Raw genomic sequence first — 57,671 nt, 5'->3', positions numbered from 1 at the left:
GATAGGCGTCAGGCGCTGCGGCTCCAAAGTCCCGCTCTAATCCCCGCATCACGATGCCCTTGGGCCAGAGGTTGACGCGAGGGTCAAGAATCTTCATCGCGTGGAATGTCAAAACGTTGGAGTAATAAGGCGACCGGATGGCCGGACATGTGCTGGCGGGCGCCTTTATGGAGGGATTATGAGCGAACGGGATTCGATGCCCTATGACATCGTCATCGTCGGTGGGGGACCGGCTGGCCTGTCTGCAGCAATCCGGCTGAAGCAACTGGCCAATGCCGCCGGGCAGGAACTGGCCGTCTGCGTGCTGGAAAAGGGGTCGGAAATCGGCGCCCATATCCTGTCGGGCGCGGTGGTCGATCCCAGGGCGCTGGATGAGCTGATCCCCGACTGGAAGGAACAGGGCTGCCCGATGGCCGATGTTCCGGTCACCGACAATCAGCATTGGGTCTTGTCCAAGGCTGGCAAGATGGCGATGCCGCACATCATGACGCCGGGCTGGATGCACAACAAGGGCACCTATACCGGATCGCTGGGCAATTTGTGCCGCTGGCTGGCCGAGCAGGCCGAGGGGCTGGGCGTCGAAATCTTCCCCGGCTTCGCCGCCGCCGAAATCCTCTACAATGAGGATGGCAGCGTGAAGGGCGTCGCGACCGGCGACATGGGCATCGCCCGTGATGGCGAGCGCAAGGCGGACTATCAGCCAGGCCTGGAACTGCACGCCAAATATACCTTCTTTGCGGAGGGCGCGCGCGGCCACCTGACCAAGATCCTCAAGCGCCAGTTTGACCTGGAGGCCGATTGCGAGCCGCAGGTCTATGGCCTGGGGATGAAGGAATTGTGGGACATCGATCCCGCCAAGCATCAGTCGGGTCTTGTCATCCATACGCAGGGATGGCCGCTAACTGACGCATATGGCGGTGGTTTTCTCTATCATCAGGCCAATGGCCAGGTTGCGCTCGGCTTCGTCGTGGGCCTGGGCTATCGCAACCCGCACCTCTATCCGTTCGAGGAATTCCAGCGCTGGAAGCAGCATCCGGAAATCCGCAAGTTTCTGGAGGGCGGCCGCCGCGTTTCCTATGGCGCGCGCGCGATCAACGAGGGCGGCTGGCAGTCGATCCCCAAGCTGGTCTTCCCCGGTGGCGCGCTGATCGGTTGCTCGGCCGGATTCGTCAATGTGCCGCGCATCAAGGGCAGCCATACCGCGATGAAGTCGGGCATGCTGGCCGCCGAGGCCGCGTTCGAGGCGATCCAGGACGAGCGCGCGCGCGACGTGCTGCACGATTATGAGGATCGGCTGCGTTCCTGCTGGATCGCGGACGAACTGAAACTGGTGAAGAATGCCGAGCCGCTGCTGGCCAAGTTCGGCAACACCATCGGCACGCTGCTGGCCGGCATCGACATGTGGATGCGCACGCTCAAGATCGGCCTGCCTTTCACCATGAAGCACAAGCCCGATTGCGAGAAATTGTGGCGCAAGGACCAGTGCGAGAAGATCGCCTATCCCAAGCCCGATGGCGTGATCAGTTTCGATCGTCTGTCCTCTGTGTTCCTGTCGAACACCAATCATGAGGAGGACCAGCCGGTCCATCTGCAGTTGAAGGATCCGTCGGTCCCCATTTCCTACAATCTGCCCCTTTATGACGAGCCGGCTCAGCGTTATTGTCCTGCCGGTGTCTATGAAGTGGTCGGTCTGGATGAAGGGGAGCCTCGCTTCCAGATCAACGCGCAGAATTGCGTCCACTGCAAGACATGCGACATCAAGGACCCGACCCAGAATATCAACTGGGTCGTGCCCGAGGGCGGCGGAGGACCGAATTATCCGAACATGTAGGGGCCTGATTCCAGGACTGTTGCTGATGCTGCCGGCTGTGGCCGGCGCATCGGTCGATCCCGATATGGCCTTGCATGCCTACGCCCGCGCGCGCCTTGCCGATGGTGAAGGCGCGCTGGGCGTTGCGGTCGACAGCTATCGTGTGGCCCTCGCCGGCGACCCGACCAGCCTCGCCATTGCCCGCCGTTCCTATGTCCAGGCACTGGAAAGCGGCGACATGCCGCTGGCATTGCAATCGGCCGCGTTGCTGGATGAGGGCGGCATGCTGCCGCGGGACGGCACCTTGCTGCGGATTTGCGACGCATTGGGCCGCAAGGATTGGGCGACGGCGCAGACCTTCACCGATCGCTTGGTGGAGGAGGGCAATTTCTCCTTCCTCGCCCCGATCGTGCAAAGCTGGATATCGCTGGGCCAGCGCCGCTATGTGGCGCCCGTCATCGACAGCAAGGACAAGTTCGGGGCGCTGGGCGCCCGCTATCTCGACGAGCATCTGGCGTTGCAGGCCATGGCACGGGGTGACAAGGAAGAGGCCATTGGCGCGATGCGCCGTGCTTTGGCCTTGCGCGTGACGGACGACGAAGCGCTGCGCCTGACCTTCGCCGCGCAACTGGCCGGGCGCCGGGCGAAGGCGGATGCCCTGGCCCTGCTGCCCGCCGATGAGGCGAGCTTCGCCAAGGCCCGTACGGACGTTGTCCGCGGCAAGGTGCCGGGAGCGATTGCCGCGCCCTTCACACCCAAGCAGGGCTTTGCGCAATTGTTGGCCCGCCTCGCGGTCGACATCGCGTCCGATGAAACAGGCACGGCGCTGGGCATTCGCCTGGCGCGGATCGCGACCTTTGCCGATCCGGCCGCTGCCGAGCCGCATCTGGTGGCGGCGAAACTGCTGGTGGCGGGTGATCTCGCCAATTATGCGGCGGCGGAAGCGCGCAAGCTGCCAGTCACTGGCTGGTATGGCGCGCTCGCCCAGGCGGAACTGGTCGAGGCACTGGCGGCCTCGGGGGATCGCGACGGTGCGATTGCACTGGCGCAAAGCCTAGCATCGGCTCCCAATGCCGAGCCGGAACGCCTTGTAAGACTTGGACGATTGCTGGCGGATTCGGGAGATTTCGACGGCGCTGCGTCGGCTTTCCATCGTGCGCAGGCGGGCTATTCGGCTGACAGCCTGCCTTGGGCGCTGCTGCTGTTCGAAGGCAGCGCGCTGGAACAGGGCAAGCGGTGGGACGAGGCCCGCGCGGTGCTCGAAAAAGCGGCCGTCATGGCCCCGAATGAACCGGTCATCCTCAATTATCTTGGCTATGCCCAGATCGAACGGCGGCAGAATGTCGATGTGGCGCTCGACCTGCTGAAAAAGGCGAGCGCGCTCAAGCCGCAGGATGCGTCGATCACGGACTCGCTTGGCTGGGCCAAGTTCGTGACCGGGGACGTCAAGGGCGCAGTCCCGGTGCTGGAACGCGCCGCAGCCGGAGCGCCCGGTGATGCCACGATCAACGAACATCTGGGCGACGCATTGTGGACCGCCGGTCGCCGCTATGAAGCGCGCTACGCCTGGCGCGCAGCGGCGGTCTTCGCGGAGGGGGATGTCGCCAATCGGCTTGACGCCAAGGCCCGCGAAGGGCTGAAACCCGAATATGCAGCGCCCTGATATTGTATCGAAATCCTGTGAATATATCCGGACAACTAACTGAAATTGCTTACGCAAAAGTCAATTTGGCTTTGCACGTGCGCGAGCGCCGCGCGGATGGCTATCATGCGCTGGAAAGCCTGTTCGTCTTTGCCGAGGATGGGGATATTCTCCATGCCCGGCAGCGCGACGACGGCGTCATCACGCTCGCCGTGGAAGGCTCTTGCAGCGCGGGCCTGAGCGGCGACGATGACAATCTGGTCATGCGAGCGGCGCGGCGCCTTCAGGCGGCCACAGGGGTAACGGTCGGCGCCGATATTCGGCTCGACAAGCGACTGCCGGTTGCATCCGGCATTGGTGGTGGCTCGGCGGACGCCGCCGCGACGCTGCGATTGCTGACGCGTCTCTGGAACTTCGCGGTAGAAGATACTGTATTACAGCAATTATCCCTGTTGCTTGGCTCGGACGTGCCGGCCTGCTTGGCCAGTACCACGCAGTTGGTGCGCGGCCGTGGCGAACTGCTGGAGGCGCAGGCGCTGGATGACCTATCGTGCCGGCCGATGCTGCTGGTCAATCCGAGGGTCGGCGTGTCGACGGCATCGGTCTTTGCCGGCTGGGACAGGATCGATCGCGGCCCGCTCGACGCGCTGGATATTGACGGGCTTGCGCGTTCCGGCCGCAATGATCTGGAGGCGCCGGCCCGGCTGTTGGCGCCGGTGATCGGTGATGTGCTGCAGGCGTTGCAGGCGCAAGCTCCCCGGCTGGTGCGCATGTCCGGATCGGGCGCGACCTGTTTTGCGCTGTTCGATGACGGGCAGGCCATGGCGCAGGCCGCGGCGGCCCTGCGCCGCGATCATCCGGATTGGTGGGTGATGGAAACGAGGATCAGGACATCATGAGCGAAGCCTTCACCACCGTGCGCGAGGGCGATCTCGACCTGCTGATCATCGTCGATCATGCCTCGGCCCATGTCCCCGACGATATCGACCTGGGCATCGATCCGGCGCTGCTTCGCGAACATATCGCGATCGACATAGGTGTGGCGGAGGTCAGCCAGTTGCTCGCGGCGCAACTGAACTGCTCGGCGATCCTGGCCGGCATCTCCCGCCTGGTCATCGACCTCAATCGTGAAGAGGATGCGCCCGGCCTGCTGTCGGTGATGAGTGACGGCCATGCCATTCCGGGTAATCGCGACGCCGATCTGGCCGAACGGATGCGCCGCTTCCATCATCCCTATCATCATCAGGTGGCGGCCATGCTTGGCGGCATGACGTCACCCTTCATCCTGTCCATGCATAGTTTCACGCCGCGCCTGGCGAGCGATCCGGCGCAGCAGCGGCCCTGGGACATCGGCATTCTCTATAATCAGGATGATCGGGCGGCGCGGATCGCCATTCCGATGCTGGAGGCGGCGGGGCTGAATGTAGGCGACCAACTGCCCTATTCGGGGCAATTGCTCAACGCGACCATGAACCGCCATGCGGAAGGCAATGGCATCCCCTATCTGGGGATCGAGATGCGGCAGGATCTGGTTGGCGATGCTGCCGGGCAGCGCCGCTTTGCCGATCTGCTCGGGCCGATCGTGCTGGAATGCCGTAACCGGCTGAGTTGATGGTCGGGCCTGGCGCGCCGGGCCATAGAGGATGTCGAAAGGGGATGTTCTGATGGGGCTGCGATTGTCTGGCGCACTGATGCTGGCGGGGCTGGCCTTGGCGGGATGTGACGGCAAGGGCGGCGGGAGCGGGGCGATCGCCGATGACGACAACTTGATCGACTGCGCTATCGGCAAGGGCGATTGGTCGCGAGAATGTGGCGTCGAACGCGAGGGCGGCCTGCTGACCCTGCGTCATCCCGACGGCGGGTTCCGGCGGCTAAGGATCGTGCAGGACGGGCGTGGCCTGGTTTCGGCCGATGGCGCCGAGGAGGCAAAGCTCACCATTATCGGCAAGGGACTGGTCGAAGTGGCGATCGGTGCCGACCAGTATCGGCTGCCCGCTACTGTGGCGGCCAAGCCGAATTGATGGCACTCGACCCGATATTGACGGCAGCAGCCATGAGCGCGGCCGAGCAGGCGGCGTTCGATGCTGGCGTCCATCCCTATGAACTGATGGAACGAGCCGGTGCGGCGGCGGCGCAGATCATCTGGCGTGCCGGGCATCGACGGGACGCGCTGATCCTCTGTGGTCCTGGAAACAACGGCGGTGATGGTTTTGTTATTGCCCGTATATTGCGCGAACTGGGCGTGCCGGCGCGGGTCGCCTCCCTGGGGGACAGCCGAACCGCATCGGCCCAGCGGGCCAGGGCATTATGGGACGGCCCGGTAGAGGCGCTGGCGGATGCCGCGCCGGCGGCACAACTGGTCGACGCGCTGTTCGGCACGGGGCTGACGCGCGGCCTGGATGCGGCGGTAGCGGAACGCTTGGGCGCATTGGTGGCGCATGCCAATCACAGCTATGCGATAGACCTGCCGAGCGGCGTGGGGACGGATGACGGCCAGCTATTGTCGGCGGTGCCGAAGTTCGACGTGACGATCGCATTGGGCGCGTTCAAGTCCGCGCATCTGTTGCAGCCGGCGGCCAGCCTCATGGGAAAGTTGGTGCGGGCGGACATCGGCCTCGCCATGCCGCAGGATGTGCATGCGCTCGCACCGCCGCAGCTTCGCGCGCCTGTCGCCGCTGCGCATAAATATAGCCGAGGTCTGGTCGGCGTTGTCGGCGGTCTTATGCCGGGCGCGGCGGCGCTGGCGGCAGCCGCGGCGGCCCATTCCGGTGCCGGCATGGTGAGGCGCTATGACGCTTCGCCATGCGAGTCTGGGCCGCACGCCATCGTTCATCAGCAGATTGAGGATGTCACTGTCCTGAGCGATGCTCTTTCCGACCCTCGGCTGGCGGCCGTGCTGGTCGGTCCGGGATTGGGTCGGGAGGATGGGGCGCAGGCGGGGCTTGATGTTGCGCTGGCATGCGGGCGGCCGCTGGTGCTGGACGCCGATGCACTGACGTTGTTGTCCGGCAAAGCTGAGAGCCATGTCCCGGCCGGATCGGTCCTCACCCCGCATGAGGGCGAATTCGTCCGGCTTTTCGGCGATCTGCCGGGCAGCAAGATCGACCGGGCGCTGGCCGGCGCGCGCATGACAAGGTCGGTTGTCGTCTATAAGGGCGCGGATAGCGTGATCGCCGCGCCGGATGGCCGGGTAGCCGTGGCGCGGAGCGCTTCGACCTGGCTGTCCACCGCCGGCACGGGCGATGTGCTGGCTGGCCTGGCGGCCGGGCGACTGGCCGTGACCGGCGATCCGTTTCGTGCAGCGTGCGAGGCGGTGTGGCTGCATGGGGAGGCTGCGCGCCGGGCCGGGGCGGCGTTTGTCGCGGATGATTTGCTTGCCGCGCTTCCAGCCGCTATCGGCTCGCGGCTGTGACCCAAGATAATGATCTCATCCTCCGCATCGCCGCCAAGGGCGATGGCGTCACCGCCGATGGGCGGCATTTCGCACTGGTAGCGCCGGGCGACCGGATCGCTGCCGACGGCAGCATCATCGCCGGCCCGCACCATGTCGACGCGCCCTGCGTCCATTTTCCCGGCTGCGGTGGCTGCGAGCTGCAGCAGATTGACGAGCCGAGCCTCGCTGATTTCGTCAGCGCCCGCGTGACCGGTGCGCTGGCCGGGCAGGGCGTGGTGCCGCAGACGGTGCTGCCGGCCCATGTTTCGCCACCGCGCACGCGTCGCCGCGCCTCGCTGCGCGCCTCGCGGCAGGGCAAGCGGATCACCATCGGCTTTGCGGAGCAGGGTAGCCATGTGCTGGTCGATCTGACGATGTGCGAGATCCTCGATCCGCGCCTGTTCGCGCTGATCGCGCCGCTGCGGACGATGCTGCTGACCTGCCTGCCCGACAAGCGCGCCGCGCATGTGCGCATGTCGCTGACCGATCAGGGCGTCGACCTGTTGCTGGAAGGCGTGAAGGTCGAGGGGCTGGCGGCGGACGAGGCGCTGGGTGATTTTGCCTGCGGACACTCTCTGGCGCGGCTGACCATCGACCAGGGCGATGGCCCGGAGACGCGCTGGGAGCCGGAGCCGGTAACCGTCAGCTTTGGAGGCGTAGCGGTGGGCTTCCCTCCCTATTCCTTCCTGCAGGCGACGCCGGATGGCGAGGCGGCGCTGGTCAAGGCAGTGCAGGATGCGTTGCCCGCGACCGGCGCGGTCGCCGACCTGTTCTGCGGTCTTGGCACCTTTGCGCTGGCGATCGGCGCCAATCGGCCGGTCTATGCGGCGGAGGGTGCGCGCGATCTGGTGTTGTCGCTGAAACTCGCCGGCCATCGCGCGCAGCGGCGCATGGTGGCGGATCATCGCGACCTGTTCCGCCGTCCGCTGACGCTGGAGGAACTGAACCGCTTTGCTGCCGTGGTGATCGATCCGCCCCGTGCGGGTGCGCGTGAGCAGGCGATGCAATTGGCGCAGTCGACCGTGCCGCTGATCGCCTATGTCTCGTGCAATCCGGGCAGCTTCGCCCGCGACGCCGCGCATCTGGTGGCGGGTGGCTATGTGCTCGACAGCGTCATGCCGGTCGGCCAGTTCCGCTGGTCCACCCATGTCGAACTGGTCGGGATTTTCCGGCGCCCCTGAGCGATTTCCTACGAAGTTCACACCGTCGTGGAGGGGTAAAATGCCCCAAAGAAAATCCCTCGCTGCGAGGGGGCGGCAGCGAGGGATATAGTCTTTCGTTCGATCCTCGGCCTATGCGGGCCGTTGGACGGGCATCCTCTCCTAAAGGGGAGCGGTGCCCGTCTTAACCGAGCTTGATGACAGTTGCGCGACGACGGGCCGGCAGCGTTTCGGCATAGAGGCTGGCCATCGGCTCGTCCGACACTTCGATCGTCGATTCCGACGTGAAGCCGTTGAAGCCGGTGCGCATTGCCGCGCCATAGGCGCCGAGCATGCCGATCTCGATATAGTCGCCGACCTTCACGTCCGCCGGGAGCATGAACGGGCCGACCATATGGTCCATGTCATCGCAGGTCGGGCCATAGAAGGAGAAGCCTTCCAGCTCTTCCTCGCTCTCATCCTCGCGCAGAAGGGCGACGGGGAAGCGCCAGCCGATATGCGCGGCATCGAACAGCGCGCCATAAGCGCCGTCGTTGATGTAGAGTTCCTGGCCACGGCGGCGTTCGACGCGCACGATGATCGAGCTATATTCCGCCGACAGCGCGCGGCCGGGTTCACACCACAGTTCCGACGAGTAGCTGACCGGCAGGCTTTCGAAGCCGCGGTGGATCGCCTCGAAATAATTTTCGAGCGCGACCGGCTCCATGCCCGGATATATGGACGGGAAGCCGCCGCCGACATCGATGATGTCGACCGTGACGGCCGCATCGACGATCGCGGCGCGCACGCGCTCGATCGCATCGCTATAGGCCTGGGGGCTCATCGCCTGGCTGCCGACATGGAAGCAGATGCCCAGCGCATCGGCAGCCTGACGGGTTGCCATCAGCAGTTCGCGGGTCTCGCCCAGCTCCGCGCCGAACTTCGACGCTAGGCTGAGTTCCGAATGTTCGGACGAAACGCGCAGGCGCACGCACAGCTCCAGATCGGTCGCATCACCGGTGGCGCGCATGATCTTTTCCAGCTCGTCGATCGTGTCGAGCGAGAAGGTGCGCACGCCATGGACATGGTAAGCTTCTGCGATTGCTTCCTCGGCCTTGACCGGGTGCATGAAGCAGAGCTTGGCCTTGCCTTCGAGCGTTTCGGCAACGAGACGCACTTCGGCAATTGAAGCCACGTCGAAATGCGTGATGCCCGAATCGAAAAGCGTACGGATCAGATCAGGAGACGGATTCGCCTTGACTGCATAGAGCGAGCGACCCGGAAACTTCTCAGTGAAGAAACGGGCGGCCCGAGCTGCGGCTTCGGGACGGATCAGCGTTACCGGTGCTGCCGGTGTGAGGGCGGTCGCTACCCCCAGCGCGCTATGATGCTTGTGCAACTCAAGGGACCTCCAGTGTAGTTCAGGGCGAAAAAGCTGCCTTGCGGTGGAAGTCCCATGGGGCAGCGAGCGGCCGATATATGCGGTGGGGTCCCCCCTGTAAAGCGCATATGAAAATTTTGTTGCGCAGCCTGCTATGAAACGTGCGTCATGCTGGATGGGCTGTTGAAAAGACAGGATATTTCGGCCGGACGAAAGATAGTTTCCACGGAATTAACGTGGAAATTCACACGCCCGGCCGGGCAGAAACAGGAATGGAATCAGGACAGCCGGCCCTTGAAATCCGCATAGGAAAAGCTGCGGATTTCCCGGAGTTCATCGCTCGCGGAATTCCACAGCCAGATGGCGGGCAGGGGCACGCCGTTGAAGGTGTTGGTCTTCACCATCGAATAATGGGCCTGGTCCAGGAAGGCGATGCGGGCGCCGGGTTCGGCGCCGCCGGGCACCCGATAATCGCCGATGATATCACCCGCCAGGCAGGATGGACCGCCCAGGCGCGTGACCGGGCCGCCTTCCTGCTCATGCAGCATGGCGGGGCGATAGGGTGCCTCGATCACGTCGGGCATGTGGCAGGTGGCGCTGATGTCGGTGATGGCGACGGGCATGCCATTGTCGATCACGTCAAGGATCTCGCCGACCAGGATGCCGGCATCGAGCGCCATCGCCTCGCCCGGCTCGATATAGAGTTCAAGGCCCGTCTGCGCCTTGATCGCCTGAAGGAAGGCGATCAGCTCGTCGATCTGGTAGTCGGCGCGGGTGACATGGTGGCCACCGCCGAAGTTCAGCCATTTGAGGCCGGCGACATGGGGCATAACGAACGGCTCGATCGCCGACCAGGTGCGCTGGAGCGGCAGGAAATCCTGTTCGCACAGATTGTGGACGTGGAGGCCGGCCACCCCGTCCAGATGCTCTGCGCGCAACTGGTCGACCGGGAAGCCCAGGCGGCTGTGCGGCTGCGAGGGGTCATATTTGGGCACCTCGCCCTCCGGGTGGAGGGGGTTGATGCGCAGGCCGATGTCGAAGACGCGACCGTCGGCGCGGGCGGCATCGATCACCGGCTTCATCCGGGCGATCTGGCCGGGGCTGTTGAAGATCACATGGTCGGAAATCTTGAGGATTTCGGCCAGATCGTCGGGCTTGTAGGCGGCGCAATAGGTTGCGACCTCGCCCTGATATTCTTCGCGGCCAAGGCGCGCTTCATAGATGCCCGAGGCGCAGACGCCGTCGAGATATTCGCCCAGCACGCCGCCCAGCGACCACATGGAAAAGGCCTTGAGCGCGCCCAGCACCTTGATGCCGGCGCGGTCGCCGATATCGCGCAGCACCGACAGGTTGCGTCGCACCGCCGCTTCATCGACGACGAAGGCGGGGGATGGGACGCGGTACAAGTCGAAATGGGCGAAAGCGGCGGGATCGCCAGCCTTGGTTTCCATGAAATTATTACTCCTGATCCGCCAGCGGGCGGACATCGTTGATCAGGGCCTTGAGGACCAGGCCGGGTTCCTCGACCATCGGCATATGGGCCGAATGCTCGAACCAGATGGTCTTCTTGGCGGGGGCTTTCAACCGGTCCATCCACTGCGCGGCGAGCGGCGAGGGTACGGTATAGTCGGTGCGGCCGAGCAGCATGATGACCGGCAGCTTCATCTCGTGGACCTTGGCGAAGCTGACATCGGCGACGCGCGGCCACAGGGTAGTGGTCGAAAATTCGCTGCCCGTGCCCCAGGCCTTGCGGTCTTCGGGCGTATAGTCGGGCGACAGGCGCGGCGTCTGGAAATAGAGCGTCGGGTCGGGCCGGTCGGCCATCAGCGAGCCATAGGGAATGGCGTAGCGGCGCCAGCCGTCCGCCTTGTCGATCGTGAACGGCCCGCTGTCGGGATAGGGGGTGAGCGCCTCTATCGCCTTTACGGCATCGGTGTTGCCGGCCTTCTTGGCCTGCGCGATGGTCCAGTCCATGCCCATGCGTTCGCCGGCGCGGAAGTCGATCGCCTGCCCCATGCCGACGTAGGCGTAGAGCAGGTCGGGGCGCTTGATTGCGACCGATAGGCCGACCGCCGAGCCCCAGCTATGGCCGAGCAGGAAGACCTTGCGCTTGCCATAGCGAGCCTTGAGATAATCGATCAGTTCGATCGCATCGTCACGATAGCGATCCAGCGTCATGGTCGGCGCGAGCGCCTTGGGATCGTTGAGCGCATAGCTTTTGCCTGCGCCGCGCTGGTCCCACTGGACGACGGTAAAGAAATCCTCCCATGGCCGCTGGAACGACCAGGCGAAGGGCATTTCCACCGCGCCGGGGCCGCCATGGACATAGAGGAGGATCGGATTGGCGCGATCGGCGCCCCGCACATTGATCGCCTGCCGTGCGCCGCCCAAGGTCACGACCAGATTTTCCTGCACGCCGTTCGGCGTCACAATCCGGTTGACGTCGGCGACGATGGCCTTGGCCGGGGCGTAGGGATCGGCGGACTGCTGCGCCGATGCGGCAGGAACCAATAGAGAAAGGGCCAGAACGGCCCACATGGGGTTTCGCATTCCAGCCCACTCCGTCATCCCCGCGCAGGCGGGGATCCATCTCCCACCCCATCCCCAGACGCCAAGTCCGGAGATGGGTTCCCGCGTTGACCTTCGGTCGCCCTTCGGGTTGCGGGAATGACGATGTTCTTCGATCCTTTCGGATCGTCAGAAGGCCAGCGGCGCGTCCAGTTCCTTCACCTGCCAGGGCAGGCCGTGCTTGTTCAGCATGTCCATGAAGGGATCGGGATCGAACTGCTCGATGTTGAACACACCTTCACCCTTCCAGGCGCCGGTCAACATCATGGCGGCGCCGATCATCGCCGGCACGCCGGTGGTGTAGCTGACCGCCTGGTTGCCGGTTTCGGCATAGGCGTCCTCATGGTCGCAGACCTGATAGATATAGACGGTCTTTTCCTGACCATCCTTCTGGCCGGTCGCAATGTCGCCGATATTGGTCTTGCCCTTGGTGGTCGAACCCAGGCTCGACGGTTCGGGCAGAACGGCCTTCAGGAACTGGAGCGGAATGATTTCCTGACCATTATAGATGACCGGATCGATCCGGGTCATGCCGACATTCTGCAGCACTTCGAGATGCTTGAGATACGCGTCGCCGAAGGTCATCCAGAAGCGGATGCGCTTGATTTCGGGATAGTGGGTGGCGAGGCTTTCCAGTTCCTCATGATACATGAGGTACATGTTCTTTTCGCCGACCTGGTCGAAGTCGAACACCTGCTTGTGGCTGAGCGCAGGGCCTTCGACCCATTCGCCGTTCAGCCAGTGACGCGACGGAGCGGTCACTTCACGGATGTTGATTTCCGGATTGAAGTTGGTGGCGAAATGCTGGCCATGGTCGCCGCCATTGCAGTCGAGAATGTCGAGCGTGTCGATCGTGTCGAGCAGATGCTTCTTGATGTAGCTGGTGAACACGCTGGTGACGCCCGGATCGAAGCCCGAACCCAGCAGCGCCATGATGCCGGCTTCCTTGAAGCGTTCCTGATAGGCCCACTGCCAGCTATATTCGAACTTGGCGGTGTCGCGCGGTTCGTAATTGGCGGTGTCGAGATAGTCGGTCTTGGTTGCGAGGCACGCGTCCATGATCGCCAGATCCTGATAGGGCAGCGCCAGGTTCACGACCAGCTTGGGCTGGACCTTCTGGATGAGGGCGATGGTCTCTTCGACATTGTCGGCGTCGACCTGGGCCACGTCGATATCCACGCCGACCAGCTTCTTGACCGATTCGGCGACCTTCTCGCAACTGATGAGGCGGCGGCTGGCCAGCGTGATGTGGCTGAAAATATCAGGGTTCATCGCCATCTTGTGGACCGCGACAGACCCGACGCCGCCTGCGCCGATGACCAGAACCTTGCTCAATTCAACTGCTCCATAACTGTGGTCGCGCCGGACGCGCGAAAGCGCCCATATAGGGGCGTCGCGTGACAGAGCAAAGTCAGAGTTAGAAGCGCGCTCCGTCAACCTTCTGGATGGTCAGTGCTTCAATATCGATCGCAGGCACGCAGCGCAGGTTGATCGCGCGCATTTCACCCTGGGGCGACTTGCCGAGCGCGAAGGCTTCCGTCCCGCAGGTCTTGCAGAATTGATGCGTGATGGCGTGCTTGTAGAAGAGATAGTCGGTCAATTGCTCAGCGCCGCTGTCGAGGCGGAACTGATCGACGGGAACGAAGGTCAGGACGAAGCCCTTGCGGCCGCAATGGGAGCAGTTGCAGCTCATCGCCTCGCTGGGCGGATCGGCATCGACGGTGAAGGTGACGGCGCCGCAATGGCAGCTTCCGCTATAGGCCATTCTCGTTCTCCTTCTGGTCCTTATGCTTCAACTGACCAGACGCTTCAATTCCTCGACCGTATCCGCCTCCGCTGCCGGCTTGTCCTTGCGGATGCGGGCGATGCGGGGGAAGCGCATGGCGAGGCCGGACTTGTGGCGTTTGCTGTCATGAATGGAGTCGAAGGCGACCTCCAGCACCAGCGTCTTTTCGACCTCCCGGACCGGGCCGAAGCGGTTCACTGTATTCCCCCGGACAAAGCGGTCGAGCCATTTGAGTTCCTCGTCGGTGAACCCGCTATAGGCCTTGCCGACCGGCAGAAGCTCGCCATCCTCCGTCCAGCAGCCGAACGTATAGTCCGAATAGAAGGAGGAGCGTTTGCCGTGTCCGCGCTGGGCATACATCATGACGCAATCGGCGGTCAGCGGATCGCGCTTCCATTTGTACCAGAGCGCGGCCTTGCGCCCGGCGACATAGGGGCTGTCGCGGCGCTTGAGCATGACACCCTCGATCGCGGCGTCGCGGGCGCCGGCGCGGATATCGGCCAGCGCCGCGAAATCGGGCGCGTCGATGACGGCGGACAGGTCGAATCGGTCGGGGGATAGTTGCGCCATATAGGCTTCAAGCCGGGCGCGGCGGGCTGTCCAGGGGAGCGCGCGCAGGTCGTCGTCACCCTCGATCAGCAGGTCATAGAGGCGGACGAAGGCGGGATAGTCGGCCATCATCCTGGCGCTGACCGCCTTGCGGCCGAGCCGCTGTTGCAGGGCATTGAAGCTGGCGGCAGCGCCTCCATGTTCTTTGGCGCCCTGAAACTCCCCCTTCACCAGCAATTCGCCGTCCAGCACGGCGTGACCGGTGAAGGCCTGCGCGATTTCGGGGAAGCTGCCCGTGATGTCGTCGCCCGCGCGGCTGTAGAGGCGCGTCTCGCCTCCATTTTTTGGGCCGGTGCCGACGATCTGGATGCGGATGCCGTCCCATTTCCATTCGGCGGCATAGTCGGCGAGGTTGACGCTATCGGCTTCCAGCGGATGGGCGAGCATGAAGGGACGGAAATAGGGGGTGCCTTCCGGATCGGGACGGGCACTGCGGCCCTCCGCCCAGTCGAACAGCGTGGCATAGGGCGGGGCGAGGGCGTGCCAGACCTGTTCGACATCATCGACATCAAGCCCGAAGGCCTGGGCGAAGCCGGTCTTGGCGAGGCGGGCGGATATCCCCACCCGCAGGCCGCCAGTGGCAAGCTTCAGCAGGGCGAAGCGGCCCGATGCGTCGAGATGGTCCATCATCTGGGCCAGCGCATCCGGCGCGGCGGCGCGGCTGACGCTGTGGAGGCGGTCGATGACGGTGGACAGGCTGAGCGAGCCGTCGTCCAGTTCGGCCGGTTCATTGCCGGGGCGGGGCCAGAGCAACGCGACGGTCTCGGCCAGGTCGCCGACATAGTCGCGGCTCATCTCGAACAGGACGGGATCGGTGCGGGCGCGGATCATCTCGCCGATGGCCGACGCCTTCACCGCCTTGAGATCGAGATTGCCGGTCAGCGCCGCCAGCGCCCAACCCCGGTCGGGATCGGCGGCTTCGCGCATATATGCGGCGATCAGCGCCAGCTTGCCATTGCGCGAGCGGGTGTAGACGAGGCCGTCGAGCAGTCGGGAAAATTGCCTCATCCGTCTTGTCCCGTTCGGTTCGAGCCTGTCGAGAACCCATGCGCACCGGTTCTCGACAGGCTCGAACCGAACGGAGGTGGTGATGCGATATTCATCACCCTTCCTCCTCATCCTCGCGGCCCACCAGCGCCAGCGCGCGGGCGCGATATTGGTGGGTCATGCACCAGTGGAGCAGGGCTTCCTCCCGGCCATGGGTGATCCAGGTTTCGCTGGGAGCGACCTCGCGGATCGTGTCGGTCAGTTCGTCCCAGTCGGCATGGTCGGAAATGACCAAAGGCAGTTCGACATTGCGCTGCCGGGCGCGCTGGCGCACCCGCATCCAGCCTGACGCCATGGCGGCAATCGGGTCGGGCAGGCGGCGGCTCCAGCGATCGTTGAGCGCGGAGGGCGGCGCCAGCACGATGGCGCCGCGCATATCCTTGGCTGGCACGCCGGTCGCGCCGCGCAACTTCCCCATGTCGACGCCGAAATCCTGGTAAAGCGCACACATGCGTTCGAGCGCGCCATGGATATAGATGGGGTCATGATGGCCGCGCGCCCGCAATTCGCAGATCACCCGCTGCGCCTTGCCGAGCGCATAGGCGCCGACCAGCACGCAGCGATCGGGATTGGCGTGAAGCGCATGGAGCAGCCGGTCCATCTCGCTGCCGGTGTCGGGATGGCGGAAGACGGGCAGGCCGAAGGTCGCCTCGGTCACGAAGATGTCGCAAGGCACCGGCTCGAACGGCAGGCAGGTCGGGTCGGGGCGCCGCTTGTAGTCGCCGGTCACCACCACGCGCTCGCCGGCATGGTCCAGGATGATCTGTGCCGATCCCAGCACATGGCCGGCGGGGACATAGCGGATGGTGACGCCGCCCAGCCGGATCTCTTCGCCATAGCCGACCGCCGTGCCGCTGGGCGTGCCATAGCGCAACGCCATGATCGCCAGCGTTTCTCGCGTGGCCCAGACATGGCCATGGCCGCCACGCGCATGGTCGGCATGACCATGGGTGACGAGCGCCCGTTCCTGCGGCTGCGACGGGTCGATCCACGCATCGGCGGGGCGGACATAGATGCCGGTGGGGTGGGGTTCGATCCAGTGCGCCATTAGATGCAGAAGATGGGAGAGGTGCTCCAGGTTCCGCAAGGGGCGTCATCATGGCGTAACCCAGCGGTCATGCGCACGACACGCGCCTGCCCTATCGGCCGACCGAACGACCCGGCAGCGAGGAGTGCGCCCATGGCCGCATCGGCCCACAAGAAAGTCACCAACGCGGTGCATCGTCACCGCCATCTGTCGAAGCAGGGGCTGCTGGAACGCGCCTTCACCTTCGCCTTCCGCGGCCTGGTCTATGCCCAGATCTGGGAAGACCCGGCGGTCGACATGGAAGCGCTGGCGATCACGCCCGACAGTCATGTGGTGACGATCGCGTCGGGCGGCTGCAATGTCCTGTCCTACCTGACCGCCGATCCGGCGAAGATCACGGCGGTCGACCTCAACACCGCCCATATCGCGCTCAACCGGCTGAAGCTGATGGCGGCGCAGACGCTGCCCGATCATGCCGCCTTCCATCGCTTCTTCGCGCGGGCGGACGACAAGGCGAACATCGCCGCCTATCGCGAGATCGTGGCGCCGCGTCTGGATGAGGCGACGCGCCGCTATTGGGAAGGCCGCGACATGACCGGTCGCCGCCGTATCGGTGGCTTTGCGCGGGGCATCTACAGGCATGGCCTGCTTGGCCGTTTCATCGGCGCAGCCCATCTGCTGGCCCGGCTGCATGGCGTGAACCCCAAGCGGATGCTGGACGCGCAGAGCCGCGAGGAGCAACTGGCGATCTTCGAGCGCGAACTGGCGCCGATCTTCGACAAGGGCTTTGTCCGCTGGCTGACCAGCCAGCCCGCTTCGCTCTTCGGCCTGGGCATCCCGCCCGCGCAGTTCGAGGCGCTGGCCGGCGACGACCGGATGGACAATGTGCTGAAGGCGCGGCTGAAGAAACTGGCCTGCGACTTCGACCTGAAGGACAATTATTTCGCCGTGCAGGCGTTCGGTCGTGGCTATGCAGGCGGCGAAGGGCCGTTGCCGCCCTATCTGCAGGCGGCCAATCATCGTGCGGTGCGCGACCGGGCCGAACGGGTCGATGTCCGGCATATCAACTTCACCGACTTCCTGACCAGCCAGCCGGCCGCATCGTGTGATCGCTACATCCTGCTCGATGCGCAGGACTGGATGGATGACGAACAGTTGAACGCGCTCTGGGCGCAGATCACGCGGACGGCCAAGCCCGGCGCCCGCGTGCTGTTCCGCACCGCCGGCGAACCGAGCATCCTGCCCGGCCGGGTCGCCGACGATGTGCTGGCCCATTGGGACTATCGCGCCGAAGCCTCGCGCGATTATACCGCGCGCGACCGCTCGGCCATCTATGGCGGCGTGCATCTCTATGTGCTGAAGGGCACCGACGCATGAGTGGTCATGGGCAGCTGATGGACGGGGTCTATCGCTACCAGCGGCACATTTATGACCTGACCCGCAAATATTATCTGCTCGGCCGCGACGGGCTGATCGCCGATCTCGATCCGCCGGCCGGCGGCGCTGTGCTGGAGATTGGCTGCGGCACTGGCCGCAACCTGATCGCGGTGGGCAAGGCCTGGCCCAAGGCGCGGCTCTATGGCGTCGATATCAGCGATGCGATGCTGGGCACCGCGCGGGCTTCGGTCGCGAAGGCGGGCATGGCGGATCGGGTGACGCTGGCGCAGGGCGATGCCTGCGGCTTTGATCCGCAGGCGCTGTTCGGCCGGGCGAGCTTCGAGCGGGTGTTCATCAGCTATGCGCTGTCGATGATCCCCGAATGGGAAATGGCGCTGGTCCAGGCGGTGCGCTGCGTGGCGCCGGGCGGCAAGCTGGAGATCGTGGATTTCGGCCAGCAGGAGGAATTGCCGACGCTCTGGAAGCGGGCGCTGTTCGGCTGGCTGGAGCGGTTCCACGTCTCGCCCCGGCGCGAACTCAACGGCGCGATCAACCGACTGGCACAGGATATGGGCGGCTTCCCCCATGTCCGGACGCTCTATCGCGGCTATGCGGTCAGGGGCGGGCTGATCCGGGTCTGATGTTGGATTTGTAGGAAAGGCTGCGCTTAACTTCGCATATTTCCCGCACATTGTGACATTTGATATCCAATGTAGGACATCTTGTTGCGGGACGGGCGTCGGGGCGGATGGCTCCGACCTGGCTCATCATAGCGGCTTTTGCGCGGATAGGACAGGGCGGCGCTGCGATCGGCCGCCCCGTTCCTGTCCGGTCAGGCTGCCTGGCGTTCCAGCAGTTCCAGTTCCAGCCGATCCCAGATTTCGACCAGCGCCGACACCAGGTCGCGCATCATCTCTTCATTATGGGCCGGGCCAGGCGTGAAGCGCAGACGTTCGGTGCCGCGCGGCACGGTCGGATAGTTGATCGGCTGCACATAGGCGCCATATTCGGCGAGCAGGATGTCGCTGATCCGCTTGGCCTTGACCGGATCGCCCACCATCAGCGGCACGATATGGGTGACCGAGTTCATAACCGGCAGGCCCGCGTCGCGCATCAACTGCTTGAGCTTGGCGGCGGATGCCTGCTGGCCTTCGCGCTCGGCGCTGGAGCCCTTCAGGTGCCGCACGCTCGCCAGCACGCCGGCGACCAGCACGGGCGAGAGCGAGGTGGTGAAGATGAAGCCGGGCGCATAGCTGCGGATCACGTCGACGATCATCTGGTCGGCGGCGATATAGCCGCCCATCACGCCGAATGCCTTGCCCAGCGTGCCTTCGATGATGGTCAGGCGATGCGCGACATCGTCGCGCTCCGAAATGCCGCCGCCGCGCGCACCATACATGCCCACGGCATGGACTTCGTCGAGATAGGTGAGCGCGTTGAACTCGTCGGCCAGGTCGCAGATTTCCGCGATCGGCGCCACGTCGCCGTCCATCGAGTAGACGCTTTCGAAGGCGATCAGCTTGGGCGCCTCGGGATCCTCGGCGGCGAGAAGTTCGCGCAGATGATCGAGATCATTGTGACGGAAGACGCGCTTTTCGCAGCCCGAATTGCGGATGCCCGCGATCATCGAGGCGTGGTTCAGCTCGTCCGAAAAGATGATGCAGCCCGGCAGGATCTTGGCGAGGGTCGAGAGCGTCGCTTCGTTCGAGACATAGCCCGAGGTGAAGAGCAGGGCCGCTTCCTTGCCATGCAGATCGGCGAGTTCCGCCTCCAGGTCGACATGATAATGGGTGTTGCCGCCGATATTGCGGGTGCCGCCCGATCCAGCGCCGACATCATGGAGCGCTTCCTCCATGGCGGCGACCACCTTGGGATGCTGGCCCATGGCGAGATAATCGTTCGAGCACCAGACGGTGATCGGCTTCGGGCCGTTATGGCCGTGGAAGCAGCGGGCATTGGGGAACGCGCCCTTGTTACGCAGGATGTCGATGAACACGCGATAGCGGCCCTCGCTGTGGAGCCGGTCGATCGCCTGCGAAAAGATATGCTTGTAATTCACTACGCCGTTCTTCCCGTTGCTCGCGCGCCGGTTCTTCTATGGTCGCGCCATCCTCTGCCTGAGGAGTGCATTTACCTGCGCGCGCCTGCCATTGCCAGCGATAACCGCTCGCAACGATACGCAGATTCCCTATCAGTGTGATCGAAACGCTTTGCCATTGGACAAATGGCCTACCCCCTAGGGTCAGAGCGCGTCGATGCGATCAAGGCCATAGCTGGCCAGCGCGTCGCGCAGCGCCTCGACCTTGTCATCGACGCGGGTGAAGACGGCGATGCCGGGCGAGGGCGCATCCGGCCAGGGCTGTCCTTCGGTCAGGAAGGCGATGCGCCGGGCTATCCCTTCGCCGCCATGGACGAAGCCCATCGGATGCGGCGCGGCGGCGGCAAGTTCTTGTTCCACTAGCGGAAAATGGGTGCAGGCGAGGACGACCATGTCCATCCGATCGCCACCCGGCTGATCGAGAAGCCCCGCCAGTGCGTCGCGGGCGATGGCGGGATCGAGCGTTTCGCCGCGCAGCTTCGCCTCGGCCAGTTGCACCAGCGCGGCGCTGCCATGGCGCAGCACGGTGCAGTCGGCGCCATGTTCGGCGGCAAGTCGGTCGACATAGGGCTGGCGCACGGTGGCATTGGTGCCCAGCACGCCGAACACCCGGCTTTTGGACAATAGCGCCGCCGGCTTGATCGCCGGGACGGTGCCGACCACCGGAATGTCGAGCGCGGCGCGGACATGCGGCAGGGCGATGGTCGAGGCGGTGTTGCAGGCGATGACGGCGAGGCGCGGGCGATAGCGCTCCACCAGCCGACCGAGCAGGGCGGGCACGCGCGCGGCGATCTCCGCCTCGCTCTTGGTGCCATAGGGGAAGCCGGCGCTGTCGGCGGCATAGACGACCGGGGCGTTCGGCAAGGCGGCGCGGGCCGGGGCGAGGATGGACAGGCCCCCCACGCCGGAATCGAAGAAAAGGATGGGAGCGTCTGGTGCGACCGTCATGCGCGCCTGTGTCGCGGCATGGGGCGGGAGTGTCAACGCCCGGTGCTTGCAAAGCGGGCCGGTCGCTGCCACCTCGCGGGCCGATCGAAGGAGAGAATGATGACGCAGCCCAGCATGAAACAGAAGATGATCGCGGGTGAGCCCTATCATGCGAGCGATCCGGAAATCATCGCGGACCAGCTGGCCGCAGCGGCGTGGATGCAGCGTTTCAACGCGACCCTGCCGCCCGAGCGCGAGGAATTGCTGCGCGAGCGGCTGGGCGCGCTGGGGGCGGGATCGACGATCCGGTCGCCCTTCCACTGCGACTATGGCTTCAATATCTTCCTGGGCGCGGGCGTGTTCCTGAACTTCAACTGCGTCATCCTGGACGTCGTGCCGGTGACCATCGGCGACGGCACGCAGATCGGCACCGGGGTGCAGATATTGACCGCCGATCATCCGCGCGATCCGGCCGAGCGTGCCACCGGCATCGAATGGGGCGTGCCGATCACCATCGGCCGCAATGTGTGGATCGGCGGCGGCGCGATCATCCTGCCTGGCGTGACGATCGGCGACGATGCGCTGATCGGTGCGGGCAGCGTGGTGACGCGCGACGTGCCGGCCGGCGCAACCGTGGTCGGCAATCCCGCACGGGTGCGGTAAGCCGATACTGCCCATTGCCCCCCGCGCCTGTCACGCTATGGTCACGCGCAACAATCAGAACAGGCCGGCCGATTGCATCGGCTGTCCCGTTCTGATCTTTTGATGTACCGCGTTTTCCGAGCCAGCAGTTGTTCCACCTGCTTTGAAAACGCTTTATCGGCGAATTTCATGACACCTCCCTGGCTGCTTCCCGCTTTTGTTCTGGTGCTGGGCTATATGCTCGGCTCGATCCCCTTTGGCCTGCTGCTGACGCGCTTCACCGGCGCTGGCGACCTGCGCCAGATCGGGTCGGGCAATATCGGCGCGACCAATGTCCTGCGCACCGGGCGCAAGGGGCTGGCGGCGGCGACCCTGCTGCTCGACCTGCTCAAGGGTGCGGCGGCGGTGTTGATCGGCGCGGCGCTGGTGGATGGTGGCGGGCCGATGGCGGGCGCCATGGCATTCATCGGCCATTGCTACCCCGTCTGGCTGCGCTTTGCCGGTGGCAAGGGCGTGGCGACGATGATGGGTGTGGTGACGGCCATGTACTGGCCGGCCGGCATCGTCTTTGCGGTCGTGTGGCTGGGGGCGCTGTTCGGCACCAAATGGTCGTCGGTCGGCGGCATGTCGGCCGCAGTCAGCGCACCGATCGCCATGTTCGCCTTTGGCCGGATCGATCTGGTGCCGGTCAGCCTGGCGCTCGCGCTGATCGTGCTGTGGCGGCACCGTGCCAATATCGCCCGGCTGATAAAGGGCGAGGAGCCCAAGGTCGGCAGTTCCAAGCAGAAAGCCGCCACCGAGTGAGCGGGCAGGAGCGGTTCGACCGTCTCCGCCTGATCCGATCCCCCCGGATCGGCCCCGTCAGCTACCGCCAGTTGCTCGCGCGCTTCGGCAGCGCGGCCGAGGCGCTGCGCGCCATTCCCATGCTCGCCGCGCGCGGTGGGGGCGAGGCGCGGGTGGCCGATGCTGCCGCGATCGAGCGGGAGATTTCCGCGACCCGCGCGATCGGCGCCCGCTATCTGCTGATGGGCGATGCCGACTATCCCGCGCTGCTGGCCGAGATGGAGGGCGCGCCGCCCGCGCTCATCATCCGGGGCGATGCCGCGATCGCGGCGCGGCCGTGCATCGCCATGGTCGGCGCGCGCAACGCGTCGGCGGCCGCCTGCCGCTTTGCCCGGATATTGGCGCAGCAGCTGGGTGAACGGGGCGCGGTGGTCGTGTCCGGCCTGGCGCGCGGCATCGATACCGAAGCGCATCGCGGATCGATCGACAGCGGCACGATCGGCGTGATCGCCAGCGGCATCGACATCGGCTTCCCGCCCGAAAATGCCGCCTTGCAGGAAGATGTGGCGAAACGTGGCCTGCTGGTGACCGAGCATCCGCCCGGCACCCAGCCGCTCGCCCGGCATTTCCCGGCGCGCAACCGGATCATCGCTGGCCTTGCGCTGGGCACGGTGGTGGTGGAGGCGGCACCCAAATCCGGGTCGCTGATCACCGCAAGGCTGGCGACCGAGGCGGGGCGCGAGGTGATGGCGGTGCCGGGATCGCCGCTCGACCCGCGCGCCCAGGGCTGCAACCTGCTGATCCGCGAGGGTGCGACATTGGTGCAGAATGCCGATGATATATTGGAGGCGGTCGGCGGGCTTGATCCCCGCATGGTGCGGCAGGGCAGCTTCGACTTTATCGGCCAGCCGGTGTCGAGCGATGTCGCCGACGCCGATCGCGCGGCAGTGATCGCGCTGCTGGGGCCGGTCGCGGTGGCGGTGGATGAGGTCATCCGCCTGTCCGGCCTGTCGCCCGCTATCGTGCAGACGGTGCTGCTGGAACTGGAGCTGGCGGGCGGGCTGGAACGGCAGGCGGGTGGGAAAGTGAGTGTAAGCTAAATGTTAGAATTGATAGCATTGCCGATATGGGGAACACTTTCGGCAGCGCTGATCGCTGCCTGCGCCAGCATTTTTGTTGCCTATCGGACGGTGAGCAAGGAGAATCGCAAACGTAGGGGCGAGATCGCGATAGAAATTACACGCTTGTTGCTGGATCCGAATACTTCCCAAGGGGCGCAAAGACGCTTTGCTGTAGGAATATTAAAAATTCAAAGCGAGCCACCTGAAAGGGTCGTGCATAAAGGAATAGTCCTTTTTGTTGCGCTGAATTCGAGGGTTACAATCGGACGGGATCCAGGGAATGATCTGATGTTGAGCGCTGATGACATATCTCGCTTCCATTGTGGCTTGATATCGGAGGGGGAGCATGTGTTTCTTGAAGATTATTGCTCAACCAACGGTGTGCATGTGAATGGACGAGAGGTGAGGGCGGGCGGCAGCGTGGAGCTGGATGACGGCGACACTGTGGTCGTTGGAGATTATGTTCTTCGTTTCCAGAAAGTCCATTGTTCTAGCCTGATCAAATGAGCTAGCTCGCGCCAAGCGTGTCCGCTGTTGACCTTCGTTAGGTCACTCGATCAAACTCGCGCGTATACGTGAGAGACTTCCAAACCGGGGCCTGAATGCAACTTGTCATTGTCGAATCGCCGGCCAAGGCGAAGACCATCGAGAAATATCTGGGCGGGGATTTCCATGTCCTGGCCAGCTACGGCCATATCCGCGACCTGCCGCCCAAGGACGGGTCGGTCGATCCCGACAATGGCTTTGCCATGTCGTGGGAAAATTATGGCGACAAGGGCAAGCAGCTCAAGGCCATCGCCGACGAGGCGAAGAAGGCCACGCGATTGATCCTGGCGACTGACCCTGATCGCGAAGGGGAAGCGATCAGCTGGCATGTGCAGGAAGTGCTGCGCGCCAAGAAGGCGCTGCCGCAGACGGTCGACCGGGTGACGTTCAACGCCATCACCAAGGCGGCGGTGCTGGACGCGATGGCCAAGCCGCGCGCGCTGGACGAGGATCTGATCGACGCCTATCGGGCGCGCCGGGCGCTCGACTATCTGGTGGGCTTCACCCTGTCGCCGGTGCTGTGGCGCAAGCTGCCCGGCGCCAAGTCGGCCGGCCGCGTCCAATCGGTCGCGCTGCGCCTGGTGGTGGAGCGCGAGCGCGAGATCGAAAGCTTCGTGCCGCAGGAATATTGGTCGATCTCGGCCGAGATGGAGCAGGGCGGGCAGGGCTTCACCGCGCGCCTGGTCCGCTGGAAGGGCGAGAAGATCGACCGCCTGACCATCGGCAAGGAAGGCGATGCCATGGCCGCTAAGGCGGACGTGGAGGCCGGGCGCTTCACCGTCGACAAGGTCGAGACGAAGCCGCTCACCCGCAATCCCCCGCCGCCCTTCACCACCTCGACCCTGCAGCAGGAAGCCGCGCGCAAGCTGGGCTTCTCGGCCAGCCACACGATGCGGATCGCGCAGCAGCTCTACGAGGACGGCGCGATCACCTATATGCGTACCGACGGCGTGCAGATGGACGGCAGCGCCATCTCCGCCGCGCGCAAGGCGATCGCGGAGCGCTATGACGGCGGCTATCTGCCCGAAAAGCCACGCCAGTATCAGACCAAGGCCAAGAATGCGCAGGAAGCGCACGAAGCCATCCGCCCGACCGAATTCCATCGCGACAAGGTCGGCGGCGGCGATCATGCGCGCCTTTACGACCTGATCTTCAAGCGCGCGCTGGCGAGCCAGATGGCGTCAGCCCGGCTGGAGCGCACCACCATCGACATGGTCGACGGCAGCGGCAGCCATACGTTGCGCGCCACCGGTCAGGTGGTGATCTTCCCCGGTTTCCTCGCCCTTTACGAAGAAGGTCGCGACGATGCCGAGGATGACGACAGCAAGCTGCTGCCGCGCCTGAGCGAAGGCGACGCGCCGGCCAAGAAGAAGGTGAGCGCCGAACAGCATTTCACCCAGCCGCCGCCGCGCTATTCCGAAGCCTCGCTGGTGAAGAAGCTGGAAGAGCTGGGCATCGGTCGCCCGTCTACCTATGCCTCGACGCTGCAGGTTCTGAAGGACCGCGACTATGTCCGCGTCGAGAAGAACCGCTTCTTCGCCGAGGAGAGCGGGCGGCTTGTCACGGCCTTCCTGGAGCGCTTCTTCGAGCGCTATGTCTCTTATGATTTCACTGCCGGCCTGGAAGACGAGCTGGACGAGATTTCCGGCGGCCGCGCCCAGTGGCAGGAAGTGCTCGAAGCCTTCTGGAAGGACTTCAAGCCCAAGACCGCCGAGATCATGGAGCAGAAGCCGTCCGACATCACGGCCGAGCTGGACAAGTTCCTGGAGCCGATGCTGTTCCCGCCTAAGGCGGACGGCAGCAATCCGCGCGCCTGCCCGCTCTGCGCCGATGGCCAGCTGTCGCTGCGTGGTGGACGCTTCGGTGCGTTCATCGCCTGCTCCAACTATCCCGAGTGCAAATATACCCGCAAGTTCGGCCAGCCCGGCGGCAGCGATGGCGCCGATACCGGTCCCGAAATCCTGGGCCAGCATCCCGAGACCGGGCAGGACATCGTCAAGAAGTCCGGCCGTTTCGGCCCCTATATCGAGATGGGCGAGGGCAAGGAAGCCAAGCGCGGGTCGATCCCCAAGGATCTGCCCGATGGCGAGATGACGCTCGACTGGGCGATCAAGCTGCTGAGCCTGCCGCGCGAGGTCGGCCTGCACCCGGAAACCGGGCTGCCGATCGTTGCCAATATCGGCCGCTTCGGTCCCTATCTGCTGCATGACGGCAAATATGGCCGCCTGTCCTCGACCGCCGAGATTTTCGAGGTGGGCATGAACATGGCCGTCGCCAAGCTCGCCGATGCGGCGAACAAGGGCGGGCGTGGCGGATCGTCGCGGGAGCCATTGAAGGTGCTGGGCAAGCATCCGCGCACCGAGGCGGAGATCAAGCTGATGGCGGGCCGCTATGGCCCCTATGTCACTGACGGCACGACCAACGCGACCCTGCCCAAGACGATCGAGCAGGACGCGCTGACCCTGGAGGAGGCGGCCCAGCTGATCGACGCGCGTGCAGCGGCGGCCCCGGCCAAGAAGGGCAAGAAGGCATCGGCGAAGAAGGCGGCCGCCAAGAAGCCGGCGGCGAAGAAGGAAGCGGGCGAAAAGAAGCCCGCAGCCAAGAAGGCCCCGGCCAAGAAGAAGGCGGAGACCGCCAAGGCATGATCGGCGCCATGGCGGGGCGGGCCTTCGCCATCGTCGCCCTGCTTCTGTCGGCGGCCAGCCCCGCGCTGGCCGCCGAACCGGAGGTCGTGCGCTTCCAGGTCGGCGACAAGGAACTGCACTGGACCGTGCCGGAGGGCTATTGCCCGCCCAAGGGGCCGATGGCGTCGCTGGCGCAGATGATGGCGACCATGGACACGCAGAATGTCACGGTCCTGACCCTCTTTGCCTGCGAGGCGACGTTGACGAAGCTGGATCGCTATATCCTTGTCAAGGCGCCGGTCGCGGCACTGATGGCGACGCTGGAGCGGGACCAGTTCCTGAAGCTCATGGAAGCGGAGTTCGACACGCCGGCGTTCAAGGCGTTTCTGGACAAGGACGATAGCAATGTGGCCATCGACAAGGGGATGGAGACGCTGTTCGGTGCCAAGACCCAGACCAGCGGCAAGGTCGTGCCGATGGGAATGGACGATAGCTGCGCCATCATCGGCGGATCGATGACGATGCAGACCCAGCAGGCTCAGGTGGCGATCGGCGTTGGCGGTTGCCTGACGACGGCGGCGAGCAAGGCGATCCTTGTCGCCACCTATGAAGGCTATGACGGGCCGGACACGGTCCGCACGTTGGTAAAGCGGTCGCGCGACTTTGCCCTGTCGATCATCGCGGAAAATGAAGCGCCGGCCAATTGATCGGCTGGCCGGCTTCTCGCTTGTCTCGCTGCTGCGCGGATAAAAATAGGCGATAGGCTAGCCGAAATGGTGGGCGGCAGCGATCAGGGCGCCGGCGGCGAGGATGGCGGCGGCGATCCATTTGCTGCCTTGGTCCGATGGGGACGGGGTGGCGGGCGTCGTGTCTGCCTCTAGCCGGCGGGTCAGCGCGCGCAACAGGCGCGGGGCGTCGTCGGCGATGCGCGAGAGTTCGAGCAGCAGGGCAACGGTCTTTTCCGGGGCATGGGCCGCAGCGACCTGGTTCATCACCAGCCGGCCGCGCGCCTTTTGCAGCGCCTGCGACAGGTCGAAGCCGGGCTGGATCGCGCCCAGCACCCCGTCCATCGTGATCAGCGCCTTGAAGATGAGGGCGAGGTCGGGCGGCAGCACCAGCCCCTCCTTGCGTAGCAGCGGAAAGAAGTCGGCGACCATGCGGGTGAGGACCAGCGGGCCGCTGCCGTGGCGGGCGACCAATTGCTCGGCGGCGTCCAGCACCCGGCCGGGACCTGGCGCACTGGCCTTTGACCAGACCAACAGCGTGTCGGCCAAGGTGCGGGCGTCGCCGGAGCGCAGCGAGAGGATGAAGGACAGGAATTCCTGCCGCCGCCGCGCGCTGACATGGCCGATCAGGCCCAGGTCGAGCAGGGCGAGCCGGTCGCCCGGCAGGCAGAGGAGGTTGCCGGGATGCGGATCGCCATGGAAGCGGCCGTGGACCAGCACCATGTCGAGCACCAGCGCCGCGCCAAGGTCGGCGATCGCGACCGGATCGATGCCGGCAGCGCGCAAGGTGTCGCCGTCGCGCGGCGGCACACCGTCGATATAGTCCATGACCAGCACGGTTTCCGCGCAATAGGTCCAGTGGATCGCCGGGATGACCACGGCCGGGTTGTCAGCCAGGTCTTCGCGCAGCCGGTCGGCATTGCGACCTTCCTGGGTGAAATCCAGTTCCTCCAGCACGGTGTCGAGCAATTGCTGCACCAGCGCCTGCGGTTGGAAACGGCGCGCCTCGCGGCTGCTCGCTTCGACGATGCCGGCCAGATGGGTGATGAGGCGCAGGTCCGCCTCCATCGCCTTGCGGATGCCGGGGCGACGGATCTTGACCACCACCTCCTGCCCGTCGGTCAGGGTCGCGCGATGGACCTGCGCCATCGAGGCGGCGGCGAGCGGGGCCGTGTCGAAGCGGGCGAAAGCGGTTTCGACCGGTTCGCCCAGCACCGCTTCGAGGCGTGGGCGAAGCTGATCGAAGGGCAGGGTGGGCGCGTCGCTGTGCAGTTTGCCGAATTCGGCGATCCACGCCTCGGGCAACAGATCCTGCCGGGTGGCGAGGATCTGGCCGAGCTTCACATAGGTCGGGCCGAGCGCCTCCATCGCCTGCCGGGTGCGGCGGGGCAGGTCGGGCGGATCGGCGGCGGCACTGTCATCGCCTTTCGCCAGCCCCAGCCGGGCGAGCAGCATGTCCAGGCCGAAGCGGGTCGCGACGCTGGTAATCTCGGCCAGTCGTGCGCGATCCCGCGTGGCCACCATGATGGTCTTGAGCATGAAGGCTCAACGACCGGGATGGTGATTATGTTTCGCTTGTGCAGCGAAGTGGATCAGTCGACCCAGTCGAGGCCGATGTCGCGATAGATGAAGCGGTCTTCTTCCCAGTCTTCCTTCACCTTGACGTGGAGGTAGAGATGGACCTTGACGCCCAGGAGGTTGGCCAGTTCGGCGCGCGCCTTGGACCCGATTTCCTTGAGGCGCTGGCCACCCTTGCCCAGCACGATCGCGCGCTGGCTGGAGCGGCCGACCAGGATCTGCTGGTGAATTTCGACCGAACCGTCGTCGCGCTCCTTATACTGCTCGGTATCGACCGCAGCGGCATAGGGAAGTTCGGCGTGGAGCTGGTGATAAAGCTGCTCGCGGGTGATTTCGGCTGCGAGCATGCGGTCGGTCGCGTCCGACACCTGATCCTCGGGGAAGTGCCACGGCCCTTCGGGCATGGCGTTCGCAAAGGCGGTCTTGAGTTCGGCCAGGCCGTCGCCGGTCGCGGCAGAGACGAAGAAGGACTCTTCGAATTCCAGCTCCTCATAGAGGCGCTGGGTATGGACCAGCAGCTTCTCCTTGATCGCGATGTCGACCTTGTTGAGCACCAGCCATTTGCGTTCCGGCCGGGCTTTCAGCGCAGCGATGATCGGCTCCATCTTGGCGCCAAGGCCCGCCTTGCCATCGACCAGCAGGACGATCAGGTCGGCGCCCTGCGCGCCGCCCCAGGCGGCCTGCACCATCGCGCGATCGAGGCGGCGACGCGGCGCGAAAATGCCGGGCGTGTCGACCAGCACCATCTGCGCGTCGCCCTCGATCGCGACGCCCATGACGCGGGTGCGCGTGGTCTGCGCCTTGGGGCTGGTGATCGCCACCTTCTGCCCGACAAGTGCATTGACCAGCGTCGACTTGCCGGCATTGGGGGCGCCGACGATGGCGATGACGCCACAGCGCTGATTTTCAAACTCGATGGTCAATCACATGCTCCGTTCGCTCCACGCCAATGCGCGGAGACGTCTTCCTAAACCAAAATGAATGTTGGGGACAGGCTTAGCCCGCCAATTGCTCCAGCAGGGCTTTCGCGGCGGCCGTCTCGGCTTCCTGCTTGGAGCCGCCGGTGGCGCTCGCCTCGCCTGCGCCCTTGATCGAGACGGTGACGGTGAAGCGCAGCGCATGGTGCGGCCCCGACCGGTCCGTCATCACATATTCGGGCGGCTTGCGCTTGTTCGACGCGGCCCATTCCTGCAGCGCCGATTTGGGGTGGCGCGGCGCGGCGGTCTGGGTGTCGACCCGGTCGCCCCACAGGCGGCGAACCAATGTGCGCGCCTCGTCCAGTCCGGCCTCCAGATAGAGGGCGCCGATCAGCGCCTCCATCACGTCGCCCAGCACATTGTCGCTGTCGGCGGCGCCATCATCGCGCGCCTGCTTGCCCAGCACCAGATGGGGCGGCACGCCGGCAGCGCGGGCCACCTGCGCGCAGGTTTCGCCCGAGACCAGCGCGTTGAACCTGCGCGACAGCTTGCCTTCCGGTTCGGCCGGGAAGCGGGCGTAGAGCCATTCGGCGATCAGTAGCCCCAGGATGCGGTCGCCTAGAAATTCCAGCCGCTCGTAATTTTCCGCCTTGGCGCTGCCATGGGTCAGCGCCTGTTCGAAGGCGGCGGGGTTGATCGGCGCGCGGCCGATCAGCGCGATCAGCCAGGCTGCGGTATCAGGCCTGTGCGAAGCCACCATCAAAAGCCTTCCCCGATCCGGCTCCAGCGTGCGGCGGTGAACCAGGTCCAGGGCAGCAACCAGTTGGCGCTGCCGTCGGTCGAGAAGACGGAGACGAGCGCCTTGCCGACCAGATTTTCCTCGGGGACGAGGCCGATGCCGCCGCCTTCGACCGCCGGGAAGCGGCTGTCGGCGCTGCGATCGCGATTGTCGCCCATCATGAAGAGATGGCCTTGCGGCACCAGCACGGTGTCACGATCATCGGCGGCGCCATCGGGCACCAGGTCGAGGACGTTATAGCTTTTCCCGCCCGGAAGCGTCTCACGATACTGGGGATAGCGGCACTGCTTGCCACCGCCCGGTGCGGCCTGTTCGAATTCGGGGCGATAGCAGGCGGAGGGGCTGCCTTCCTTCTGTGCGGCATCTTCCATGTTCGGCGTCACCGGAATGACGAGGTCGGCGACCTTCTGCTTCGGGATCGCCTGGCCATTCAGATAGACGGTGCCGCCGCGGACCGAGATCATGTCGCCCGGCAGGCCGATCACCCGCTTGATATAGTCGTTCTTCTGGCTCGGCGGCGCCTTGAACACCACCACGTCGCCGCGCTGCGGCGTCGAGGCGAAGATGCGGCCGGGGATCAGCGGCACTGAGAAGGGCAGCGAATAGCGCGAATAGCCATAGGGCCATTTGGCGACCAGCAGATAGTCGCCGATCAAGAGGCGCGGCTGCATCGATTCCGAGGGGATGTTGAAGGGGGAGACGATGAAGCTGCGCAGGACGAAGACGAACACCGCCAGCTTGGCGAGGAACCAGATGAAGTCCCGCGTTTCCGATTTTGCGCTCATGTCTGCCTAATGTTCCTTCAAGATCGTGCCGCGCTGCGACGTGTCACTGCGGCCTGTCGCGGCTTTTGCGGGGTCGCCCGCGCCGCGTCAAGCGCGTGGACGATGCAATGCGTGCCGCTTTTGGATAAGGAGAGGAAGAATCGACCGGTGCAGCGTCGATATCGACCAACGACCAAGAGGATCTCCCGCATGTCCAGTCCCGCACTGGCGGCCCTTGCCGCCCTGCCTCAAGCTGAACTCAAGACCATCTTCGAGAGTGATCCCGACCGCCTGTCCAAGCTGGTGCTGAGCCACGGGCCGCTGCGCTTCGACTGGTCCAAGACGCATCTGACCGACGATCTGGTCGACGGCTTCCTGAAGCTGGCGCAGGAACAGGATTTCACCGGCCGGCGCGAAGCGCTGTTTGCAGGCGAGGCGGTCAACAATACCGAAGGGCGCGCCGCCGAGCACACCGCGCAGCGCGGCGTCGGCAATGCCGACAGCGTGGCGCTGGCCAAGGCGCTGCACAATCGCACCCGCGCGCTGATCGATGCGATCGAGGCAGAGGCGCTCGGCCCGATCCGGCACATTCTGCATATCGGCATCGGCGGCTCGGCGCTCGGCCCCGACCTGATCGTCGATGCGCTGGGCGGCGACGGCATGCGCTATGATGTCGCGATCGTCTCCAATGTCGATGGCACGGCGCTGGAAAAGGCGATGGATGCGTTCGACCCCGACGCCACGCTGATCGCGATCGCGTCCAAGACGTTCACCACCAGCGAAACCATGCTGAACGCAGCGAGCGCGATCAACTGGATGGTCGAGGCCGGTGTCGAAGACCCTTATGGCAAGATCATTGCGCTTACCGCCGCGCCGGAAAAGGCGATGGAATGGGGCGTCGATGAGACCCGCATCCTGCCCTTCCCTGAAAGCGTCGGCGGCCGCTATTCGCTCTGGTCGTCGATCGGCTTCCCCGCCGCACTGGCGCTGGGCTGGGACGCGTTCGAAAGCCTGCTGGAGGGCGCTGCGGCGATGGACCGCCATTTCCAGCTGACCGATCCGCGCGAGAATATCCCGCTGATCGCCGCCTTCGTCGATCAATATTATGCCCGCGTGCTGGGCTGCGAGACCCGCGCCCTGTTCGCCTATGACGAGCGGCTGGCACTGCTGCCCTCCTATCTCCAGCAGCTGGAGATGGAGAGCAATGGCAAGTCGGTGAAGCTGGACGGCTCGCCGGTGGATGGGCCGACTGCTCCGATCACCTGGGGCGGCGTCGGCACCGATGCGCAGCATGCGGTGTTCCAGCTGCTGCATCAGGGCACGATCCTGACCCCGGTCGAGTTCATCGCCTCGATCGAACCGGGCAATGCGCTCGACCCGGCGCATCATCGTGCGCTGCTGGTCAACTGCTTCGCCCAAGGCGCGGCGCTGATGCGCGGCAAGGACAATGAAGATCCGGCCCGTGCCTATGCCGGTAACCGCCCGTCGACCACCATCCTGATGGATGATGTGAACCCGGAGGCGCTGGGCGCGCTGATCGCCTTTTACGAGCATCGCACCTTCGCCAATGCCGTGCTGATGGGGATCAATCCCTATGACCAGTTCGGCGTCGAACTGGGCAAGGAGATCGCCAAGTCGATCGAGGCCAATGGCCCGACCGGCTTCGACCCCTCGACCATGGCGCTGATCGAGATCGCTTTGGGCGAATAAGGCAATAACGACCGTTCGTTTCGGGCGATGTCGGGAAATGCTTCTCGACAGGCTCGAAGCGAACGGAAGTTGCAGCAAAAATTCCCATTTGTAACTGTGCGGTCCAGCCGCCATATCCGCCGCCAAGATAGTGCGCCGAGCGGAGACTGGCATGAGCGATTATGATTTCGACCTTTTCGTCATCGGCGCGGGATCGGGCGGGGTGCGCGCGTCGCGCGTCGCCGCCGCGCATGGCGCCAAGGTCGCGGTGGCCGAGGAATTTCGCGTTGGCGGCACCTGCGTCATCCGCGGCTGCGTGCCCAAGAAGCTGCTCATCTATGGCGCGCATTTCGCCGAGGATCTGAAGGACGCCCGCCGCTTCGGCTGGAATGTGCCGGACTGCGGCTTTGAATGGGCGACGCTGCGCGACAATGTGCTGGCCGATGTCGACCGGCTCGAAGGGCTCTACACCAACACGCTCAACAGCCATAAGGTTGAACTGATTGCCGAACGGGTGACGGTAACCGGGCCGCATAGCGTGAAGCTCGCCAGCGGGCGCGAGGTGACGGCCAAGGTCATCCTGGTCGCGACCGGTGCCTGGCCGCTGATCCCGGAGGTGGAGGGCGCCGAACATGGCATCACCTCCAACGAGGTGTTCCACCTGGACGAATGCCCCAAGCGTATCGTGATCGTTGGCGGCGGTTATATCGCCAATGAATTTGCCGGCATCTTCCATCAATTCGGCAGCCATGTGACGATGGTCAACCGGGGTGGCACGCTGCTGCGCGGCTATGACGAGCAGATCCGCGACCGCCTGCTCCAGATTTCGACGATGAAGGGGATTAATTTCCGCTTCAACGCGCAGATGGAGAAGATCGAGAAGAAGGAGGATGGCACCTTGTGCGTCCACTTCAGGAATGGCGATCCGGTCGCGGCCGATATCGTGCTGTTCGCTACCGGCCGCCGCCCGCACACCGACGGGCTGGGGCTGGAGAATGCCGGCATCGAGATTGACGATAAGGGCGCGATCAAGGTCGATGAATATAGCCGCACCAGCTGCGAGAGCATCTATGCGGTGGGCGACGTCACCGATCGGCTGCAACTGACCCCGGTGGCGATCCGCGAGGGCCATGCCTTTGCCGACACTGTGTTCGGTAACAATCCGCGCACCGTCGACTATAGCTGTGTGCCCTCGGCCGTGTTCAGCCATCCGCCGCTGGCCGGCGTCGGCCTGACCGAAGCGCAGGCCAAGAATAAATATGGCACCGTGAAGGTCTACACCTCCGACTTCCGACCGATGAAGAATGTGTTGGCCGGGCGCGACGAGCGGGCGCTCTATAAGATGGTCGTGGACGCGACCACTAACAAGGTGGTGGGCCTGCACATGATCGGCCCGGATGCGCCGGAAATCCTGCAGGCAGCTGCCGTCGCGGTGAAGGCGGGACTCACCAAGCAGGATTTCGACGATACCGTGGCGCTGCACCCCAGCATGGCCGAAGAGCTGGTGTTGCTGAAGTAAAGGCGGAGAACCAAAGATCCGTTCGCTTCGAGCGTGTCGAGAAGCGCAGAGCGCTGCGCTTGCCGTTTCTCGACTTCGCTCGAAACGAACGGGCTTAGTTGTTGGCTACAAAGGTAATCACCAGCGCATCGCGCCAGGCGGGCTGGGCGGGGTCGACGGCGTGGATTTCGGTCACGCCGTGGAAGATGCGGTGATCGTCGATCAGCATCGCGTCGCCCGGCTGGGCCAGGGTGAATTCGCCCATCGGCGTGCCGTCGGCGGCGCCGATGCGGGTGACGCCCTCGCGCACATTGCGGCGCTCGACCAGCATCACGAAGACCCGGTCGACGCCGTCGCGGTGCATGCCCTCGGGCGTAGGACGGCCAAGCTCGCCCGGCTTCGCCTCGATCCGGAACTGGTGCATCTCGACATGCCAGTCGCCCGATGACGCCGGATCGAAATGGCCGGCGCAGAAGGCGAGCAGCGCCTGCGTCACCGGCAGCGCGATCGTGGCATCCTCGACCGGATCGAACCAGCGCTGCACGTCGCCGTTCAGCGGGTTATAGTCGCGGCTCTGATAATGGGGCTGGTGGGGCTGGCGGATGAACTGACCGGCCGTGCAGCGAAAGGTCGCGTGGCGGCGGCGGCGATAACGGCCGCCATCGGCCATGAAGAGGTCGGGGCCAAGATCGTCCCAACTGCGGGCAAAAGGCGCCCAGTCGGCCGCGCCGATATCCAGCTGGCGCAACAGGTCGGCGCCGGCCAGGCGGGCATAGCCATCCTGTTCCAGCGCCTGGTCGATGGTGGGCAGGCAGTCCGTATCGCTCATTTCCATCCTCATAGGCAGAGGAGGAAACGAGCGACAGGGCCAGTTGCCACAAGCAGGATTGTGATGGATGCGCGCGCAAACCTCCGCTTTTCGAGGTTGGCGCTGGGCCATCAGTAGATGGTGGGCACCATGCCGCCTTCGACCTTGACGGCCGCGCCATTGGTGGCGGCGGCCAGCGGGCTGGCGAGATAGGCGGTCATCGCGCCGACCTCATCGGCTTCGATCAGCCGCTTGATCAGCGAGAGCGGGCGCAGCTTGGTGAAGAATTCGGCCTCGCGCTCGGCTTCGGACGCGTCCTTATTCTCGACCACGGAGCGGATGAATTCGACAATGCCTTCCGAGCGCGTCGGGCCGGGCAGCACCGAATTGACGGTGACGCCGGTGCCGCGCGTATGTTCGGCAAGGCCCCGCGAAATGGCGAGCTGGGCCGACTTGGTCATGCCATAATGGATCATCTCGGCCGGCGGCAGTAGGCCGCTTTCGCTGGCGATGAACAGGATGCGGCCCCAGTTCTTGGCCAGCATCTTCGGGAAATAATGGCGGGCAAGGCGGGCGCCGCTCACGACATTGACCTCGAACAGATGATGCCAGTCCGCGTCCGTGATGTCGGTGAAGTCCTTGGCCTCGTAGATGCCGAGATTATTGACCAGGATGTCGATGTCCGGGACGGCGGCGATCAGCGCGTCGGCGCCCGCAGCGGTGGCGGGATCGGCCAGGACCGGGCGGATGGTGCCGGCCTGCGACAATTCGGCGGCGGCAGCGTCCAGCTTGGCCTGGTTGCGGCCGGTGATGACGACCTCGACCCCTTCCTCAGCCAGGCGCTTGGCGATGGCGAAGCCGATGCCGGCAGTCGATCCGGTGACGAGGGCGGTCTTGCCCGAAAGCTGAAGATCCATGATGAATTCCTCTGAAAGTGACAGCGAAGTTGACAGCAAGATAGAGCATTTTGCATTGATGATTAGATTGCACTTTCGCATTTCAGAAGTGATTTGAAATCATGGATAATCGGTTCGGGGACATCGAAACCTTCCTGATGGTGGCGGGTGAAGGCAGTCTGGCGGCGGCGGCCAAGGCTTTGCGCCTGACGCCATCGGCGGTCAGCCGGTCGATCGCGCGGCTGGAACAAAGGCTGGGCGTCACCCTGCTGCGGCGGACGACGCGGGCGCTGGCGCTCACGCCGGAAGGCGTCACCTATCGCGACCGGATGGCGGTGCTGCTGGGCGACATGATGGCGCTGGAGGCGGGGCTGGGCGAGGATCGCACGACGCCGCGCGGGCTGCTGCGGATCAACGCGTCGCCCTCCTTCGGCATCGAATGCCTGATCCCGATCCTGCCCGGCTTCCGTGACCTGTATCCGGCGGTGACGGTGGACCTGACCCTGTCCGACACGATCGTCGATCTGGTCGAGGAGCGGGCCGACATCGCCATCCGCATCGGCCCGCTGCGCGACACCAGCCTGCGGGCGAAGAAGCTGGGCCATAGCGCCATGGTGCTGGTGGCGAGCCCGGCCTATCTCGCCCGGCGCGGCACGCCGCAGACGCCGGACGATCTGGACGATCATGATTGCCTGCGCTTCAGCTTCCGCCGCTCGATCGACGGCTGGCCGTTCCGCATCGGCGGAAAGTTGGTGCAGCGGCCGGTGCAGGGCAGCTTCTACGGCAATTCGGGCGAAGTGGTGCGGCAGATGGCGGTCGCCGGCGGCGGCATCGCCCGGCACGGCCATTTCCATGTCGCCAGCGACATCAGGGCGGGGCGCCTGGTCGAAGTGCTGGCCGACTATAATCCCGGCGACGGCGAGGATATTCACGCCCTCTACGCGGCAGAAGATCGCACCGCTGCGCGGGTGCGCGCTTTTCTCGACTATCTGGACGGGGCGATGAAGATGTCTGGCTGATCGCTTCTCGGCTACAGGTTTGGGTTTTATGATCAGCGGCCTGAGGGGGGCGGAAACGATATGTGTTCAACCGGGAAAATTCTATCCGTAGCATGCGCGCTGCTCGCATTGGGGCTGCCCAGCCAGGCCAACAGCTTTGAATGTATCACCGGTCCCTTCATCATCTTCTTCGATTCCGACATCGCCTATGTGGACGAAGAGGCGCGCAATATTCTTGACCGGGTCAGTCGCCTTGCTGCGACTTGTGGCTATGGCCGAACCGTGATCGAAGGGCATGCCGACACGCGCGAAAATCCTGAGCTTGGGCGAAAGCGCGCAAAGGTGGTGCGGGCCTATTTGGCAGGGCACGGCATTCCGGAAGTTGACATCGATATCAAAGCCCGTGGAGCGTCACGTCAGCGCATAGCCACGGGCGCAAATGTCGCCGAACGTCAGAACCGACGGGTTGAAATCAGCTTTCACCCCATTTTTGCGCCGTTGCCGGCCAAGGCACGCGCGAAGCCACAGCCTTGATCCTGATGCGAAAGGAAAAAGAGGCGCCCGCCGATGCCGGCGCCCCTTCGTCCGGTCAGAAGGCCACGACCATCGATCCGCTGATCGCGCGGGGCGAGCCGAGATAGGCGGTGGTGGCGGTGCTGGTCAGGCCGGTGCCCGAATAGCCGATATAGACCTTGTCGAACAGGTTGGTGACGTTGAGCTGGAAGAAGGTCTTCTTGAGGCCCCATTGCTCCAGCGAGAAGCGGGCGTCGAGATCGACCAGCGTATAGCCGGGCAGCTTCACCGTGTTGATGTCGTTGACATAGCGTTCGCCGGTCCGCTTGATCTGGAGGCCGAGGTCGACCGGGCCGAGGGTGCCCTGGATGCGACTGCCCAGCGTATAGACCGGCGCGCCGGCCTCACGCTTGCCGGCGGTTGCGGCATAGGTGCTGGCGCCGGTCTGGACATCGTCCTTGATCTCCGACTTGAGGTAGGAGCCGAAGACGTAGAGCATCAGATCCTTGACCGGCCGCACCGCGACGCTGCCGTCGACGCCATATTTGTCGACGCGGCCGAGGTTGCGGGTCACGCTGCAATCGCAATCGGCGTCATAGGCGGTCGCCAGGCGGTTGTTGTAGCGCGTGTACCAGCCCGACAGCTGCGCCTGGACGATACCCGACTGATAGCGCACGCCAAGGCCGAACGCGTCTGACGTTTCCGGCTTGGGATTGCCCGAGCTGGAACCTTCGTCGAAATAGAGCGCGCCATAGAGGGCGTCGGTGCCGGGCACGGACAGGTTCTTGGCATAGCTGGTGAAGATGCTGGCCTTGCTGGTGAACTTGTAGGTGACGCCAAGGTTGGGCAGCAGCTTGTTATAGTCGAACTTGCGCGACTGCGGCGCGGCATAGGCGCTGTTGGCGGCAAGCTGGGCATCGATGCCGGCCTGGGTCGCCGGGCAGTTGACGTTGCCCAATGCGTCGGTGGTGACGCAATATTGATTGAGATCGCGACTGAAGAAGGGCATGCGCGCGCCCAGCAGCAGGATGACCTGATCGTCGAGATAGGAACCGCGATATTCGCCCGAAATCTGGTTCAGCGTGGCATAGGATAGCCGGTTGCGCTTCTGCACGACATTGCCGTCGGCATCGACGATCGGATTGTTGATCGGGAAGACGTCGACCGGATCGCCGTCCAGTTCCAGATAGCCGGCTTCGCCGGTCTGGCGATGACGGGCACGGTCATAAGTGTAGGACAGGCGCAGGCGATTGTCGGGGTCGATGTCGTAGGACAGGTTGGCGATCACGCCATAGCGTTTGGTCACGGTCTGGCTGGGTGACAGGACGCGCACGAAATCCTGCGTGTCGCCATCGCCGTTCAGGTCCACGCCGCCGACATAATAATATTGGGTCGAGCTGCTGGTGGCGGTGTTGCGGCTGTCCTTGAGATAATAACCGCCCGTATTGCCATCGGCGCTGGCCCCTTCATAGGCATAGGATGTGCCGCCGCCATTGGCCTTGGTATATTGGAAGCTGGGATCGACCGTCAGCGTGAGGCCGCTGGCCAGGGTGAAGCGCGAGTTGAGCCGGACATTGCCAGTGTTGGAGGGGTTGTAGCGCCGCTCGAACGCCGAGCCGCAGCTATTGGCATAGTTGGTGACGCCGGTCTGCGGCGTGTCCACGGTGCAGGTCGCGGTGTCGTAGAAGCGGCCGTCGGTCGTGCCGGGGAAGGTCGCGGTGGTATAGGTTGAACCGTTGAAGGTGTTGCGGTTCTGATTGTAATGGCCCGCCAGCGCGATGAAGTCGCCATTGCTGCCGATCGGCTGGTAGATCTTGCCATTATATTGCTGCTTATCGACGCCGCCATAATTGGTGTAGGTCGACTTGTTGGTCGCGCGCGAGGCGGAGAACCAGGCCTTGGTGCCAAAGGGCGTGAAGACGCCGGTCTGGAACATGCCGAAGATGCGGTGATAGGCGCGATCATCGTCATTGCCGCGGGCGACGATATTGCCATAGCTGGCGCTGATCATCGCGCCCATCTCGTCCGATGGCATCAGCGAGCGGATGTTGATCGTGCCGCCGGCGGCCGAGGCGGTCGGGCTGTCGACGTCTGTGGAGCCCAGGCTGACGGTCGCCGCCTCGATGATTTCCGGGTCGAGCTGCTGGTTGGTGTAGAGCGCGTAATTGCCCGAGTCATTGAGCGGAATGCCGTCGATCGTCTGCGACACGCGGTCGGAACTGAAGCCGCGCACGGTGAAGCTGCCGCCCAGCGATCCCCAGGGATCCTGGTTGGAGAAGCTGACGCCGGGCACCAGGTTCAGTGTTTCGTTGATCGCCTGGCCGGGGCGCTGGCGGGCGATGATTTCCTGGTCGAGCGTGACCTTGGCCTTCGGCGTTTCGGGGATCTTGACGCCGCCCACGCTCTGGTCGCCCTGCGCGCCGGTGACGATGATGCTGTCCTCGAAATCCTGTGAGCCGGTCGATTGCGCAAGCGCGATCGCCGGCGCAGCCGCCACGACCAGCGCGGCGCTGCACATCAATAGCTGTTTCATTGACCCGAAATCCCTTTTTACCATGTGCGACAAGGGTGCCGATTATCTGTTCTGGCACCGAGCTGTCCGTGACAGTCCCGCCCTGCAACTGGGATTTCGCTATGACAATTTTGTTAAAAGTGACACGACATATAAGTGAATTATATTTCAATATGCTGCATGATCTTCATAGTTAAAGACTAGTATTGGAATGTAAAAGTAACGTAGAATTTTATTTCGGATTTTCGTGCCATTATTACTTCGTGTCAGCCGATCCAGTAGGGCACAATCTGGCGATTGTCGGGATCGACATGGATCGGGCGGTCGGCGGGCGGGAAGGCGCGCTGGTCGCAGCTCTGGCGCGAGCAGAGGCGGCAGGTGATGCCGATCGGCGTCGCGGCGCCTTCCTCTTGCAGATGCAGGCCGTCGGCATAGACGAAATTGGCCGCATGGGCGACTTCGCAGCCCAGCACCACGGCAAAGCGGCGCGGGGTGCGCTTGTAGCTGCCCGACGGCTTCACCAGCCCCTTGGCCATCGAGACATAGCGCACGCCGTCGGGGGTCTCGCCAAGCTGTACATTGATGCGGTCGGGCACGGCCACCGCCTCATGCACGTTCCACAGCGGGCAGGCGCCGCCGAAGCGGGCGAATTGCAGCCGGGTGGCGCTGTGGCGCTTGGTGATGTTGCCGGCCATGTCGACCCGGCAGAAGAAGAAGGGGATGCCGCGCAGGCCCGGCCGCTGCAGCGTAGACAGGCGGTGGCAGGCCTGTTCGAAACTGACGCCGAAGGTGCGGGCCAGCCGGTCGATATCATGGCGCATCGTCCGCGCCGCCTCCCGGAAGGGGGCATAGGGCATCAGCAGCGCGCCGGCGGCATAATTGCCAAGGCCGATCGCGAGCAGCCGATCGGCGCCGGTGACCGGCAGGCCGGCCTTGCGCACCACATCGGCGATCACTGCCTGCCCCTCCAGCATCATCAGCTGGTGCGCCAGCATGAACTTGCGGCTTTCGGTCGGCAGGGCGGCGTTGATGAATAATTGCCGGTCGGCGGCGCGATAGGCGCGCAGCGCGCTGTCGGGCGTCTCGGCGATCAGCGTCTCGATGCCGTGGCGGCGGGCCAGCGCCTCGACCAGCATCCCTTCGTCCAGCACCTGGCCCTGGGCAAAGCTCTCGGCCATCTCCTCGGCCAGGCAGTCGAGGCTATGGACATAATTGCCCGCCTCATGAAACCAGTCGCGCGCCGCTTCCCAGGGCAGGCGGGCCTGCACCTCATGATCGTTGGCGATCGCCTCCTCGATCATGTTGATCCGCTCATTGGCGCGCATATGGGCGTTGTAGAGATCGACGTAGCGCGCCGCGAACTCGGGAAATTGCAGATGCAGCTTCTCGATCCGTTCCGGTTCCAGCGCCGGGCCGGGCAGTTCGGGATGGGACAGGGCAAAGGCGAAGGCGCCCAGCAACTGCTCGTCCTCGCGGCTGTCGAAGCTGGCCCAGTCGGTGGGAAAGGCGTTGGCGAGCGCGGCCTTGACCTTGGCGGTCAACGGGCGATCGTCATTTTCCATCTGGCTGAGATAGGATACGGATATGCCCAGTGCCTGTGCCATCGTCGCCTGGTCCATGCGATGGTCCAGGCGCAGCTGGCGCAGGCGTGGACCTGCGAATATACGGTTGCCGCGTGCCATAATCCTTACCCTAATTTGCGAAGTCGCGATTTGCAAATTGGCAAATTTACATTTGCGAACCTTGTGTTCGGCTGAGTAGGGGAAGGGCAAGGCGGCGTCGGCCAAGCTATTGACGCCACGAATTTGGAGAGAAGCCTTTCATGTCGAAGCTCGCCATCATCGAACAGCTGGAAGCCAAGCGCGAGGGCGCCCGCATGGGCGGCGGCCAGCGCCGCATCGACGCGCAGCATGGCAAGGGCAAGCTGACCGCGCGGGAGCGGATCGAAGTGCTGCTGGACGAGGACAGCTTTGAAGAGCTGGACATGTATGTCGAGCATAACTGCATCGACTTCGGCATGGATGAACAGCATATTCCGGGCGACGGCGTGGTCACCGGATCGGGCACGATCAACGGCCGCCTCGTCTATGTCTTCAGCCAGGATTTTACCGTCTATGGCGGTGCGGTGTCGGAACGGCACGCGATGAAGATCTGCAAGATCATGGACATCGCGATGAAGGTCGGCGCGCCGGTGATCGGCCTCAACGACAGCGGCGGTGCGCGCATCCAGGAGGGCGTCGCCTCGCTCGCCGGCTATGCCGAGATTTTCCAGCGCAATGTGCTGGCGTCGGGCGTGGTGCCGCAGATCAGCGTCATCATGGGGCCGTGCGCGGGCGGCGCGGTCTATTCGCCGGCGATGACCGACTTCATCTTCATGGTGAAGGACAGCAGTTTCATGTTCGTGACCGGGCCGGACGTGGTCAAGACCGTCACCAACGAAGTCGTCACGCAGGAGGAACTGGGCGGCGCCGTAACCCACACGACCAAGTCGGGCGTGGCGGACGTGGCGTTCGAAAATGACATCGAGGCGCTGCTGGCGGTGCGCGATTTCGTCGACTTCCTGCCCGCGTCCAACAAGGAGCCGGTGCCCGAGCGGCCGAGCGCGGACCCGTGGGATCGCGTCGAGGACAGCCTCGACACGCTGATCCCGGCCAATGCCAACCAGCCCTATGACATGCACGAGCTGATCCGCAAGGTGGTGGACGAAGGCGACTTCTTCGAGGTGCAGCCGGCTCATGCGGGCAATATCCTGTGCGGATTCGGCCGGATCGAGGGCAAGACGGTAGGCATCATTGCCAACCAGCCGATGGTGCTGGCCGGCGTGCTGGACATCAACTCGTCGAAGAAGGCGGGCCGCTTCGTGCGCTTCTGCGACGCATTCGAGATTCCGATCGTCACCTTCGTCGACGTGCCGGGTTTCCTGCCGGGCACCGCGCAGGAGCATAGCGGCATCATCAAGCATGGCGCCAAGCTGCTCTTCGCCTATGCCGAAGCGACCGTGCCGAAGATCACCGTCATCACCCGCAAGGCCTATGGCGGTGCCTATGACGTGATGAGCTCCAAGCATCTGCGCGGCGACCTCAACTATGCCTGGCCGACCGCCGAGATCGCGGTGATGGGTGCCAAGGGCGCGGTCGAGATCATCTTCCGCGGCAAGACGCCCGAAGAGATTGCCGAGAAGACCAAGGAATATGAAGACCGCTTCGCCAACCCCTTCGTGGCGGCGAGCAAGGGCTTCATCGACGAGGTGATCCAGCCGCATTCGACCCGCAAGCGGATCGCGCTGGGCCTGCGCAAGCTGCGCAACAAGGCGCTGGAGAACCCGTGGAAGAAGCACGATAATATTCCGCTCTAAATAACGACGTCATCCCCGCGAAAGCGGGGATCCATCCCCCCACATCGCTTCTTGGGGATGGGTCGGGAGATGGATTCCCGCTTTCGCGGGAATGACGACATTGGGAATGATGTGATGAAACTCGGCCGCTTGAACCATATCGGCATCGCGACGCCTTCGCTGGAGGCGAGCCTGGCCTATTATCGCGACATCATGGGCGCGACGATCACGCATGAGCCGTTCGACCTGCCGGCGCAGGGGGTAAAGGTGTGCTTCGTCGACACACCGGGTGAAGGCGGCACGGCGGGGACGCAGATCGAGCTGATCGAGCCGCTGGGCGAGAACAGCCCGATCCATGGCTTCATCGCCAAGAACCCGGCCGGCGGGCAGCATCATATGTGCTATGAAGTGCCCGACATCATGGAAGCCAAGGCCTGGTTCGAGGGGCTGGGCAAGAAGGTGCTGGGCGAGCCGCGCATCGGCGCCCATGGCACGCCGATCTTCTTCGTCCACCCCAAGGATATGAACGGGGTGCTGACCGAGATCATGGAGACGCCGAAGGACGGCGCGCATTGAATTACGTCATGCCGGACTTGATCCGGCATCCCGCTTCTTTTCAGCAAGCGGGATGAAGATAGCGGGACCCCGGCTCACGGCCGGGGTGACGAACGGGTAGGATAGGACACGCATGACCGAGAAGCCGACATTGGACCAGTGGGCCGCCGCTGCCGCCAAGGAAGTGAAGGGCAAGGATCTGAATTGGGATACCCCCGAAGGTATCGTGGTGAAGCCGCTCTACACCGCCGAGGATGTGACCGTCGATCCGGGCCTGCCGGGCTTCGCGCCGTTCACGCGCGGCGTGCGCGCCTCCATGTATGCGGGTCGGCCCTGGACCATCCGCCAATATGCGGGCTTCTCGACCGCCGAGGAATCCAACGCCTTCTACCGCCGCAACCTCGCCGCCGGGCAGAAGGGCCTCTCCGTTGCCTTCGACCTTGCCACCCATCGCGGCTATGACAGCGACCATCCCCGCGTCGTCGGCGATGTCGGCAAGGCCGGCGTGGCGATCGACACGATCGAGGACATGAAGATCCTGTTCGACGGTATTCCGCTCGACAAGATGAGCGTGTCGATGACCATGAACGGCGCGGTGATCCCGATCCTCGCCTTCTTCATCGTCGCGGGCGAGGAGCAGGGGGTCGAGCGCAAGCTGCTCGACGGGACCATCCAGAACGACATCCTCAAGGAGTTCATGGTCCGCAACACCTATATCTACCCGCCCGAACCCTCGATGCGGATCATCAGCGACATTTTCGGCTATACGTCGCGCGAGATGCCCAAATTCAACAGCATCTCCATTTCCGGCTATCATATGCAGGAAGCCGGCGCGACGCAGGTGCAGGAACTGGCCTTCACCATCGCGGATGGGGCGGAATATGTGCGCTATGGCGTGGCGAGCGGCCTCGACATAGACAAGTTTGCCGGGCGCCTCAGCTTCTTCTTCGCCATCGGCATGAACTTCTTCATGGAGATCGCCAAGCTGCGCGCCGCACGCGTGCTGTGGCACCGGGTCATGACGAAGCTGGGCGCGCAGGACGAGCGCTCGAAGATGCTGCGCACCCATTGCCAGACGTCGGGCGTCAGCCTCACCGAGCAAGACCCGTATAACAACGTCATGCGCACCACGATCGAGGCGATGGCGGCGATGCTGGGCGGCACCCAGTCGCTCCACACCAATGCGCTCGACGAAGCGATCGCGCTGCCGACCGATTTTTCGGCCCGCATCGCGCGCAACACGCAGATCGTGATCCAGGAAGAGACCGGCATGTGCAATGTCGTCGATCCGCTGGGCGGCAGCTATTATATCGAGGCGCTGACCCAGCAGCTGGTCGACGCCGCGCAGGAAATCATCGACCGCGTGGAAGCCGAAGGCGGCATGGCCAAGGCCGTGGGCGCGGGCTGGCCCAAGGCGATGATCGAAACCGCCGCCGCCGCCCGTCAGGCGCGCGTCGACCGGGGCGAGGACGTCATCGTCGGCGTCAACAAATATCGCCTGGCGAACGAAGAACTGCTCGAAACCCTCGAAGTCGACAACACCAAGGTTCGCGAAGCCCAGATTGCCCGCATCAACCGGGTGAAGGCGCAGCGCGACGAGGATGCCTGCCAGGCTGCGTTGCAATCGCTCCGCGATGCCGCCGCCGCGCCGCAGTCGATCGAGACCAATCTGCTCGCCCACGCCGTCGAGTGCGCCCGTGCGCGCGCCACGCTGGGCGAAATCTCGGCCGCCATGGAAGACAGCTTCAACCGCTATGGCACCCAGCCGACGCCGGTGAAGGGCGTCTATGGCGCGCCCTACAAGGATGACAGCCGCTGGAAACAGGTTCTCGACGGGGTGCAGGCCGTCGAACGGCGCCTCGGTCGCAAGCCCAAGCTTCTCGTCGCCAAGATGGGGCAGGATGGGCACGACCGGGGCGCCAACATCATCGCCTCGGCCTTCGGGGACATGGGCTTCGATGTCGTGTCTGGGCCTTTGTTCCAGACGCCGGAGGAAACGGTGGTGCTGGCGCTCGACAGCGGCGTCGACGTGGTCGGCGCCTCGTCGCTGGCCGCCGGGCACAAGACGCTGATCCCCGAACTGATCAACCGGCTGCGTGACCACGGCCGTAGCGACATCAAGGTGATCGCCGGCGGGGTCATCCCGCCGCAGGATTATGACTATCTTCGTGACGCAGGGGTTCAGGGCATTTATGGGCCGGGTTCCAATGTCGTGGAGTGCGCCGCCGATGTGCTGCGCCTGCTCGGCCACAACATGCCCCCGGCGGGGCTAGAGGAAGCTGCGTAAATGAATACCCCCTGCACCCTGACCGCCCGCAACGATTGGACGCGCGAGGAAATCGCCGCGCTGTTCGACCTGCCCTTTGGCGACTTGATGTTCGAAGCGCAGTCGATCCACCGCGCGAACTTTCCCCGCAACGAGGTGCAGCTGTCCACCCTGTTGTCGATCAAGACCGGCGGCTGCCCGGAGGATTGCGGTTACTGCAACCAGTCGGCCTCGGCGGAAAGCGGGCTGAAGGCCGAGAAGCTGATGAGCGTGCAGGCGGTGATGCAGGCGGCAGCGCAGGCGAAGGACGCCGGCTCCTCGCGCTTCTGCATGGGCGCGGCCTGGCGCAACCCGAAGGATCGCGACATGCCCGCCATCGTCGAGATGGTGAAGGGCGTGCGCCAGATGGGCATGGAAACCTGCATGACGCTGGGGATGCTCAGCGAAAGCCAGGCCGACATGCTCGCGGAAGCCGGTCTCGATTATTACAACCATAATATCGACACCTCGCCCGAACATTATGAGAAGGTCATCACCACCCGGACCTTCGACGATCGGCTGGTGACGCTGGAAAATGTCCGCAATTCGGGCATCAATGTGTGCAGCGGCGGCATTGTCGGCATGGGCGAGGCACGCGAAGATCGCGTCGGCTTCCTGCATGCGCTGGCCGTGCTGCCGGTCCATCCGCAGAGCGTGCCGATCAACGCGCTGGTGCCGGTGAAGGGCACGGTGCTGGGCAATATGCTGGCCGACACCCCGCTCGCCAAGATTGACGAGATCGAATTCGTGCGCACGGTCGCGGTCGCGCGGATCGTGATGCCGGAGAGCATGGTACGCCTGTCGGCCGGCCGCGAGAGCATGTCGGATAGCTGCCAGGCGCTCTGCTTCATGGCCGGCGCGAACAGCATCTTCACCGGCGACAAGCTGCTGACCACCGCCAATGCGGGAGACAATGCCGATGCAGCGCTGTTCGCGAAGCTGGGCGTCGTGCCGATGCAGGCCGAAGTGAAGGTTGAGCTGGAGGCTGCGGAGTGAAAATCGCGCCCACCCTCGTCACCCCGGCCTTGAGCCGGGGTCCCGCTTCTTCTTGCCATCGCGGGGGAAGAAAGCGGGATGCCGGATCAAGTCCGGCATGACGGCTTGTTGTCAGTTCACGGGTGCATGATGACCGTTTGGCGCAAGCTGGCCGCTTTATCGCTTGTGCTTCTGACATTTCTGTTGGTGGGCTGGCTTTTCGTTTGCTGGCTCAGTTACTCGATGGCCAGTTTTACTTGCATGGATCTACCTGAGGATCTGGCGACATGTATCGGCGGAATGCAGCGCCAAGTGGCTATTCAAGCCGCTGCTGGAGTTTTGGTTTGGATGTTCGCCGCTTGGCTGACTTTTAGGAACTGGGGAAAATCAGAGTGATAACGAAAATCCTGATCGCGAACCGTGGCGAAATTGCGTGCCGTGTCATGCGGACGGCCAAGAAGATGGGCATCAAGACCGTCGCGGTCTATTCCGATGCCGACGCCCGCGCGCCGCATGTGCTGATGGCCGATGAAGCCGTCCATATCGGCCCGCCGCCCGCCGCCCAATCCTATCTGCTGGCCGACAAGATCATCGAGGCGTGCAAGGCCACTGGCGCCGATGCGGTCCACCCCGGCTATGGCTTCCTGTCCGAGCGCGAAAGCTTCCGCAAGGCGCTGGACGAAGAAGGCATTATCTTCGTCGGCCCGCCGGCCAACGCCATCGCCGCGATGGGCGACAAGATCGAGTCCAAGAAGCTGGCGATGGAAGCCGGCGTCAATGTCGTCCCCGGTTTCGTCGGCGTCATCGACGACACCGAGCATGCGGTCCGCATCTCCAACGAGATCGGCTATCCGGTGATGATGAAGGCCTCGGCCGGCGGCGGTGGCAAGGGCATGCGCCTTGCCTATAGCGAACAGGATGTCCGCGAAGGCTTTGAAGCCACCAAGCGCGAGGGGCTGAACAGCTTCGGCGACGATCGCGTCTTTATCGAGAAGTTCATCGAAAGCCCGCGCCATATCGAAATTCAGGTGCTGGGCGACCAGCATGGCAATATCGTCTATTTGAACGAGCGCGAATGCTCGATCCAGCGCCGCCATCAGAAGGTCGTCGAGGAAGCGCCGTCGCCCTTCGTCAGCCCCGAAATGCGCAAGAAGATGGGCGAGCAGTGCGTCGCCCTGGCCCGCGCGGTCGGCTATTTCAGCGCCGGCACGGTCGAACTGATCGTCAGCGGCGAGGACAAGACCGGCGACGGCTTCTACTTCCTGGAAATGAACACGCGGCTTCAGGTTGAGCATCCCGTTACCGAGGAAATCACCGGCGTCGATCTGGTCGAACAGATGATCCGCGTCGCCAATGGCGAGAAGCTGTCCTTCGGTCAGGCGGACGTGAAGATCAACGGCTGGTCGATCGAGAACCGCGTCTATGCCGAAGACCCCTATCGCGGCTTCCTGCCGTCGACCGGCCGCCTGATCCGCTATAATCCGCCCGAAACCGGCACGGATGAGAGCGGCGCGTTGATCCGCGTGGATGACGGCGTGCAGGAAGGCGGCGAGGTGTCGATCTTCTACGATCCGATGATCGCCAAGCTGATCACCTGGGCGCCGACCCGGCTGGAGGCGATCGACAAGCAGATCGAGGCGCTCGACAAGTTCGAGATCGAAGGGCCGGGCCATAATATCGACTTCGTGTCCGCGCTGATGCAGCATGAGCGGTTCCGCTCGGGCAATATCACGACCGGCTTCATCGCCGAGGAATATCCCGAGGGCTTCACTGGTGCCCCGGCGTCGGAAGAACTGCTCAAGCGCCTGTCCGCCATCGGTGCCTTCGCCGCGATGGCGCAGGCCGACCGCGCCCGCCGCATCGACGGGCAGCTTGGCAAGCGTCTTGCCCCGCCCACCGGCTGGCAGGTGAAGATCGGCGACGCCGTTCATGATGTCGTGATCGACGGCGACGAAGTGACGGTCGATGGCGAGAGCATCGACATGGCGCTCGAATATACGCCCGGCGATCGCCTGATCGAGGCGGAATTTGGCGAGGAGCAACTGGCGGTGCGGATCGCGCCGATGCGGTCGGGCTTCGTGCTGACCGCCCATGGCGCCAGCCACAAGCTGCGCATCCTGCCCGCCCACGCCGCGCCTTACGCTGCGCACATGATCGAGAAGATCCCGCCCGATCTGTCCAAATATCTGATTTGCCCGATGCCCGGCCTGCTGGTCGCGCTGAACGTCAAGCAGGGCGACAAGGTCGAGATCGGCCAGCCGCTCGCCGTGATCGAGGCGATGAAGATGGAAAATATCCTGCGCGCCGGCAAGGCGGGCACGGTCAAGAGCGTGTCGGCGGCACAGGGCGAGAGCCTGCCGGTTGACGCGGTGATCCTGGAACTGGAGTAAGCATTGCTCCCCGGAACGGGGAGGGGCCACGAAGTGGTGGAGGGGGGATGCTTCTGGACGCGGCCTCGCATTTGGGGCACGCCCCCTCCGTCGGCTTCGCCGCCATCTCCCCGCAGGCGGGGAGGAGATGGAGTTCCTGCATGCATCTGACCCACGACCCCAGCGCCCCCGCCGCCGACCCGATTGGCTTCGACGATTTCCTGAAAGTGGATATCCGCGTCGGCACGATCGTCTCGGCCGAGCCCTATCCCGAGGCGCGCAAGCCCGCCTACAAGCTGCTGATCGATTTCGGCCCGGCGATCGGCCACAAGAAATCGAGCGCCCAGATCACCGAAAACCACGCGCTGGAAGGCCTGCCCGGCCGCCAGGTCGCCGCCGTAGTCAATTTCCCGCCGCGCCAGATCGGCAAGTTCATGTCGGAAGTGCTGACCCTCGGCTTCGCCGACGCGGCCGGCGCCGTCATGCTGTTCGCGCCCGACAAGCCCGTGCCGAACGGTTCGCGACTGTTCTGAACCTGTCCTACGAGGGCCGAGCCATGTTAGGCAGTCGGCATAGCGGCTATGCGCGTGCTATTGGAAATTTCCTTTCCCGTTGGCGCATGAAGATGTCAAAATATACGGGAAATATGCGAAGTTAAGGGGGCGGGATGACGCAGGCGGTCGGGGGCGACTATGTGATGGATGCGAAGCGGGACCGGTTGATCATCACCGCTTCGGCGCTCGGCACGGTGTTCGAATGGTATGATTTCTACATCTATGGCGTGCTGGCGCCGATCATCGGCCGCACTTTCTTCCCGACCGACAATCCGACCGTGGAACTGCTCTATTCGCTCGCCGGCTTCGCGATCGGCTTCGGCTTCCGGCCGCTCGGTGCGATGCTGTTCGGCTATCTGGGCGATCGGCTGGGGCGCAAATATACGTTCCTGGCCACCATCGTCCTGATGGGGCTGGCGACGGCGGGCGTCGGGTTGACCCCGTCGGCAGCCAGCATCGGCGTCGCCGCGCCGGTCATCCTGATCCTGCTCCGCATCGCGCAGGGGCTGGCGCTGGGTGGCGAATATGGCGGGGCGGCGATCTATGTCGCCGAACATGCGCCGGTCGGAAAGCGCGGCTTCTATACCAGCTTCATCCAGGCCGGGGTGATCGGCGGCTTCATCCTGTCGCTGATCGTCGTGGTCGGCACGCAATGGATCGTCGGCATGGAGGTCTGGGACGCTTGGGGCTGGCGCATTCCCTTCATCTTCTCGCTGGCGCTGCTCGCCATTTCGCTGTGGATGCGGCTGATGCTGCGCGAAAGCCCGGTCTTCACGGCGATGAAGAAGGCCGGGCAACAGGCGAAGAACCCGCTGAAGGAAGCCTTTACCGCACCAGGCAACAGGAAGCGGATGCTGGTGGCGATGATCGGCATCGCGGCGGGTTTCACCGTGATTGCCTATACGGTGATGTTCCAGGCGCTCTATTTCCTGCAGAGCGGCCTGCATGTCGCACCGGGCATCGCGCAACTGCTGGTCGGCGGCAGCGCCTTTGCCGGCATGGCGAGCTTCATCTTCTTCGGCTGGCTGTCCGACCGGGTCGGGCGCAAGAAGCCGATCGTCATCGGCTATGCGCTGGTGCTGCTGCTGGTCATGCCGCTCTACCAGTTCATGGGCGCGACCGCGAACCCGGCGCTGACGCAGGCGGCGGAGCGGGCACCGGTAGTGGTGAGCGGCGCCGATTGCCGTTTCGATCCCTTCGCCAAGATTCAGCCGACCGCCTGCGGCAAGCTGCTCGATCATTTTTCCAAGCGCGGCATCCCCTATGACAAGCGCAGCGGTGCGGCCCCGGCGGTCAGCATCGGCGGCGTGGCCGTGGCGGACCTCAGCAGTGACGGGATCGATGACGCGCTGACGGCGCAGGGCTATGATTTCGGTGTTGTCCGCCCCGACTGGCCGCGTGCGCTGATGCTGTTCGCTGCGTTGCTATTGCTCTGGACCCTGTCGGGTGCGACCTATGGCCCGGTCGCGGCGCTTCTGTCGGAATATTTCCCGGCGCGCATCCGCTACAGCTCGCTCTCCATCCCCTATCATATCGGCACCGGCTATTTTGGCGGCTTCCTGCCGCTGGTCAGCCAATATATCGTCGCGCGCACCGGCGATCCCTATGCCGGCCTATGGTACACGATCGCGGTGGTGGCACTGGCACTGGTCACCTGCCTTGTCGCCTTGCCGGAAACGAAAGGACGCCCCCTCGACGCCTGAGCCCGGGCGCGCTATCGGCTGCGGGCAATGACTGGCTATATCGCTCCGCTCCGCCTGCGCCTCGATGGCGATGCGCTGCTTTCCAACTGGCGCTGGCTGGCGCGGCAGGGCGGCGCCCCGGCCTGCGGCGCGGCGATCAAGGCCGATGGCTATGGCCTGGGCGCGGCCGGCGTCATGCAGCGGTTGAAAAGCGCGGGCTGCCGCGATTTCTTCGTGTCCAACTGGGGCGAGGCGGCGGCGCTCGAAGCACAGATGGACGGTGTGAACTTCGCGGTCCTGCATGGCGTGCGCAACGAGGATATGGCGCAGGCGCTGGCCTCACGGGCGCGGCCGGTGCTCTGTACGCCGGGTCAGGTTGCGCGCTGGAAGGCGGCAGGTGGCGGCGCCTGCGACCTGATGATCGATACCGGCATGAACCGGCTGGGCCTCGACTGGCGCGCCGACCTAAGCGAACTGGTTTCGGGGCTGGAGATCGTCACGCTGCTCAGCCATCTCGCATCTGCGGACGAGGACAGCGATCTCAACCCGACGCAACTGGCCCGTTTCCGGGATGTTCTGGCCGCAGTGCCCGCGCAGCGCTACAGTCTCGCCAACAGCGCAGGCATCTGCATGGGCGCGGACTATGGTTTCGACCTGACCCGGCCGGGCATCGCCCTTTATGGCGGCGTGCCGCATCCCGATGCTGCGCCGCATCTCCGCCCGGTCGTGCAGCCACAGGCCCAGATATTGCAGCGTCGCGCGGTCATCGCCGGCGACACGATCGGCTATAACGCGACCCATCGGGCCGAGCGCGATCTGGAGATCGCGATTCTCAACATCGGCTATGCCGACGGCTATCTGCGCGGCTTTTCGGGGCGCGGTGCGGCGCTGGTCGATGGCATCCGCCTGCCGGTGCTGGGCCGGGTGTCGATGGACTTGCTGGCAGTGGATGTCGGCGCGCGCCCGGATGTCGCGGAGGGCGACTGGCTGACGATCGACTATGATCTGCCGCAGGCAGCCCAGGCGTCGGGACTGTCGCAATATGAGCTGCTGACGGGCCTGGGCAAACGGTTCGACCGCATCTGGGCCTGAGAGTCTGTTTTAGAAAAACCGGTTCCGGCCCGCTCCCCCGCCCAACCGCCCGATCCAGTGTCATCCTGTCGGGTGGTTGGGCGGGGGAGCGGGCTGGTACGGGCTCTAACAGCAAAAAGGGCGCCGATCACAAGACCGGCGCCCCTTCACTATCTAATGGATGGCGCTCAGCGCTCGATGCACATCGACACACCCATGCCGCCGCCGACGCACAGGGTGGCCAGGCCCTTCTTCGCGTCGCGCTTGGCCATTTCATAGAGCAAAGTGGTCAGCACGCGCGCGCCCGATGCGCCGACCGGGTGGCCGATCGCGATCGCGCCGCCATTGACGTTGACCTTGGCCGGATCCCAACCCAGTTCCTGACCCACGGCCAGCGCCTGCGCGGCAAATGCTTCGTTCGCTTCGATGAGGTCGAGGTCGGCGACCGACCAGCCAGCCTTTTCCAGCGCCTTGCGGCTGGCCGGGGCCGGGCCGATGCCCATGATCGACGGATCGACGCCGCAGGTGGCGAAGCTGGCGATGCGGCCCAGGATGGTGGCGCCGCGCTTGGCGGCTTCGTCGGCGCTCATCACCACCAGCGCGGCGGCGCCGTCATTGATGCCGCTGGCATTGCCGGCGGTCACGGTGCCGTCCTTCTTGAAGGCGGGGCGCAGGCCCTGAAGCGCCTCGATCGTGGCACCGGCGCGGATATATTCGTCCTGGTCGACGATCGTGTCGCCCTTGCGACCCTTGATCGTCACGGGCAGGATTTCATCGGCGAAGCGGCCCGATGCGCGCGCGGCTTCGGCCTTGTTCTGGCTGGCGACGGCGAATTCGTCCTGCGCCTCGCGGCTGATCTGATATTTCTCGGCCAGGTTCTCGGCGGTGATGCCCATATGATAGCCCTGGAACGCGTCGGTCAGGCCGTCATGGATCATCGTGTCGACAAAGCTGACCGGACCCATTTTGGTGCCGCCGCGCAGCATCTGGGCATGGGGGGCGAGCGACATGCTTTCCTGGCCACCGGCGACCATGATGCGGGCATCACCGGCCTTGATCGCCTGCGCCGCGAGCGCGACGGCGCGCAGGCCCGATCCGCATAGCTGGTTGAGGCCGATGGCGGTGCGCTCGACCGGGATGCCGGCGTTGACGGCGGCCTGGCGGGCGGGGTTCTGGCCCTGGCCGGCGGTGAGGATCTGGCCCAGGATCACTTCGTCCACTTCTTCAGGCGCGACGGCGGCCTGTGCCAGCGCGGCGAGGATGGCCTGGCGGCCCAGTTCATGTGCCGGAGTCGTGCCGAAGGCGCCCATGAAACTGCCCACGGCGGTACGCTTGGCGGCGGTAATGACGATGTCTGACAAAGGCTCGATCCTCACTAGTGGTAATGTTGTTTTCGCAGGCGCACATAACATCATCCGCCATGGCGGGAAAGCCAAAGGGACAGCGGATGCCAAAGCATGTCGGGTGCCCGCTGGCTCAATATCATGCCGACATGGCCAAGGTTCAATATCCGGCTTTCCGTAAGGGATGGGGCGGCTGTGGCGGGTACGATTCGATCGGTTGCAGAAGCGATCGACAAGCTAGGGCAGGGGAGCGAGGCCGGGTCTATGACGGTCCCGTCGATGTGCCATTCGTTTCGCCCGCTCGCATTTGCCGCATAGAGCATCTCGAACAATTGCTGCCCGGCGGCATAGGTGAGCGGTGCGCCCTCATTGGCCCAGTCCTCGACCGCCAGGAAGGCGCGTTCTTGGTCGGAACAGGGTGTCATGTCGGCGAAGGCCGCATATTTCTGCACGGTCCGCTGCGGATCGAGCGCCCAAAAGCCTGACTGCAGCGCCTCCATCGGCACATAGCCGAGCCGGTCGCACACCGGCTTCGCACCGCGCCACAGGGCGGCAATCTCGGCAAGGTCGGCGGCCGGGAAACCGGCAAAGTCCCAGGGCGAGGCGATCGTCGCCAGTGCGGTGACCCGGTGCAATGCTGCGGCTGCAATGGCGATCGTGCCGCCCAGGCAATAGCCGACCAGGATTGGTGGGCGCCGCAATGCAGCGAGCATCGGGATGAGCCGGTCGGTGACATGGCCGTCGAGGCCGAGGCTGCGGTCGGCGGCCGTCGGCGCGCCCCAATCGACCAGATAGGCGTCATGGCCCGCTGCGGCCATGTGGCGCAGCATGGAGCGGCTTTCCGACAGGTCCAGCACCTGTGGTGGGTTGATCAGGGAGGGGATAAAGACGACCGGTGCCCGATCGTTTTCCGGTGCCAAATCAGCCTGATACCGCAGCAGCCGGGCATTGCCCGCCGTTGCGGCGATGGGGCATGGTGGTGGTGGGGACGGACGCTGCGCCTCCTGATAGCGACGCAGGCCGATGAAGGCGCGGCGACGCAAATCAGGATCATGCTCCGTTTCGCGCCATAAAATGTTGAGAAAAAGGGGTAAAGGACGCGGGCCATGTTGCGGCGCGGCATCGCCCTGTGCTAATGCGGGATGAGCAGGTGAGGGAGAGACAGGCATGGCCAAATCGAAGGCTGCTAATGAATCCGAACCGGTGGTTATCAAGAAGTACGCTAACAGGCGGCTCTATAACACCGAAACTTCAAGTTATATCACGCTGGACCTTTTGTCGCAGATGACCCGCGAGGGGCGCGAGTTCGTCGTCGTCGACGCGAAGACCGGCGAGGACATCACCCATAATGTCCTGACCCAGATCATCATGGAAGAAGAACAGCGTGGCAAGAACATGCTGCCGGTCAACTTCCTGCGCCAGCTGATCGCCATGTATGGCGATTCCATGCAGTCGATGGTGCCGCAATATCTCGAAGCGTCGATGGACGCCTTCCGCAAGAACCAGCAGCAGTTCCAGGAAGCCATGAAGGGCGCCTTTGGTGGCGGCCCGCTGGCCGAGATCGCCAAGCGCAACATGCAGATGTTCGAGGCCGCGGCGAGCGCGTTCGGCAATGGCGTTCCGGGCATGCCGGGCGCCACGCCCAGCCCGACCCCGGCGGCGACCGAAGAAAGCAAGGATGACGAGATCGCCGTCCTGAAGGCGCAACTGGCTGCGCTCAATGCGAAGATCGACAAGCTGAGCTGATCCAACATGGCCAAGGCGGATAGACTGGAGCGCCTGGATATCCGCCGGGCGGAGCTGGAAGAGGAATATCGCGCGGCGCTGATTGCGGCGCTGCGCGTGACCGCTGCCGGGCGCTGGGGCCTGTTTGGCCATAACAGTGACCGATGGACGCGTGAAAACGCCAGGTCCATGGTGGACCAACTGGAAGAGCTGGCAGCTGATATAGATCGGCTGCGAGAGCAGTTGGGTCTCGAAGGCTTTGACTTGCACCAAGAGTTTCTGGCCGCGCGCGGCAAGCCGGCGGCCGATGCGGTGGGCGAGCCCAAGCAGGCGAAGGCCTGGCTGGAACGACTGGGCGCCGACGCCGACTGAACCCCGCCCGGCGCGATGCTTGGGGGTCGACAGGGATGGCGGGTCTGGCCTATGGCGCCCCATCCACTTCTAGACAGGCGACAGACCCCGTGAAACACGCCCTTAACGTTACCCGCGAACAGGATTTCGCTGCCTGGTATCAGGCCGTCATCACCGAAGCCGACATGGCCGAGGAAAGCGGCGTGCGCGGCTGCATGGTGATCCGTCCCTGGGGCTATGGCATCTGGGAACGGATCCAGACCCTGCTCGATGCGAGGATCAAGCAGACCGGCCACGAAAATTGCTATTTCCCGCTGTTCATTCCGCTCTCCTATTTCGAGAAGGAAGCCGAGCATGTCGACGGCTTCGCCAAGGAAATGGCGGTCGTCACCCATCACCGCCTGATCCAGAAGGACGGCAAGATGGTGCCCGATCCCGAAGCGAAGCTGGAAGAGCCGCTGGTCGTTCGCCCGACATCGGAAACCGTGATTGGCGCAGCCTTCAGCCGCTGGGTCCAGAGCTGGCGCGACCTGCCGGTGCTGATCAACCAGTGGGCGAATGTCGTCCGCTGGGAAATGCGCACCCGCATGTTCCTGCGCACCAGCGAATTCCTGTGGCAGGAAGGGCATACTGCGCACTCGACCGTCGACGAGGCGATGGAAGAGACGATGAAGATGCTCGAAGTCTATCGCAGCTTCGCCGAGGAATGTGTCGGCCTGCCGGTGGTCGCGGGCGAGAAGCCGGAGAATGAGCGTTTCCCCGGCGCCGTCGCGACCTATTCGATCGAGGCGATGATGCAGGACGGCAAGGCTCTGCAGGCCGGCACCTCGCATTTCCTGGGCACGACCTTCAGTCAGGCGCAGAATATCAAGTTCCAGAATGCCGAAGGGCAGCAGGAACTGGCCCAGACCACCAGCTGGGGCATGTCGACCCGCATGATCGGCGGCCTGATCATGGTCCATGGCGATGATGACGGCCTGCGCGTGCCGCCGCGCGTCGCGCCCTATCAGGTCGTGGTCGTGCCGATGCTGCGCGATACCGAGGAAGACGCCGCGATCGTCGATTATTGCACCGATCTGGTGAACCAGCTGAATGGCCTGGACGTGTTCCGCGAGCCGGTCCGCGCGCTGCTCGACAAGCGCCCGTCCAA

At 64.3% G+C, this 57,671-nt stretch carries 51 protein-coding genes (2 of these 51 running past the window's edge); 31 read left to right on the top strand and 20 right to left on the bottom strand.

Annotated features, from left to right (window positions below):
• Positions 1-97, bottom strand: partial view of a uracil-DNA glycosylase family protein gene (locus HH800_RS10295; RefSeq protein ID WP_169860999.1) — the 5' end (the start) only. 686 nt of this gene lie to the left of the window's left edge; the window shows 97 of its 783 coding nt (coding positions 1-97); the start codon lies at positions 95-97; its stop codon lies beyond the left edge, outside the window.
• Between the two features lie 81 nt (positions 98-178).
• Here HH800_RS10295 and HH800_RS10290 point away from each other — a divergent pair, with 81 nt between their 5' ends.
• From HH800_RS10290 to HH800_RS10260, 7 genes are read left to right on the top strand one after another with little or no spacing between them, the layout of a single operon-like run.
• Entirely contained in the window at positions 179-1,831 is a 1,653-nt protein-coding gene (locus HH800_RS10290; RefSeq protein ID WP_169860998.1) for an electron transfer flavoprotein-ubiquinone oxidoreductase, read from the top strand.
• A gap of 25 nt (positions 1,832-1,856) precedes the next feature.
• On the top strand, positions 1,857-3,473 hold the full coding sequence (locus HH800_RS10285; protein WP_169860997.1) for a tetratricopeptide repeat protein: 1,617 nt from the start codon (positions 1,857-1,859) through the stop codon (positions 3,471-3,473).
• 17 nt (positions 3,474-3,490) lie between these two features.
• The gene (locus HH800_RS10280) at positions 3,491-4,351 is read left to right on the top strand and encodes a 4-(cytidine 5'-diphospho)-2-C-methyl-D-erythritol kinase (RefSeq protein WP_268932923.1); all 861 of its coding nucleotides are present in this window, start codon (positions 3,491-3,493) and stop codon (positions 4,349-4,351) included.
• Complete coding sequence (locus HH800_RS10275) at positions 4,348-5,064, top strand: N-formylglutamate amidohydrolase (protein WP_169860996.1); 717 nt, start codon at positions 4,348-4,350, stop codon at positions 5,062-5,064. Before HH800_RS10280 ends, HH800_RS10275 begins: the two co-directional genes overlap by 4 nt.
• A gap of 52 nt (positions 5,065-5,116) precedes the next feature.
• Entirely contained in the window at positions 5,117-5,473 is a 357-nt protein-coding gene (locus tag HH800_RS10270) for a hypothetical protein (RefSeq protein ID WP_169860995.1), read from the top strand.
• Positions 5,473-6,864: an NAD(P)H-hydrate dehydratase gene (locus HH800_RS10265; protein ID WP_169860994.1), complete on the top strand. Its 1,392-nt coding sequence runs from the start codon at positions 5,473-5,475 to the stop codon at positions 6,862-6,864. The genes HH800_RS10270 and HH800_RS10265 overlap by 1 nt, the downstream gene beginning before the upstream one ends.
• Positions 6,861-8,066: a class I SAM-dependent RNA methyltransferase gene (locus tag HH800_RS10260; RefSeq protein ID WP_169860993.1), complete on the top strand. Its 1,206-nt coding sequence runs from the start codon at positions 6,861-6,863 to the stop codon at positions 8,064-8,066. Before HH800_RS10265 ends, HH800_RS10260 begins: the two co-directional genes overlap by 4 nt.
• A gap of 163 nt (positions 8,067-8,229) precedes the next feature.
• Here the strand turns inward: HH800_RS10260 and HH800_RS10255 are convergent, their stop codons facing one another.
• The 7 genes from HH800_RS10255 to HH800_RS10225 form a co-directional block, all read right to left on the bottom strand.
• Positions 8,230-9,423 (bottom strand): type III PLP-dependent enzyme, encoded by a 1,194-nt coding sequence (locus tag HH800_RS10255; RefSeq protein ID WP_004207266.1) that lies wholly within the window; start codon positions 9,421-9,423, stop codon positions 8,230-8,232.
• Between the two features lie 260 nt (positions 9,424-9,683).
• Positions 9,684-10,856: a carboxynorspermidine decarboxylase gene (locus tag HH800_RS10250; RefSeq protein ID WP_169860992.1), complete on the bottom strand. Its 1,173-nt coding sequence runs from the start codon at positions 10,854-10,856 to the stop codon at positions 9,684-9,686.
• A 7-nt stretch (positions 10,857-10,863) separates the two neighbouring features.
• A complete protein-coding gene (locus HH800_RS10245) occupies positions 10,864-11,943 on the bottom strand; it encodes an alpha/beta fold hydrolase (protein WP_169860991.1) in 1,080 nt (359 codons plus the stop codon).
• A gap of 159 nt (positions 11,944-12,102) precedes the next feature.
• On the bottom strand, positions 12,103-13,308 hold the full coding sequence (locus HH800_RS10240) for a saccharopine dehydrogenase family protein (protein ID WP_169860990.1): 1,206 nt from the start codon (positions 13,306-13,308) through the stop codon (positions 12,103-12,105).
• 82 nt (positions 13,309-13,390) lie between these two features.
• Positions 13,391-13,738, bottom strand: coding sequence for a GFA family protein (locus tag HH800_RS10235; protein WP_169860989.1), 348 nt, complete (start codon positions 13,736-13,738; stop codon positions 13,391-13,393).
• Positions 13,739-13,765: 27 nt separating this feature from the next.
• Positions 13,766-15,376 (bottom strand): cisplatin damage response ATP-dependent DNA ligase, encoded by a 1,611-nt coding sequence (locus tag HH800_RS10230; protein ID WP_169860988.1) that lies wholly within the window; start codon positions 15,374-15,376, stop codon positions 13,766-13,768.
• Positions 15,377-15,470: 94 nt separating this feature from the next.
• Entirely contained in the window at positions 15,471-16,463 is a 993-nt protein-coding gene (locus HH800_RS10225; RefSeq protein ID WP_169860987.1) for a ligase-associated DNA damage response exonuclease, read from the bottom strand.
• Between the two features lie 132 nt (positions 16,464-16,595).
• Between HH800_RS10225 and HH800_RS10220 the strand changes: the two genes are divergently transcribed.
• Positions 16,596-17,819, top strand: a complete 1,224-nt coding sequence (locus tag HH800_RS10220; protein ID WP_169860986.1) for a DUF3419 family protein — start codon at positions 16,596-16,598, stop codon at positions 17,817-17,819.
• Positions 17,816-18,460: a class I SAM-dependent methyltransferase gene (locus HH800_RS10215; RefSeq protein WP_169860985.1), complete on the top strand. Its 645-nt coding sequence runs from the start codon at positions 17,816-17,818 to the stop codon at positions 18,458-18,460. Before HH800_RS10220 ends, HH800_RS10215 begins: the two co-directional genes overlap by 4 nt.
• A 191-nt stretch (positions 18,461-18,651) precedes the next feature.
• On the opposite strand, the gene hemA is transcribed toward HH800_RS10215, so the two are convergent.
• Positions 18,652-19,878: a 5-aminolevulinate synthase gene (gene hemA, locus HH800_RS10210; RefSeq protein WP_010337893.1), complete on the bottom strand. Its 1,227-nt coding sequence runs from the start codon at positions 19,876-19,878 to the stop codon at positions 18,652-18,654.
• 183 nt (positions 19,879-20,061) lie between these two features.
• Positions 20,062-20,865 carry a glutamate racemase gene (murI, locus tag HH800_RS10205; protein ID WP_169860984.1) on the bottom strand — a complete coding sequence of 268 codons (804 nt, stop codon included), beginning with the start codon at positions 20,863-20,865 and terminating at the stop codon, positions 20,062-20,064.
• A gap of 99 nt (positions 20,866-20,964) precedes the next feature.
• Between murI and HH800_RS10200 the strand changes: the two genes are divergently transcribed.
• From HH800_RS10200 to HH800_RS10175, 6 genes are all read left to right on the top strand, one after another.
• Positions 20,965-21,507, top strand: coding sequence for a sugar O-acetyltransferase (locus tag HH800_RS10200; RefSeq protein WP_169863293.1), 543 nt, complete (start codon positions 20,965-20,967; stop codon positions 21,505-21,507).
• A 168-nt stretch (positions 21,508-21,675) separates the two neighbouring features.
• Positions 21,676-22,290, top strand: coding sequence for a glycerol-3-phosphate 1-O-acyltransferase PlsY (plsY, locus tag HH800_RS10195; protein ID WP_169860983.1), 615 nt, complete (start codon positions 21,676-21,678; stop codon positions 22,288-22,290).
• The gene (dprA, locus tag HH800_RS10190; protein ID WP_169860982.1) at positions 22,287-23,369 is read left to right on the top strand and encodes a DNA-processing protein DprA; all 1,083 of its coding nucleotides are present in this window, start codon (positions 22,287-22,289) and stop codon (positions 23,367-23,369) included. The genes plsY and dprA overlap by 4 nt, the downstream gene beginning before the upstream one ends.
• Entirely contained in the window at positions 23,370-23,897 is a 528-nt protein-coding gene (locus HH800_RS10185; RefSeq protein WP_136187310.1) for an FHA domain-containing protein, read from the top strand.
• 95 nt (positions 23,898-23,992) lie between these two features.
• Positions 23,993-26,581, top strand: a complete 2,589-nt coding sequence (gene topA / locus HH800_RS10180; protein WP_169860981.1) for a type I DNA topoisomerase — start codon at positions 23,993-23,995, stop codon at positions 26,579-26,581.
• Positions 26,578-27,267: a hypothetical protein gene (locus HH800_RS10175; protein WP_169860980.1), complete on the top strand. Its 690-nt coding sequence runs from the start codon at positions 26,578-26,580 to the stop codon at positions 27,265-27,267. The genes topA and HH800_RS10175 overlap by 4 nt, the downstream gene beginning before the upstream one ends.
• A gap of 57 nt (positions 27,268-27,324) precedes the next feature.
• Here the strand turns inward: HH800_RS10175 and HH800_RS10170 are convergent, their stop codons facing one another.
• From HH800_RS10170 to lepB, 4 genes are all read right to left on the bottom strand, one after another.
• Entirely contained in the window at positions 27,325-28,824 is a 1,500-nt protein-coding gene (locus HH800_RS10170; RefSeq protein WP_169860979.1) for an ABC1 kinase family protein, read from the bottom strand.
• Positions 28,825-28,877: 53 nt separating this feature from the next.
• On the bottom strand, positions 28,878-29,786 hold the full coding sequence (gene era / locus HH800_RS10165; RefSeq protein WP_169860978.1) for a GTPase Era: 909 nt from the start codon (positions 29,784-29,786) through the stop codon (positions 28,878-28,880).
• Positions 29,787-29,859: 73 nt separating this feature from the next.
• Positions 29,860-30,540 carry a ribonuclease III gene (gene rnc, locus HH800_RS10160; RefSeq protein WP_097383364.1) on the bottom strand — a complete coding sequence of 227 codons (681 nt, stop codon included), beginning with the start codon at positions 30,538-30,540 and terminating at the stop codon, positions 29,860-29,862.
• On the bottom strand, positions 30,540-31,364 hold the full coding sequence (gene lepB, locus HH800_RS10155) for a signal peptidase I (RefSeq protein ID WP_169860977.1): 825 nt from the start codon (positions 31,362-31,364) through the stop codon (positions 30,540-30,542). The genes rnc and lepB overlap by 1 nt, the downstream gene beginning before the upstream one ends.
• 189 nt (positions 31,365-31,553) lie before the next feature.
• On the opposite strand from lepB, the gene pgi reads away from it, so the two are divergent.
• Complete coding sequence (gene pgi / locus HH800_RS10150) at positions 31,554-33,053, top strand: glucose-6-phosphate isomerase (RefSeq protein WP_037519667.1); 1,500 nt, start codon at positions 31,554-31,556, stop codon at positions 33,051-33,053.
• Between the two features lie 151 nt (positions 33,054-33,204).
• Positions 33,205-34,551, top strand: coding sequence for a glutathione-disulfide reductase (gene gor, locus HH800_RS10145; RefSeq protein ID WP_169860976.1), 1,347 nt, complete (start codon positions 33,205-33,207; stop codon positions 34,549-34,551).
• A 94-nt stretch (positions 34,552-34,645) separates the two neighbouring features.
• Here the strand turns inward: gor and HH800_RS10140 are convergent, their stop codons facing one another.
• Positions 34,646-35,359: a 2OG-Fe dioxygenase family protein gene (locus HH800_RS10140; RefSeq protein ID WP_169860975.1), complete on the bottom strand. Its 714-nt coding sequence runs from the start codon at positions 35,357-35,359 to the stop codon at positions 34,646-34,648.
• A 110-nt stretch (positions 35,360-35,469) separates the two neighbouring features.
• Positions 35,470-36,255, bottom strand: a complete 786-nt coding sequence (locus HH800_RS10135; RefSeq protein WP_169860974.1) for an SDR family NAD(P)-dependent oxidoreductase — start codon at positions 36,253-36,255, stop codon at positions 35,470-35,472.
• A gap of 101 nt (positions 36,256-36,356) precedes the next feature.
• Between HH800_RS10135 and HH800_RS10130 the strand changes: the two genes are divergently transcribed.
• Positions 36,357-37,253 (top strand): LysR family transcriptional regulator, encoded by an 897-nt coding sequence (locus tag HH800_RS10130; protein ID WP_169860973.1) that lies wholly within the window; start codon positions 36,357-36,359, stop codon positions 37,251-37,253.
• 108 nt (positions 37,254-37,361) lie between these two features.
• Positions 37,362-37,766, top strand: coding sequence for an OmpA family protein (locus tag HH800_RS10125; protein WP_169860972.1), 405 nt, complete (start codon positions 37,362-37,364; stop codon positions 37,764-37,766).
• A 55-nt stretch (positions 37,767-37,821) separates the two neighbouring features.
• Here the strand turns inward: HH800_RS10125 and HH800_RS10120 are convergent, their stop codons facing one another.
• Together HH800_RS10120 and HH800_RS10115 are read right to left on the bottom strand one after the other, a co-directional pair.
• Complete coding sequence (locus HH800_RS10120) at positions 37,822-40,278, bottom strand: TonB-dependent receptor (protein WP_235682083.1); 2,457 nt, start codon at positions 40,276-40,278, stop codon at positions 37,822-37,824.
• Positions 40,279-40,523: 245 nt separating this feature from the next.
• Positions 40,524-41,939 carry a helix-turn-helix domain-containing protein gene (locus HH800_RS10115; protein WP_010338815.1) on the bottom strand — a complete coding sequence of 472 codons (1,416 nt, stop codon included), beginning with the start codon at positions 41,937-41,939 and terminating at the stop codon, positions 40,524-40,526.
• Between the two features lie 140 nt (positions 41,940-42,079).
• Here HH800_RS10115 and HH800_RS10110 point away from each other — a divergent pair, with 140 nt between their 5' ends.
• The 9 genes from HH800_RS10110 to alr all read left to right on the top strand — a co-directional run bounded on the left by HH800_RS10110 (position 42,080) and on the right by alr (position 53,123).
• Positions 42,080-43,612, top strand: coding sequence for an acyl-CoA carboxylase subunit beta (locus HH800_RS10110; protein WP_169860971.1), 1,533 nt, complete (start codon positions 42,080-42,082; stop codon positions 43,610-43,612).
• A 114-nt stretch (positions 43,613-43,726) separates the two neighbouring features.
• Positions 43,727-44,167, top strand: coding sequence for a methylmalonyl-CoA epimerase (mce, locus tag HH800_RS10105; RefSeq protein WP_169860970.1), 441 nt, complete (start codon positions 43,727-43,729; stop codon positions 44,165-44,167).
• Positions 44,168-44,279: 112 nt separating this feature from the next.
• A complete protein-coding gene (gene scpA / locus HH800_RS10100) occupies positions 44,280-46,433 on the top strand; it encodes a methylmalonyl-CoA mutase (protein WP_169860969.1) in 2,154 nt (717 codons plus the stop codon).
• Positions 46,434-47,447: a biotin synthase BioB gene (gene bioB, locus HH800_RS10095; protein ID WP_004207227.1), complete on the top strand. Its 1,014-nt coding sequence runs from the start codon at positions 46,434-46,436 to the stop codon at positions 47,445-47,447.
• Between the two features lie 126 nt (positions 47,448-47,573).
• The gene (locus HH800_RS10090) at positions 47,574-47,822 is read left to right on the top strand and encodes a hypothetical protein (protein ID WP_161730601.1); all 249 of its coding nucleotides are present in this window, start codon (positions 47,574-47,576) and stop codon (positions 47,820-47,822) included.
• Positions 47,819-49,816 (top strand): acetyl-CoA carboxylase biotin carboxylase subunit, encoded by a 1,998-nt coding sequence (locus HH800_RS10085; protein WP_169860968.1) that lies wholly within the window; start codon positions 47,819-47,821, stop codon positions 49,814-49,816. Before HH800_RS10090 ends, HH800_RS10085 begins: the two co-directional genes overlap by 4 nt.
• Positions 49,817-49,956: 140 nt before the next feature.
• Positions 49,957-50,328: a tRNA-binding protein gene (locus HH800_RS10080; RefSeq protein WP_169860967.1), complete on the top strand. Its 372-nt coding sequence runs from the start codon at positions 49,957-49,959 to the stop codon at positions 50,326-50,328.
• Between the two features lie 134 nt (positions 50,329-50,462).
• Entirely contained in the window at positions 50,463-52,052 is a 1,590-nt protein-coding gene (locus tag HH800_RS10075; protein WP_169860966.1) for an MFS transporter, read from the top strand.
• A gap of 27 nt (positions 52,053-52,079) precedes the next feature.
• Positions 52,080-53,123, top strand: coding sequence for an alanine racemase (gene alr / locus HH800_RS10070; protein WP_169860965.1), 1,044 nt, complete (start codon positions 52,080-52,082; stop codon positions 53,121-53,123).
• 167 nt (positions 53,124-53,290) lie between these two features.
• Here alr and HH800_RS10065 read toward each other — a convergent pair whose 3' ends face one another.
• Together HH800_RS10065 and HH800_RS10060 are read right to left on the bottom strand one after the other, a co-directional pair.
• Entirely contained in the window at positions 53,291-54,463 is a 1,173-nt protein-coding gene (locus HH800_RS10065) for an acetyl-CoA C-acetyltransferase (RefSeq protein WP_004207221.1), read from the bottom strand.
• 50 nt (positions 54,464-54,513) lie between these two features.
• Positions 54,514-55,488, bottom strand: a complete 975-nt coding sequence (locus HH800_RS10060) for an alpha/beta fold hydrolase (protein ID WP_169860964.1) — start codon at positions 55,486-55,488, stop codon at positions 54,514-54,516.
• A 124-nt stretch (positions 55,489-55,612) separates the two neighbouring features.
• Here HH800_RS10060 and phaR point away from each other — a divergent pair, with 124 nt between their 5' ends.
• From phaR to proS, 3 genes are all read left to right on the top strand, one after another.
• The gene (gene phaR, locus HH800_RS10055; RefSeq protein WP_017502180.1) at positions 55,613-56,191 is read left to right on the top strand and encodes a polyhydroxyalkanoate synthesis repressor PhaR; all 579 of its coding nucleotides are present in this window, start codon (positions 55,613-55,615) and stop codon (positions 56,189-56,191) included.
• Between the two features lie 6 nt (positions 56,192-56,197).
• On the top strand, positions 56,198-56,542 hold the full coding sequence (locus tag HH800_RS10050; protein WP_037506702.1) for a hypothetical protein: 345 nt from the start codon (positions 56,198-56,200) through the stop codon (positions 56,540-56,542).
• A gap of 89 nt (positions 56,543-56,631) precedes the next feature.
• Positions 56,632-57,671, top strand: the 5' portion of a protein-coding gene (gene proS, locus HH800_RS10045; protein ID WP_169860963.1) for a proline--tRNA ligase. 487 nt of this gene lie beyond the right edge of the window; 1,040 of the gene's 1,527 nt are visible here — the first part of the coding sequence; it begins with the start codon at positions 56,632-56,634; its stop codon lies beyond the right edge, outside the window.

The organism is Sphingobium yanoikuyae, from assembly GCF_013001025.1.
Taxonomy (GTDB): Bacteria; Pseudomonadota; Alphaproteobacteria; order Sphingomonadales; family Sphingomonadaceae; genus Sphingobium; species Sphingobium yanoikuyae_A.
The sequence above is the reverse complement of the archived record's forward strand: the minus strand, read 5'-3'. Positions and strand labels throughout refer to the sequence as shown.

What these genes read in the sequence shown, in the direction of transcription:
- HH800_RS10290 (WP_169860998.1), top strand. Translation starts at nt 179, where the DNA reads ATGAGCGAACGGGATTCGATGCCCTATGACATCGTCATCGTCGGTGGG.
- HH800_RS10285 (WP_169860997.1), top strand. Translation starts at nt 1,857, where the DNA reads ATGCTGCCGGCTGTGGCCGGCGCATCGGTCGATCCCGATATGGCCTTG.
- HH800_RS10275 (WP_169860996.1), top strand. Translation starts at nt 4,348, where the DNA reads ATGAGCGAAGCCTTCACCACCGTGCGCGAGGGCGATCTCGACCTGCTG.
- HH800_RS10270 (WP_169860995.1), top strand. Translation starts at nt 5,117, where the DNA reads ATGGGGCTGCGATTGTCTGGCGCACTGATGCTGGCGGGGCTGGCCTTG.
- HH800_RS10265 (WP_169860994.1), top strand. Translation starts at nt 5,473, where the DNA reads ATGGCACTCGACCCGATATTGACGGCAGCAGCCATGAGCGCGGCCGAG.
- HH800_RS10250 (WP_169860992.1), bottom strand. Translation starts at nt 10,856, where the DNA reads ATGGAAACCAAGGCTGGCGATCCCGCCGCTTTCGCCCATTTCGACTTG.
- HH800_RS10245 (WP_169860991.1), bottom strand. Translation starts at nt 11,943, where the DNA reads ATGTGGGCCGTTCTGGCCCTTTCTCTATTGGTTCCTGCCGCATCGGCG.
- HH800_RS10235 (WP_169860989.1), bottom strand. Translation starts at nt 13,738, where the DNA reads ATGGCCTATAGCGGAAGCTGCCATTGCGGCGCCGTCACCTTCACCGTC.
- HH800_RS10230 (WP_169860988.1), bottom strand. Translation starts at nt 15,376, where the DNA reads ATGAGGCAATTTTCCCGACTGCTCGACGGCCTCGTCTACACCCGCTCG.
- HH800_RS10225 (WP_169860987.1), bottom strand. Translation starts at nt 16,463, where the DNA reads ATGGCGCACTGGATCGAACCCCACCCCACCGGCATCTATGTCCGCCCC.
- HH800_RS10220 (WP_169860986.1), top strand. Translation starts at nt 16,596, where the DNA reads ATGGCCGCATCGGCCCACAAGAAAGTCACCAACGCGGTGCATCGTCAC.
- HH800_RS10215 (WP_169860985.1), top strand. Translation starts at nt 17,816, where the DNA reads ATGAGTGGTCATGGGCAGCTGATGGACGGGGTCTATCGCTACCAGCGG.
- murI (WP_169860984.1), bottom strand. Translation starts at nt 20,865, where the DNA reads ATGACGGTCGCACCAGACGCTCCCATCCTTTTCTTCGATTCCGGCGTG.
- HH800_RS10200 (WP_169863293.1), top strand. Translation starts at nt 20,965, where the DNA reads ATGACGCAGCCCAGCATGAAACAGAAGATGATCGCGGGTGAGCCCTAT.
- plsY (WP_169860983.1), top strand. Translation starts at nt 21,676, where the DNA reads ATGACACCTCCCTGGCTGCTTCCCGCTTTTGTTCTGGTGCTGGGCTAT.
- HH800_RS10185 (WP_136187310.1), top strand. Translation starts at nt 23,370, where the DNA reads ATGTTAGAATTGATAGCATTGCCGATATGGGGAACACTTTCGGCAGCG.
- topA (WP_169860981.1), top strand. Translation starts at nt 23,993, where the DNA reads ATGCAACTTGTCATTGTCGAATCGCCGGCCAAGGCGAAGACCATCGAG.
- HH800_RS10175 (WP_169860980.1), top strand. Translation starts at nt 26,578, where the DNA reads ATGATCGGCGCCATGGCGGGGCGGGCCTTCGCCATCGTCGCCCTGCTT.
- HH800_RS10170 (WP_169860979.1), bottom strand. Translation starts at nt 28,824, where the DNA reads ATGCTCAAGACCATCATGGTGGCCACGCGGGATCGCGCACGACTGGCC.
- rnc (WP_097383364.1), bottom strand. Translation starts at nt 30,540, where the DNA reads ATGGTGGCTTCGCACAGGCCTGATACCGCAGCCTGGCTGATCGCGCTG.
- lepB (WP_169860977.1), bottom strand. Translation starts at nt 31,364, where the DNA reads ATGAGCGCAAAATCGGAAACGCGGGACTTCATCTGGTTCCTCGCCAAG.
- pgi (WP_037519667.1), top strand. Translation starts at nt 31,554, where the DNA reads ATGTCCAGTCCCGCACTGGCGGCCCTTGCCGCCCTGCCTCAAGCTGAA.
- gor (WP_169860976.1), top strand. Translation starts at nt 33,205, where the DNA reads ATGAGCGATTATGATTTCGACCTTTTCGTCATCGGCGCGGGATCGGGC.
- HH800_RS10140 (WP_169860975.1), bottom strand. Translation starts at nt 35,359, where the DNA reads ATGAGCGATACGGACTGCCTGCCCACCATCGACCAGGCGCTGGAACAG.
- HH800_RS10135 (WP_169860974.1), bottom strand. Translation starts at nt 36,255, where the DNA reads ATGGATCTTCAGCTTTCGGGCAAGACCGCCCTCGTCACCGGATCGACT.
- HH800_RS10130 (WP_169860973.1), top strand. Translation starts at nt 36,357, where the DNA reads ATGGATAATCGGTTCGGGGACATCGAAACCTTCCTGATGGTGGCGGGT.
- HH800_RS10120 (WP_235682083.1), bottom strand. Translation starts at nt 40,278, where the DNA reads ATGAAACAGCTATTGATGTGCAGCGCCGCGCTGGTCGTGGCGGCTGCG.
- HH800_RS10115 (WP_010338815.1), bottom strand. Translation starts at nt 41,939, where the DNA reads ATGGCACGCGGCAACCGTATATTCGCAGGTCCACGCCTGCGCCAGCTG.
- HH800_RS10110 (WP_169860971.1), top strand. Translation starts at nt 42,080, where the DNA reads ATGTCGAAGCTCGCCATCATCGAACAGCTGGAAGCCAAGCGCGAGGGC.
- mce (WP_169860970.1), top strand. Translation starts at nt 43,727, where the DNA reads ATGAAACTCGGCCGCTTGAACCATATCGGCATCGCGACGCCTTCGCTG.
- scpA (WP_169860969.1), top strand. Translation starts at nt 44,280, where the DNA reads ATGACCGAGAAGCCGACATTGGACCAGTGGGCCGCCGCTGCCGCCAAG.
- bioB (WP_004207227.1), top strand. Translation starts at nt 46,434, where the DNA reads ATGAATACCCCCTGCACCCTGACCGCCCGCAACGATTGGACGCGCGAG.
- HH800_RS10090 (WP_161730601.1), top strand. Translation starts at nt 47,574, where the DNA reads ATGATGACCGTTTGGCGCAAGCTGGCCGCTTTATCGCTTGTGCTTCTG.
- HH800_RS10080 (WP_169860967.1), top strand. Translation starts at nt 49,957, where the DNA reads ATGCATCTGACCCACGACCCCAGCGCCCCCGCCGCCGACCCGATTGGC.
- HH800_RS10075 (WP_169860966.1), top strand. Translation starts at nt 50,463, where the DNA reads ATGACGCAGGCGGTCGGGGGCGACTATGTGATGGATGCGAAGCGGGAC.
- alr (WP_169860965.1), top strand. Translation starts at nt 52,080, where the DNA reads ATGACTGGCTATATCGCTCCGCTCCGCCTGCGCCTCGATGGCGATGCG.
- phaR (WP_017502180.1), top strand. Translation starts at nt 55,613, where the DNA reads ATGGCCAAATCGAAGGCTGCTAATGAATCCGAACCGGTGGTTATCAAG.
- HH800_RS10050 (WP_037506702.1), top strand. Translation starts at nt 56,198, where the DNA reads ATGGCCAAGGCGGATAGACTGGAGCGCCTGGATATCCGCCGGGCGGAG.